At 65.9% G+C, this 57,428-nt stretch carries 49 protein-coding genes and 1 other RNA gene (1 of these 50 running past the window's edge); 32 read left to right on the top strand and 18 right to left on the bottom strand.

The window, feature by feature from the left end; genetic code table 11:
- An RNA gene (gene rnpB, locus HL671_RS04770) (RNase P RNA component class A) lies at window positions 1-428 on the bottom strand.
- A gap of 136 nt (window positions 429-564) precedes the next feature.
- Between rnpB and HL671_RS04765 the strand changes: the two genes are divergently transcribed.
- The gene (locus tag HL671_RS04765) at window positions 565-918 is read left to right on the top strand and encodes a YciI family protein (RefSeq protein WP_172235750.1); all 354 of its coding nucleotides are present in this window, start codon (window positions 565-567) and stop codon (window positions 916-918) included.
- A 31-nt stretch (window positions 919-949) separates the two neighbouring features.
- Complete coding sequence (locus HL671_RS04760) at window positions 950-2,197, top strand: RNA polymerase sigma factor (protein WP_172235749.1); 1,248 nt, start codon at window positions 950-952, stop codon at window positions 2,195-2,197.
- A 4-nt stretch (window positions 2,198-2,201) separates the two neighbouring features.
- Here HL671_RS04760 and HL671_RS04755 read toward each other — a convergent pair whose 3' ends face one another.
- Window positions 2,202-3,053: a peptidoglycan recognition protein family protein gene (locus tag HL671_RS04755; RefSeq protein ID WP_012046056.1), complete on the bottom strand. Its 852-nt coding sequence runs from the start codon at window positions 3,051-3,053 to the stop codon at window positions 2,202-2,204.
- 523 nt (window positions 3,054-3,576) lie between these two features.
- Here HL671_RS04755 and rsmH point away from each other — a divergent pair.
- From rsmH to HL671_RS04705, 10 genes are all read left to right on the top strand, one after another.
- A complete protein-coding gene (gene rsmH / locus HL671_RS04750; RefSeq protein ID WP_172235748.1) occupies window positions 3,577-4,572 on the top strand; it encodes a 16S rRNA (cytosine(1402)-N(4))-methyltransferase RsmH in 996 nt (331 codons plus the stop codon).
- 3 nt (window positions 4,573-4,575) lie between these two features.
- On the top strand, window positions 4,576-4,968 hold the full coding sequence (gene ftsL, locus HL671_RS04745; RefSeq protein WP_012046054.1) for a cell division protein FtsL: 393 nt from the start codon (window positions 4,576-4,578) through the stop codon (window positions 4,966-4,968).
- Window positions 4,965-6,713 carry a peptidoglycan D,D-transpeptidase FtsI family protein gene (locus tag HL671_RS04740; protein WP_012046053.1) on the top strand — a complete coding sequence of 583 codons (1,749 nt, stop codon included), beginning with the start codon at window positions 4,965-4,967 and terminating at the stop codon, window positions 6,711-6,713. The genes ftsL and HL671_RS04740 overlap by 4 nt, the downstream gene beginning before the upstream one ends.
- Before the next feature lie 70 nt (window positions 6,714-6,783).
- A complete protein-coding gene (locus HL671_RS04735; protein ID WP_172235747.1) occupies window positions 6,784-8,244 on the top strand; it encodes a UDP-N-acetylmuramoyl-L-alanyl-D-glutamate--2,6-diaminopimelate ligase in 1,461 nt (486 codons plus the stop codon).
- Window positions 8,241-9,617 carry a UDP-N-acetylmuramoyl-tripeptide--D-alanyl-D-alanine ligase gene (locus HL671_RS04730; RefSeq protein ID WP_172235746.1) on the top strand — a complete coding sequence of 459 codons (1,377 nt, stop codon included), beginning with the start codon at window positions 8,241-8,243 and terminating at the stop codon, window positions 9,615-9,617. Before HL671_RS04735 ends, HL671_RS04730 begins: the two co-directional genes overlap by 4 nt.
- Window positions 9,618-9,816: 199 nt before the next feature.
- Window positions 9,817-10,923, top strand: coding sequence for a phospho-N-acetylmuramoyl-pentapeptide-transferase (gene mraY / locus HL671_RS04725; RefSeq protein WP_012046050.1), 1,107 nt, complete (start codon window positions 9,817-9,819; stop codon window positions 10,921-10,923).
- A 1-nt stretch (window position 10,924) separates the two neighbouring features.
- Window positions 10,925-12,325: a UDP-N-acetylmuramoyl-L-alanine--D-glutamate ligase gene (gene murD, locus HL671_RS04720; RefSeq protein ID WP_172235745.1), complete on the top strand. Its 1,401-nt coding sequence runs from the start codon at window positions 10,925-10,927 to the stop codon at window positions 12,323-12,325.
- 182 nt (window positions 12,326-12,507) lie between these two features.
- Window positions 12,508-13,659, top strand: a complete 1,152-nt coding sequence (gene ftsW / locus HL671_RS04715) for a putative lipid II flippase FtsW (protein ID WP_012046048.1) — start codon at window positions 12,508-12,510, stop codon at window positions 13,657-13,659.
- A 46-nt stretch (window positions 13,660-13,705) separates the two neighbouring features.
- Complete coding sequence (gene murG, locus HL671_RS04710) at window positions 13,706-14,809, top strand: undecaprenyldiphospho-muramoylpentapeptide beta-N-acetylglucosaminyltransferase (RefSeq protein ID WP_012046047.1); 1,104 nt, start codon at window positions 13,706-13,708, stop codon at window positions 14,807-14,809.
- 23 nt (window positions 14,810-14,832) lie between these two features.
- Window positions 14,833-15,693 carry a helix-turn-helix domain-containing protein gene (locus HL671_RS04705; RefSeq protein ID WP_246579715.1) on the top strand — a complete coding sequence of 287 codons (861 nt, stop codon included), beginning with the start codon at window positions 14,833-14,835 and terminating at the stop codon, window positions 15,691-15,693.
- A 4-nt stretch (window positions 15,694-15,697) separates the two neighbouring features.
- Here the strand turns inward: HL671_RS04705 and HL671_RS04700 are convergent, their stop codons facing one another.
- Complete coding sequence (locus HL671_RS04700; RefSeq protein ID WP_012046045.1) at window positions 15,698-16,438, bottom strand: carbonic anhydrase; 741 nt, start codon at window positions 16,436-16,438, stop codon at window positions 15,698-15,700.
- Window positions 16,439-16,783: 345 nt separating this feature from the next.
- Here HL671_RS04700 and murC point away from each other — a divergent pair, with 345 nt between their 5' ends.
- The 10 genes from murC (at window position 16,784) to ligA (ending at window position 31,483) form a co-directional block, all read left to right on the top strand.
- Entirely contained in the window at window positions 16,784-18,187 is a 1,404-nt protein-coding gene (gene murC, locus HL671_RS04695) for a UDP-N-acetylmuramate--L-alanine ligase (protein ID WP_172235744.1), read from the top strand.
- A gap of 5 nt (window positions 18,188-18,192) precedes the next feature.
- Complete coding sequence (gene murB / locus HL671_RS04690) at window positions 18,193-19,116, top strand: UDP-N-acetylmuramate dehydrogenase (RefSeq protein WP_172235743.1); 924 nt, start codon at window positions 18,193-18,195, stop codon at window positions 19,114-19,116.
- A 71-nt stretch (window positions 19,117-19,187) separates the two neighbouring features.
- Entirely contained in the window at window positions 19,188-20,177 is a 990-nt protein-coding gene (locus HL671_RS04685) for a D-alanine--D-alanine ligase family protein (RefSeq protein WP_172235742.1), read from the top strand.
- A gap of 312 nt (window positions 20,178-20,489) precedes the next feature.
- Window positions 20,490-21,539 carry a cell division protein FtsQ/DivIB gene (locus tag HL671_RS04680; protein ID WP_172235741.1) on the top strand — a complete coding sequence of 350 codons (1,050 nt, stop codon included), beginning with the start codon at window positions 20,490-20,492 and terminating at the stop codon, window positions 21,537-21,539.
- Entirely contained in the window at window positions 21,536-22,855 is a 1,320-nt protein-coding gene (gene ftsA, locus HL671_RS04675; protein ID WP_012046040.1) for a cell division protein FtsA, read from the top strand. The genes HL671_RS04680 and ftsA overlap by 4 nt, the downstream gene beginning before the upstream one ends.
- Before the next feature lie 90 nt (window positions 22,856-22,945).
- A complete protein-coding gene (ftsZ, locus tag HL671_RS04670; RefSeq protein WP_172235740.1) occupies window positions 22,946-24,778 on the top strand; it encodes a cell division protein FtsZ in 1,833 nt (610 codons plus the stop codon).
- Between the two features lie 345 nt (window positions 24,779-25,123).
- Window positions 25,124-26,083 carry a UDP-3-O-acyl-N-acetylglucosamine deacetylase gene (gene lpxC, locus HL671_RS04665; protein WP_012046038.1) on the top strand — a complete coding sequence of 320 codons (960 nt, stop codon included), beginning with the start codon at window positions 25,124-25,126 and terminating at the stop codon, window positions 26,081-26,083.
- Window positions 26,084-26,456: 373 nt separating this feature from the next.
- The gene (locus tag HL671_RS04660; RefSeq protein ID WP_012046037.1) at window positions 26,457-27,350 is read left to right on the top strand and encodes an outer membrane protein assembly factor BamD; all 894 of its coding nucleotides are present in this window, start codon (window positions 26,457-26,459) and stop codon (window positions 27,348-27,350) included.
- Window positions 27,351-27,475: 125 nt separating this feature from the next.
- Window positions 27,476-29,149, top strand: a complete 1,674-nt coding sequence (recN, locus tag HL671_RS04655) for a DNA repair protein RecN (RefSeq protein ID WP_172235739.1) — start codon at window positions 27,476-27,478, stop codon at window positions 29,147-29,149.
- 183 nt (window positions 29,150-29,332) lie between these two features.
- Entirely contained in the window at window positions 29,333-31,483 is a 2,151-nt protein-coding gene (gene ligA, locus HL671_RS04650; protein WP_172235738.1) for an NAD-dependent DNA ligase LigA, read from the top strand.
- Window positions 31,484-31,671: 188 nt separating this feature from the next.
- Here ligA and HL671_RS04645 read toward each other — a convergent pair whose 3' ends face one another.
- The 3 genes from HL671_RS04645 to HL671_RS04635 all read right to left on the bottom strand — a co-directional run bounded on the left by HL671_RS04645 (window position 31,672) and on the right by HL671_RS04635 (window position 36,421).
- The gene (locus HL671_RS04645; protein WP_172235737.1) at window positions 31,672-32,949 is read right to left on the bottom strand and encodes a multidrug effflux MFS transporter; all 1,278 of its coding nucleotides are present in this window, start codon (window positions 32,947-32,949) and stop codon (window positions 31,672-31,674) included.
- 214 nt (window positions 32,950-33,163) lie between these two features.
- A complete protein-coding gene (locus tag HL671_RS04640; protein WP_172235736.1) occupies window positions 33,164-34,987 on the bottom strand; it encodes an aminopeptidase P family protein in 1,824 nt (607 codons plus the stop codon).
- A 537-nt stretch (window positions 34,988-35,524) separates the two neighbouring features.
- On the bottom strand, window positions 35,525-36,421 hold the full coding sequence (locus tag HL671_RS04635) for a 50S ribosomal protein L11 methyltransferase (protein WP_172235735.1): 897 nt from the start codon (window positions 36,419-36,421) through the stop codon (window positions 35,525-35,527).
- 264 nt (window positions 36,422-36,685) lie between these two features.
- On the opposite strand from HL671_RS04635, the gene HL671_RS04630 reads away from it, so the two are divergent.
- Entirely contained in the window at window positions 36,686-36,850 is a 165-nt protein-coding gene (locus HL671_RS04630; RefSeq protein WP_041750952.1) for a Flp family type IVb pilin, read from the top strand.
- Here HL671_RS04630 and HL671_RS04625 read toward each other — a convergent pair.
- Both HL671_RS04625 and HL671_RS04620 read right to left on the bottom strand, forming a co-directional pair.
- Window positions 36,831-37,004, bottom strand: coding sequence for a hypothetical protein (locus HL671_RS04625; RefSeq protein WP_172235734.1), 174 nt, complete (start codon window positions 37,002-37,004; stop codon window positions 36,831-36,833). The two genes, HL671_RS04630 and HL671_RS04625, sit on opposite strands and share 20 nt — an antisense overlap.
- A gap of 56 nt (window positions 37,005-37,060) precedes the next feature.
- Complete coding sequence (locus HL671_RS04620; protein WP_012046031.1) at window positions 37,061-38,662, bottom strand: phytoene desaturase family protein; 1,602 nt, start codon at window positions 38,660-38,662, stop codon at window positions 37,061-37,063.
- Between the two features lie 205 nt (window positions 38,663-38,867).
- Between HL671_RS04620 and HL671_RS04615 the strand changes: the two genes are divergently transcribed.
- From HL671_RS04615 to HL671_RS04600, 4 genes are all read left to right on the top strand, one after another.
- A complete protein-coding gene (locus HL671_RS04615; RefSeq protein WP_172235733.1) occupies window positions 38,868-41,147 on the top strand; it encodes a spermidine synthase in 2,280 nt (759 codons plus the stop codon).
- 500 nt (window positions 41,148-41,647) lie between these two features.
- On the top strand, window positions 41,648-42,601 hold the full coding sequence (locus HL671_RS04610) for a sugar-binding protein (protein WP_012046029.1): 954 nt from the start codon (window positions 41,648-41,650) through the stop codon (window positions 42,599-42,601).
- Window positions 42,602-42,614: 13 nt separating this feature from the next.
- Window positions 42,615-44,117 carry a sugar ABC transporter ATP-binding protein gene (locus tag HL671_RS04605; RefSeq protein WP_172235732.1) on the top strand — a complete coding sequence of 501 codons (1,503 nt, stop codon included), beginning with the start codon at window positions 42,615-42,617 and terminating at the stop codon, window positions 44,115-44,117.
- Window positions 44,118-44,128: 11 nt separating this feature from the next.
- Window positions 44,129-45,154, top strand: coding sequence for an ABC transporter permease (locus tag HL671_RS04600; protein ID WP_012046027.1), 1,026 nt, complete (start codon window positions 44,129-44,131; stop codon window positions 45,152-45,154).
- Window positions 45,155-45,216: 62 nt separating this feature from the next.
- Here the strand turns inward: HL671_RS04600 and HL671_RS04595 are convergent, their stop codons facing one another.
- Window positions 45,217-46,011, bottom strand: a complete 795-nt coding sequence (locus HL671_RS04595) for a L,D-transpeptidase (protein WP_172235731.1) — start codon at window positions 46,009-46,011, stop codon at window positions 45,217-45,219.
- A gap of 283 nt (window positions 46,012-46,294) precedes the next feature.
- Here HL671_RS04595 and HL671_RS04590 point away from each other — a divergent pair, with 283 nt between their 5' ends.
- A complete protein-coding gene (locus HL671_RS04590) occupies window positions 46,295-46,645 on the top strand; it encodes a hypothetical protein (RefSeq protein ID WP_012046025.1) in 351 nt (116 codons plus the stop codon).
- A gap of 42 nt (window positions 46,646-46,687) precedes the next feature.
- Here the strand turns inward: HL671_RS04590 and HL671_RS04585 are convergent, their stop codons facing one another.
- Both HL671_RS04585 and HL671_RS04580 read right to left on the bottom strand, forming a co-directional pair.
- On the bottom strand, window positions 46,688-47,449 hold the full coding sequence (locus HL671_RS04585; RefSeq protein WP_012046024.1) for an ABC transporter permease: 762 nt from the start codon (window positions 47,447-47,449) through the stop codon (window positions 46,688-46,690).
- Window positions 47,446-48,366, bottom strand: a complete 921-nt coding sequence (locus HL671_RS04580) for an ABC transporter ATP-binding protein (protein WP_172235730.1) — start codon at window positions 48,364-48,366, stop codon at window positions 47,446-47,448. The genes HL671_RS04585 and HL671_RS04580 overlap by 4 nt, the downstream gene beginning before the upstream one ends.
- Window positions 48,367-48,640: 274 nt before the next feature.
- On the opposite strand from HL671_RS04580, the gene HL671_RS04575 reads away from it, so the two are divergent.
- Window positions 48,641-49,387, top strand: coding sequence for a hypothetical protein (locus tag HL671_RS04575; RefSeq protein ID WP_012046022.1), 747 nt, complete (start codon window positions 48,641-48,643; stop codon window positions 49,385-49,387).
- A gap of 116 nt (window positions 49,388-49,503) precedes the next feature.
- Window positions 49,504-50,538 carry a LysM peptidoglycan-binding domain-containing protein gene (locus HL671_RS04570; RefSeq protein ID WP_172235729.1) on the top strand — a complete coding sequence of 345 codons (1,035 nt, stop codon included), beginning with the start codon at window positions 49,504-49,506 and terminating at the stop codon, window positions 50,536-50,538.
- Window positions 50,539-50,569: 31 nt separating this feature from the next.
- Here the strand turns inward: HL671_RS04570 and HL671_RS04565 are convergent, their stop codons facing one another.
- The 3 genes from HL671_RS04565 to HL671_RS04555 are packed head-to-tail and all read right to left on the bottom strand — an operon-like array spanning window position 50,570 to window position 52,811.
- A complete protein-coding gene (locus HL671_RS04565) occupies window positions 50,570-51,193 on the bottom strand; it encodes a methyltransferase family protein (RefSeq protein ID WP_012046020.1) in 624 nt (207 codons plus the stop codon).
- 41 nt (window positions 51,194-51,234) lie between these two features.
- Window positions 51,235-52,260 (bottom strand): NAD-dependent epimerase/dehydratase family protein, encoded by a 1,026-nt coding sequence (locus tag HL671_RS04560; protein WP_172235728.1) that lies wholly within the window; start codon window positions 52,258-52,260, stop codon window positions 51,235-51,237.
- Window positions 52,260-52,811: an Mpo1 family 2-hydroxy fatty acid dioxygenase gene (locus HL671_RS04555; protein ID WP_012046018.1), complete on the bottom strand. Its 552-nt coding sequence runs from the start codon at window positions 52,809-52,811 to the stop codon at window positions 52,260-52,262. Before HL671_RS04555 ends, HL671_RS04560 begins: the two co-directional genes overlap by 1 nt.
- Here HL671_RS04555 and HL671_RS04550 point away from each other — a divergent pair.
- Window positions 52,801-52,953 (top strand): hypothetical protein, encoded by a 153-nt coding sequence (locus HL671_RS04550; protein ID WP_168167923.1) that lies wholly within the window; start codon window positions 52,801-52,803, stop codon window positions 52,951-52,953. The two genes, HL671_RS04555 and HL671_RS04550, sit on opposite strands and share 11 nt — an antisense overlap.
- Window positions 52,954-53,063: 110 nt before the next feature.
- Here HL671_RS04550 and HL671_RS04545 read toward each other — a convergent pair whose 3' ends face one another.
- The 3 genes from HL671_RS04545 to HL671_RS04535 form a co-directional block, all read right to left on the bottom strand.
- Entirely contained in the window at window positions 53,064-53,732 is a 669-nt protein-coding gene (locus tag HL671_RS04545; RefSeq protein ID WP_172235727.1) for an OmpA family protein, read from the bottom strand.
- A complete protein-coding gene (locus HL671_RS04540; protein ID WP_172235726.1) occupies window positions 53,732-54,148 on the bottom strand; it encodes a hypothetical protein in 417 nt (138 codons plus the stop codon). The genes HL671_RS04545 and HL671_RS04540 overlap by 1 nt, the downstream gene beginning before the upstream one ends.
- A gap of 118 nt (window positions 54,149-54,266) precedes the next feature.
- A complete protein-coding gene (locus HL671_RS04535; protein ID WP_172235725.1) occupies window positions 54,267-56,834 on the bottom strand; it encodes an ATP-dependent helicase in 2,568 nt (855 codons plus the stop codon).
- A 272-nt stretch (window positions 56,835-57,106) separates the two neighbouring features.
- Between HL671_RS04535 and HL671_RS04530 the strand changes: the two genes are divergently transcribed.
- On the top strand, window positions 57,107-57,280 hold the full coding sequence (locus tag HL671_RS04530) for a DUF1328 domain-containing protein (RefSeq protein ID WP_008964634.1): 174 nt from the start codon (window positions 57,107-57,109) through the stop codon (window positions 57,278-57,280).
- An 83-nt stretch (window positions 57,281-57,363) separates the two neighbouring features.
- On the opposite strand, the gene HL671_RS04525 is transcribed toward HL671_RS04530, so the two are convergent.
- Window positions 57,364-57,428: the 3' portion of a hypothetical protein gene (locus tag HL671_RS04525; protein WP_012046014.1), read on the bottom strand. 580 nt of this gene lie beyond the right edge of the window; the window shows 65 of its 645 coding nt (coding positions 581-645); its start codon lies beyond the right edge, outside the window — the gene reads right to left on this strand; the stop codon is at window positions 57,364-57,366.

The raw sequence follows: 57,428 nt of genomic DNA, 5'->3' as shown, positions 1-57,428 counted from the left end.
CATATCAGCCGGCCTGTAAGCCGGGTTCTGTAGGGCACCGTGATGCTTGCGCATGACGATACGTGACGGCCATTCCTCTGGGATCGCGCTTGCGCGAGACCTCGGGCAACCTACCCGGACGGCGAGCCTGACATCGCTCCCGCGGACGTCATCGCCAAAAGCGATTGTCTCCGCGTGGCCGTCCCTATTCGGTTTTGCTCCCGGTGGGGTTTACCATGCCGGTTCCGTTGCCGGCCCCGCGGTGCGCTCTTACCGCACCTTTTCACCCTTACTCGCCTCCCTTTCGGGAGGAAGCGGTTCGTTCTCTGTGGCACTGTCCCTGGGGTCGCCCCCGCCGGACGTTATCCGGCACCGCATGTCGATGGAGCCCGGACTTTCCTCCCCGGCGGCCTTTCGGCACCTGCCGGAGCGGCCGTCCGGCCGACTGACGCGGCCTGAATGGAGCTTCCCGGCCAGTACGTCAAGCCATCGCCGCGCAGGAAAAATATTATCCTCGGGGTGTCGTTCCGTGTCCGAGCCGTTCGACTGGATGTCGGCAGTCCAGCCGAACAAGGGAGCAAGTCGATGCAATATCTGCTGATGATCTATTTGAACGAGGTCGAATACGCGAAGATGGAGAAGGAGGCCGAGGGCAAGATGCTGGCGGAATATCAGACCTTCACGCAGTCGATCATCGCGAGCGGCAACTACAAGGGCGGCGACCGGCTGCAGCCGACGACGACATCGACGACGGTGCGGGTGCGCGACGGCAAGATCCTGACGACGGATGGGCCGTTCGCCGAGACCCGCGAGCAGCTCGGCGGTTACTACATGATCGAAGCCAATAATCTGGACGAGGCGATCGGGATCGCGGCCCGCATTCCGGGTGCCAGGCTGGGGTCGATCGAGGTCCGGCCGGTCTGGCAGTACGATCATTGATGCCAGCGTGCGGCCGGCGCGAGTGTCAGCGATGACGCCTGAGGCGATCGACAAGGTGTTCCGCGACGAGGCCGGCCGCGCGCTCGCGACCTTGATCAGGCTGGTCGGTGACTTCGAACTGGCCGAGGACGCGTTGCAGGATGCGTTCGCGGCGGCGCTGCTCAATTGGCGAGGGGCAGGGGCCCCTGCCAATCCGCGCGCGTGGCTGGTCAATGTGGCGCGCAACAAGGCGATCGATCGGATCCGGCGCCAGCGCAACTTTCGCGCCAAGGAAGCCGAGATCGTCCATGCAATCGAGCGCGACGCCGTCAGCGACGAGGCGGCCGCCACGCCAAACGATCTCGACGACGACATGCTGCGGCTGATCTTCACCTGTTGCCATCCGTCCTTCGCGCCGGAGGTGCAGGTGGCGCTCACGTTGCGCACGGTCTGCGGACTGACCACGGCCGAGGTCGCACGTGCCTTCCTCGCCAGCGAGGAAGCGATGGCGCAGCGCCTGCTGCGTGCCAAACAGAAGATCCGCCTCGCCGGCATTCCCTACGAGGTGCCCGGACGCCATGCCCTGGAAGAGCGTCTGCGCGGCGTGCTGACCGTGATCTATCTGGTGTTCACGGAAGGCTACCTGGCGACCTCCGGACCGGAACTGATCCGCCACGATCTTGCGCGCGAGGCGATCCGGCTTGGCCGGCTCGTTCTCGGCCTGATGCCGGAGGCGCCCGACATCAAAGGCCTGCTGGCCTTGATGCTGCTCCACGATGCGCGCCGTGCCGGACGGACCGATGCGTCCGGAGACATCGTCCTCCTAGAGGAGCAGGATCGGTCGCTGTGGAACAGCGAGCAGATCGCCGAAGGTCTTGACCTTGTCGAACAGGCGCTTGGTGTCAGGGGACGGCCGCAGCCTTATACGGTCCAGGCCGCGATCGCCGCGCTCCACGCCCAGGCGCAGAGCTATCACGACACGGATTGGCGCCAGATCGTCGGCCTCTATGAGGTCCTGCTGCGGATTGCGCCGTCGCCGGTGATCGAACTCAATCACGCGGCCGCAGTCTCGATGGTCGACGGCCCCGCGCGGGCACTCGCGCTGGTCGAGTCGCTCGCCGCTCGGGGCGGCTTGCGGCAGTACGACCTGTTGCCGGCGGTGCGCGCGGACCTGTTGCGGCGACTCGATCGGCGCGAGGAGGCCCGTTCAGCCTACCGCGCGGCGCGGGATTCGACGCAGCTGGAGCCGCTCAAGCGGCTTTATGCCCGCCGCCTTGTCGAACTGGATGCGGGCGCCTGATCACTCAGACGCGCGTTGCCGGTTCCTCTGCCGGCAAGCTCGTCAGCAGCGCATGCAGGGTCCACAGAGTCGAGCGGTCGGCGATGCCGTCGATCCGCTCGGGGCGGAAATGACGCTGGAACGCGGTGACGACGTCCATGGTGATGCCGTCAAACTTGCCGGTGATCGGCACGCCATAGCCATATTTGGCGAGCGCCTTCTGCAGGCCCCTGACGTCATCGCCGATGCTGCCGAGCTTCAGCGTCTCGCCCTTGGTGATCGCCGCCGGCTGCACCCAATGGCCGACCCCCGAATTGGCCAGCGAGTGCCAAGGGAATTTCTCGCCCGGATCCTTCTTGCGCGACGGCGCGACGTCGGAATGACCGAGAATGCGGTGCGCTGGGACGTTGCGGCGGAGCATGATGCCCCGGCACAGCGCAATCACCGCCGCGATCTGCCGCGGCGGAAAGTCCGGGTAGCCCCAATCATGGCCGCGATTGACAATCTCGACGCCGATCGAGCAGGAGTTGATGTCCTCGTCTCCGCCCCAGGACGAGAGACCGGCATGCCAGGCGCGCATCGCCTCCGGCACGCACTGCACGATTCGCCCGTCTTCCAGCACGATGTAATGCGCGGAGACCTCGCTGCCGGCGGTGCACAGCTTGGTGATCGCGCCCTCCACGTCCGGCATCCCGGTATAATGGAGGATGACCATGTCCGGCTGTCGGCCACCTTTGCGCTCACCGAAATTTGCGGAGGGGATGACGTCGGATGCAATCGACGAGTCCGGGGTGAAGAGCGGCAGCTCAGCACAGCCCTTGGGGATCGGCAGCGCGCGTGGACGATTCGATTCGGGCTTGTCGGTTGAATTCGGCATGACGCACTCGAAGCGGCTGGCGACGGCAAATGGCTCAAATCGAATATGGGCACGCACTACTCTTTTGCATCTCCCAACCGCAATCGAAATCGCATCTACCCGATTGCTGCGAGCAACCTCATGCATTGCCGGAGGTCGCCCATGAGCTGGTCGCGTCCGAGGAGAAGTGCCTAATATCCGCCACAGACCATCAACGGTTTGTTAACGCTGAACGCCGTTACTGAGCGGTGAAGAGCCAAGCCGGCTTTCGGGACGGCCAGCCGCCACGATGCAAGGTCCTGCACGGCAGATCACGATGGAAAGCGGTTCCTGGCCCAGCCAGCGCCGCGTGATCGCCGCCGGGCCGAGGCCCCGGTCCCCGGCACAGCTGCGTTGTGTCGGCGATACCGAGCCGTCGCGGTGGATGGCTGACCAACCCGAGAGATGGCTTGGCGAGTTGAAGGGGCGCGAGGATCGAAGGCGCGATGGGCTCGCAGCCGACCAAAGCCAATCTGACCCAGCGGCATCCTCGCGGAGCGTCCGCGTGAGCACGGCTGACCCGCGACACGTCCCGGTGCTTGGTCCGGAGGCGGTGGCCATGCTCGCTCCGCGCGAGGGCGGAACCTATATCGATGCGACCTTCGGCGCGGGCGGATACACCCGGTTGATTCTGCAGTCCCCGGGAACGCGGGTGATCGGGATTGACCGCGACAGCACGGCGATCGCCGGCGGCGCCGCGCTCGTCGCGGAGGCCGGCGCTCGCCTCACGCTGGTCGAGAACCGCTTCTCGGCGATCGCCCACATCTGTGCATCGCTCGGGTTGTCCCAAGTTGACGGCATTGTGATGGATGTCGGCGTCTCGTCGATGCAGCTCGATTCCGCCGCGCGGGGCTTCTCCTTCCGCTTCGATGGCCCGCTCGACATGCGGATGGGGGAGACCGGACCGACCGCTGCTGACGTCGTGGCGCAGGCCGCCGAACGCGATCTGGCGGACATCATCTATATCTTCGGCGAAGAGCGCCACTCGCGTGCTGTGGCTCGCGCCATCGTCGCTGCGCGCAAGGAGCAGCCGATCACGACCACGCGGCAACTGGCCGACATCGTCGCGCGCGTGGTGAGATCGAAGCCGGGCGATATTCATCCGGCGACACGGACGTTCCAGGGCCTGCGCATTCTCGTCAATGAAGAGCTCGACGAACTGGAGCAGGCCTTGTCGGCGGCCGAGCAGGTGTTGGCTCCGGGCGGCCGGCTGGCTGTCGTCTCGTTCCATTCGCTCGAAGATCGGATCGTCAAGACCTTCCTGGCTGAACGGAGCAGGACCGGTGGCGGCTCGCGCCATCTGCCCGAGATCGCCCAGGAGACGCCGACCTTTCAACTGCTCAACCGCAAGCCGGTCGTGGCCGATCAGAGCGAAATCGAGGCCAATCCGCGTGCACGCTCGGCCAAGCTGCGCGGCGCCGAGCGCACCGCAGCGCCGGCCCGCCTCCCGCCTGCTTCGTCATCTTGGCCGCGCTTGGCCGACGTCCTGCGAGGAGGGTAACGCATGCGCCTCCTCCATCTGGTCGTGATCTGCTCGCTGATCTTCGCCGCCGCCTATGTCTATCGCATCAAGATGGAATCGACTGCGCGTGTCGAGCGCGTGCTGCAGCTGCGGGCCGAGATCCGCGAGCAGCGCGAGGCCATCGCGATCCTGCGTTCGGAATGGGCCAAGCTCGACGCTCCCCTGCGGCTGCAAGGATTGGTCGAGCGCCACCTGCCGTTGAAGCCGCTCAACGCCACGCAATATGACAGCCTCAAGAACCTGCCGGAGCGGCCGCCCCGGTTCGCCCGTTCCGACAATCCCGATCCGATCGGATCAATGATCGATACGATCGACGCGATCAACGATGAGCCCCCTGTGACCGGGTCGGTGCGTCCTCCGGAGGATCAGCAATGACCGATCAGCTTCGGCCTCATGTCAAGCCGCAGGAGCCCTGGCGGCAGCGATTGATCCGCACGCTGCTGTATGGGCGCGATGTCGATCGCACCGCCAAGGCGCGTGCGCGAATTGGTCTCGCGATCATCGCCTTTGCCGCCGTCTATGCGATCATCGGCGGGCGGCTGGTGATGTTCGCGGTTGGTGCCGATGGTCCGACCGCGCGGCGGGCCGCGCAGCAGGACGCCATCGCCACCGCACGGCCCGATATCGTCGATCGCAACGGCGCCGTGCTCGCCACCGACGTGAAGACGCCGAGCCTGTTCGCCGAGCCGCGCCGCCTCATCGACAAGGACGAGGCGATCGAGCTTCTGACCGCGACGTTGCCGGACCTCGATACAAGCGAGGTGCGCGAGCGCTTGATGTCACGCAAGGGCTTCGTCTGGCTGAAGCGCGAGATGTCGCCGAAGCAGCAGCAGGACATTCACCGCCTTGGCCTGCCGGGCGTCGGTTTCCTGCGCGAGAACAAGCGCGTTTATCCAACCGGCAACGAGGTTGCGCATCTGATCGGCCTGGTGAACATCGACAACCAGGGCATCGCCGGTATGGAGAAGTGGCTCGACAATCAGGGCCTCGCCGACCTGCACCGCGCTGGCTTTGCTACCGATCGGCTGCAACGCCCGATCGAGCTGTCGGTCGATCTGCGCGTCGAGCATGCGCTGCGCGACGAACTGCTCAAAGCCAAGGAGAAGTTCAAGACCAAGGCGGCTTCCGGCCTCGTCGTCAATGTCAGGACCGGCGAGATCGTTGCCATGGTGTCGCTGCCGGATTTTGATCCGAACAGCCCGAAGGAAGCGCATGATCCAGATCGGATCAACCGCCTGACAACTGGCGTGTATGAGATGGGATCGACCTTCAAGGCCTTCACTCTGGCGATGGCGCTCGACACCGGCAAATATGATCTCAACTCGCTCTGGGATGCACGCGGGCCGCTGCATTACGGCAAGTTCGCGATCCATGACGATGAGCCCAAGGGCCGCTTTCTCAGCATGAAGGAAGTGTTCTACTTCTCCTCCAATGTCGGCGCTGCCAGGATCGCGTTGACGCAGGGCGTGGAGGCGCACAAGGCGTTCCTGCGCAAGATGGGTCAGTTCGACCGGCTGCGCACCGAACTGCCGGAGAGCGCCTCGCCGATCCTGCCGAAGCGCTGGGCTGAGTTGAACACGGTCACGATCGCGTTCGGTCACGGCATGGCGGTGGCGCCGTTGCAGGGCGTGATGGGCGTCAGCGCGCTGGTCAATGGTGGCCTCTTGATCCCGCCGACCTTCATGAAGCGCACGGAAGAGGAGGCGATGGCGCTGGCCAAGCGCGTCATCAAGCCGGAAACCTCCGAGAAGATGCGCTATCTGATGCGCCTCAATGCCGAGGTCGGCACCGCGCGAAAGGCCGACGTCAAGGGCTATTATATCGGCGGCAAGACCGGCACGGCCGAGAAGGTGATCAATGGTCGCTACGCCAAAAAGAAGGTGCTGACCCTGTTCACCGCGGTGATCCCGGCGGACAAGCCGCGGTACCAGCTTCTGATCATGCTGGACGAGCCCCAGCCGCTGAAGGAAACCTACGGCTTCATCACCTCCGGCTGGAACGCGGTGCCGACCGCCGGCAACGTGATCGCCCGGATCGGGCCGCTGCTCGGTATCGAGCCCCGCTTCGACCTGCCGCCGTCCGACCGCCAAATTCTTGCGGCATCGCGCCTGACACAGTAAGCCGTCGTCGAATTGCTGGCTTTGACGCCGCCGCCCGCAGGGGGCGGGGCGGAACTGGTGCGGGACCAGGATGAAACTCCACGATCTTCTCGGCGATGCGGCTGGGCGCGACCCGGAGATCGCCGCCGTCGACGTCTCCGGCTTGGCCGTTGACAGCCGCGCGGTCCGGCCCGGCGATCTGTTCTTCGCGCTGTCCGGAGCGAAGACCGATGGCGCCCGCTTCATCGCTGCGGCCATTGCGGCCGGCGCGATCGCCGTGGCCGGCGGGTCTCCGCCTGGCACGGCGCTGTCCGTACCTTATGTTGAGCTGCCTAACCCGCGGCTGGCGCTGGCGATGGCCGCAGCGCGGTTCTATCCGCGCCAGCCGGCGACGATCGCCGCCGTGACTGGGACCAGCGGCAAGACCTCGGTCGCGGCCTTCACGCGGCAGATCTGGCAGAAGCTCGGTCACAGCTCGGCCAGCATCGGTACGGTCGGCCTGGTGTCGGACAAGCGCACGGTCTACGGCTCGCTGACCACGCCCGATCCGATCGCGCTGCACCGGCAGATCGATGAGATCACGCAGGACGGCGTCACCCATCTGGCCTTCGAGGCGTCGTCGCACGGGCTCGACCAATATCGCCTCGACGGTGTTCGGGTCTCGGCCGGCGGGTTCACCAATCTCTCGCGCGATCACATGGATTATCACCCCGACCTCGCGCATTATCTCAACGCCAAGCTGAGGCTGTTTCGCGATCTCGTGCCCCCCGGCGGTGCTGCGGTGATCTCGGCCGATCATGAATGCTCGGCGGATGTCATGGCCGCGGCACAAGCGCGCGATCTTCGCCTGATGACCGTTGGCACGCATGGCGATGGCGCGGGGGCGGGCATCCGGCTCGTCGCCGCAGCCATCGATGGCTTCGCCCAGCAGCTCCAGCTCCAGCATTGCGGTCGCATGTACACGATCCGCCTGCCGCTGGTCGGCGCGTTCCAGGTCGAAAATGCGCTGGTCGCGGCGGGACTCGCGATCGGCACCGGCAGCGATCCGCAGGCCGTGTTCGAGGCGCTGGAGACGCTTGAAGGCGCCAAGGGCCGGCTCGAACTGGTCGGCGAGCACAATGGCGCGCCCATCTTCATCGACTACGCGCACAAGCCGGATGCGCTGGCCAAGGCTTTGCAGGCGCTGCGGCCCTATGCCGCGCGAAAGCTCGTTGTCGTGTTTGGCGCCGGCGGCGACCGTGATACCGGCAAGCGGCCTTTGATGGGCGCTATCGCTGCCGCCGAGGCCGATCGCGTGATCGTCACCGACGACAATCCGCGCAGCGAGGATCCGGCCGCGATCCGGGCCGCGATCTTGGCTGCCGCGCCCGGTGCGCGCGAGATCGGCGACCGCGCCGAGGCGATCAAGGTCGCGATCGGCGAATTGCAGCCTGGCGACGCCCTCGTAATTGCCGGCAAGGGGCATGAGGTCGGGCAGATCATCGGCGGCACCACCCTGCATTTCAGCGATCATGAAGCGGTCGCGGACGCATTGGCAGCGAGGGCATCATGACGAAGGCGCTGTGGACGGTGGCTGAGGTTGCGCGCGCGCTCGGCCTTGCCGGCGATTATCCGGAGACGCCAATCGATCTCGTGACGCAAGACAGCCGCGCGGTGAAGCCCGGCAGCCTGTTCGTTGCGCTGAGCGGCACGCCGAGCGGGGGGTTCGTCTCGAGCTTCGCCTCCAGCCGCGACGGCTGGGAATTCGCGGCCAATGCCGAGCAGGCCGGTGCGGTCGCGATGATCGTTCCGCACCGAGTCGACGGCATCAGCGTTCCGCAATTGGTGGTGCCGGACACGTTGATCGACGGGTTATGGGCGCTCGCCCGCGCGGCGCGGGCCCGCTTCCACGGCCCGGTCATCGGTCTCACTGGCAGCGCCGGCAAGACCTCGACCAAGGAGTTCATCGCCACCTATCCCGGAGCGTCCGCGAGCCCGTCGAGTTTCAACAATTTCTGGGGGGTGCCGCTGACGCTGTGCAACGCCGATCCGAGCGCCTCGGTGTGGGTGGTCGAGATGGGCATGAACCAGCAAGGGGAAATTGCGCGGTTGACCGAGCTGTCGCAGCCGACGGTGGCGCTGGTCGTCAATGTGCAGCCGGTGCACCTTGAGAAGCTTGGCAGCCTTGAGGCGATCCGCAAGGAGAAGGTCTCGATCGCGCGTGGGTTGCCGTCGGACGGCATCCTGGTGCTGCCGGTTGATCTTGCCGCGCCCGAATGGCCCGGCAGGGTGCTGCGATTCGGCGCTGGCGCCGACGTTCATGCCATGTCGAAGGTTCCTGCCGGCGAGAGCTGGGACGTCACGGCTGACATTGCCGGCCGTCATCTGGCGTTCTCGCTGACCCCGGGGGCACCGCATCGCCTGCATAACGCCTTGGCGGCACTCGCCTCCGTCGCCGCGGCCGGGCTTGATCCGGTGCTGCTGGCGCGCGAACTGGGCGAGGTCGGCATCATGACCGGGCGGGGCGTCGAGCAGCGCATTGGCGAGATCGTTCTGATCGATGACAGCTTCAACGGCAATCCCGCGAGCATGGCGGCGGCGCTCGACAGTCTGCAGGCGCGGCCGGTGCGCGGGCGGCGGATCGCGGTGATCGGCGACATGCTGGAGCTGGGGGACGAGGCGCCGGCCTATCATGCCGACATGGTCGGGCATGTCACAGGGATCGACGGGGTGTACTGCGTCGGTCCGCTGATGCGTCATCTGTTCGAGAAGCTGCCGCCGGAGAAGCGACTCGGCTGGCACGAGGACCCGGCGACACTGGACGCCAGCCAGGTGGCCGCGCTGCTTGCACCGGACGACGTCGTCGTCATCAAGGGCAGCAAGAAGATCTTCTGGGTGAACAAGTTCGTGCAGAAGCTCGCCGCTGCGCTGCAGGCCTCGAATTGAAATCGGGCGATATCGCGGCGCGGTGGAACAAAATCTGGCTATCGGCAGCGGGGCAGCCATGCCGGAGGGATCATGCCCTCGCAGGCAACGATTCGCACCCGGCTCCGATCGTGGTTAAAAGAGGCTGGATCGGATTCGCGCCCGCGAATCCATTGAGATCACGTGGCTCGGTCTCGGCGAAGCGGCATAGGCGGGTTGGATGTTTTACTGGTTGATCGAGCTGACGAATACGTTTCCGAGCCTGGCGATGTTTCGCGGCCTGCTCAACGTGTTCCGCTACATCACGTTCCGCACCGGCGGCGCCGTGGTGACCGGCGCATTGTTCGTATTCCTGTTCGGTCCCTGGATCATCGATCATCTGCGCCTGCGCCAGGGCAAGGGACAGCCGATCCGCGCCGACGGCCCGCAATCGCATATCATCAGCAAGAAGGGCACGCCGACGATGGGCGGCCTGATGATCCTGTCGGGCCTCGTCGTCTCGACCGTGCTGTGGGCCAATCCGCTCAATCCTTACGTCTGGATCGTGCTGGCGGTGACGCTCGGCTTCGGCTTCGTCGGCTTCTATGACGATTACCTGAAGGTCACCAAGCAGTCGCATTCGGGCTTTGCCGGGCGTGCGCGGATCCTGATCGAGGCCGGCATCGCACTGGTCGCCTGCTATGCGCTGGTCCGGCTCGGACGCGACCCGTCCTCGACCGGCCTTGCGATTCCCTTCTTCAAGGATCTCGTGATCAAGTTCGGTTGGATGTACGTCATCTTCGGCGCCTTCGTCATCGTCGGCGCCGGAAACGCGGTGAATCTCACCGATGGTCTCGACGGCCTCGCGATCGTTCCGGTGATGATCGCCTCGGCGAGCTTCGGCCTGATCGCCTACCTCGCCGGCAACGCCGTGTTCTCGGATTATCTCCAGATCCACTATGTGGCGGGCACCGGCGAGCTCGCCGTGCTGTGCGGCGCGGTGCTCGGGGCCGGGCTCGGCTTTCTCTGGTTCAACGCCCCGCCGGCCTCGATCTTCATGGGCGACACCGGCTCGCTGGCGCTCGGCGGCATGCTCGGCTCGATCGCCGTGGCGGTGAAGCACGAGATCGTGCTGGCGGTGATCGGCGGCCTGTTCGTGCTCGAAGCCGTGTCTGTGATCGTGCAGGTGGCCTCGTTCAAGCTGACCGGCAAGCGCATCTTCAAGATGGCGCCGATCCATCACCATTTCGAACAACTCGGCTGGACCGAGCCGCAGATCGTGATCCGCTTCTGGATCATCTCCGTGATGCTGGCGCTGGTCGGCCTGTCGACCCTGAAGCTGCGCTGACATGATCCCCGTTACCTCATTCGCCGGAAAGACCGTCGCCGTGTTCGGCCTTGGCGGGTCCGGGCTCGCCAGTTGCCACGCCCTTCGCGCGGGCGGTGCGGACGTCGTGGCCGGCGACGATGGCGCCGAGCGGCTGGCCGAGGCTGCCAAAGCCGGCTTCGTCACCGCGGATCTGCGCACCGTGTCGTGGTCGGATTTCGCGGCGCTGGTGCTGGCGCCCGGCGTGCCGCTGACCCATCCGGTGCCGCATTGGAGCGTGCTCAAGGCGCGCGAGGCCGGCATCGAGGTGATCGGCGACATCGAGCTGTTCTGCCGCGAGCGCAGGCGGCACGCACCGGATGCGCCGTTCGTCGCCATCACCGGCACCAACGGAAAATCGACGACGACGGCGCTGATCGCGCATCTGATGCAGACCGCCGGCTACGACACCCAGCTGGGCGGCAATATCGGCACCGCGATCCTGTCGCTGGAGCCGCCGCGGATGGGCCGGGTTCACGTCATCGAGATGTCGTCCTATCAGATCGACCTGACGCCGTCGCTCGATCCGACCGTGGGCATCCTGCTCAATGTCAGCGAGGATCACATCGACCGCCACGGCACGATCGAAAACTACGCCGCGGTCAAGGAGCGCCTGGTTGCCGGCGTCAAGCCGGAGGGGACCGCGATCATCGGCGTGGACGATGGCTTTTCGCGCGCGATCGCCGATCGGCTCGACCAGGCCGGCAAGCGCGTGGTGCGCGTTTCGGTGAAGAACCCGCTGGCTGACGGTCTCTATGTCGAGCACGAGACCATCCTGCGCAGCGCAAGTGGCGCGCGCAGCGAGGTCGCGCGGCTCGGCGGCATCGGCTCGCTGCGCGGCCAGCACAATGCGCAGAACGCCGCCTGCGCCGCCGCCGCTACCCTCGCGATCGGCGTGAAGCAGGATGTGCTGCAGCAGGGGCTGCGCAGCTTCCCGGGGCTGGCGCATCGCATGGAGCAGGTCGGCCGCCGCGGCCATGTCCTGTTTGTCAACGACTCCAAGGGCACCAACGCGGATGCGACGGCGCATGCGCTGTCGTCTTTCGCCGACATCTTCTGGATCGCCGGCGGCAAACCCAAGGCCGGTGGCATCACCAGCCTCGAAGGTTTCTTTCCGCGCATCCGCAAGGCCTATCTGATCGGCGAGGCCGCGGCGGAGTTCGCCGGAACGCTCGGCAACAAGGTTCCGCACGCGATGTCCGGCACGCTCGAGGTCGCGGTGGCGCAGGCCGCTGCCGATGCCGAAGCTTCCGGGCTGACGGACGCCGTGGTCCTGCTGTCGCCGGCCTGCGCCTCGTTCGACCAATTCCGCAATTTCGAGATCCGCGGCGCCCGCTTCCGCGATCTGGTGCAGGCGCTGCCGGGTGTGGAGCGGGTGGTTTAGCTCACCATCGTCGACCACACGCTTGTTTCACCCGCGAAGGCGGGTGGCCAAGGATGCCGAGGTCCACGTCGTTCATCGTGACGCGACGGCACACAGCGCTGTCGCAGCGGACAGGTCTTAAGCCTTCGATAACCATCCTGGGCGCCAATGGGCTGCTTCCCTAAGGCTCAGGTGAACGTCCGATGCTCTCCCGTGAAGAACGCAATCCGCTGTCCGATTGGTGGTGGACGGTCGACAAGCCGCTGCTCGGCGCGATCCTGGCGCTGATGCTTTGCGGGGTGATCCTGTCGCTGGCGGCGAGCCCGCCGGTCGCGACGCGCATCGGGCTCGACGCGTTCCACTTCTTCAACCGCCACGTCCTGTTCCTGCTGCCGTCCTTCATCGTGCTGATCGGCGTGTCCTTCCTGTCGCCGCGGCAGATCCGGCGCAGCGCGCTGGTGGTGTTCGCGATCGCCATCGTGCTGATCGTGCTGACGCTCGCCGTCGGCCCGGAGGTGAAGGGCTCGCGGCGCTGGATCACGCTGGTCGGCGTCAACATCCAGGCCTCGGAAGCGGCCAAGCCGGCCTTCGTCGTCGTCGCCGCCTGGCTGTTCTCGGAATCTGCGCGGCGGCCGGACATGCCGGCGACCACGATGGCGCTTGTGCTGCTGTTGATGCTGGTGTCGCTCCTGGTGATGGAGCCGGATTTCGGTCAGACCATGCTGATCCTGATGGTCTGGGGCTCGCTGTTCTTCATCGCCGGCATGCGCATGATCTGGGTCGCCGGCCTCGCCGGGGCCGCGGCCGCCGGTCTGTTCGGCGCCTATCTGCTGGTCCCGCACGTCGCCGGCCGCATCAAGCGCTTCATGAACCCGGCGTCCGGTGACACCTTCCAGGTCGACACGGCCATGGAGGCGTTCTCCAATGGCGGCTGGTTCGGCCTCGGGCCGGGCGAGGGCATCGCCAAGCGCAGCCTGCCGGACAGCCACACCGATTTCGTGTTCGCGGTCGCGGCCGAGGAGTTCGGCATCATCCTGTGCCTGGCGCTGGTTGCATTGTTCGGCTTCATCGTGATCCGCACCTTGTCGCGCGCCTATGCCAGCGAGGACGGCTTCTCGCGCTTTGCGGCGTCGGGCCTCGCGATCCTGTTCGGCATCCAGGCGGCGATCAACATCTCGGTCAACCTGCAGCTGATCCCGGCCAAGGGCATGACCTTGCCCTTCATCTCCTATGGCGGCTCCTCGATCGTGTCGCTCGCCTATGGTGTCGGCATGATGCTGGCGTTGACGCGGCAGCGGCCACGGATCGAAGCCGAGGCCACCGACGCTGCGGGGACGCTGCGCAATTATGCGTAAGCCGCCTCGCTCGCAATGACGACATATTGGCTGTAAACAAGCGCGCATGACCTCTTCTGCGCCCCTCATTCTGCTGGCCGCCGGCGGCACCGGCGGTCATCTGTTTCCGGCCGAAGCGCTCGGTGTCGAGCTGATCAAGCGCGGCTACCGGGTCCGTCTCGTCACCGATGCGCGCGCGCTGCGCTACAGCGGCCTGTTCACCAAGGACATGATCGATGTGGTGCCGAGCGAGACGGTACGCAGCCGTTCGCCGGTGGCGCTCGCCCGCACGGCGCTGCTGCTCGGCACCGGCACGCTGGCCGCCTTCAACCTGATGCGGCGGCTCAAGCCGGCCGCCGTGATCGGCTTTGGCGGCTATCCGACGGTGCCACCGCTGCTGGCGGCGCGGCTCGCCGGCGTGCCCAGCCTGATCCACGATGCCAATGCCGTGCTCGGCCGTGCCAACCGTTTCCTGTCGGCCCATGTGAAGGCGATCGCCACCTCGTTGCCGGGCGTGCTCGACCGCGATCCGGCGCTCTCTGGAAAGACTACCACCGTCGGCACGCCGATGCGTCCCGCCATTCTCGAAGCGGCCGCGGTGCCCTATGCCGCGCCTGAGACCGCAGGCCCGCTGCGGCTGCTGGTGGTCGGCGGCAGCCAGGGCGCCCGCGTCATGAGCGACGTCGTGCCCGGCGCGATCGAGCGGCTCGAGCCCGCTCTATGGAGCCGGCTGGTGCTGACCCAGCAGGTCCGCCAGGAGGACATGGCGCGGGTCCGCGCCGTGTATGACCGGCTCAAGATTAATGCCGAGCTGCAGCCGTTCTTCACCGATTTGCCGGCCCGTCTCGCCGCCAACCATCTCGTGATCTCGCGCTCGGGCGCGGGCACTGTCGCGGAGCTCGCCGCGATCGGCCGGCCCTCGATCCTGGTGCCGCTGCCGGGGGCCATCGATCAGGATCAGTACGCCAATGCCGGCGTGCTGTCGGACGCGAATGCCGCGATCCGGATCGTGCAGAGCGACTTCACGTCCGATCGGCTGGCTTCGGAGATCTCGGCGCTCGCCGCCGAGCCGGTGCGCCTGGCGGCCATGGCACAGGCCGCCCGCGCCGCCGGCCGGCTTGATGCCGCGGAGCGTCTGGCCGATCTCGTGATCAAGACCGCAGGGCTCTGATTGGTCGGGCGCGCGGTGATCCGATGACGAACCGGAGCGCTGACGCGCGCGCCATCGCGGGGGACGATCATCCGATGCGTTTGCGCGACCATCCATCCTTCGCGCCCGTGTTCGTTGGATTCTGCGACCAGCTGATTGCGCCGCTGCGTGGCCAGCGCCTGATGATCAAGCTGTTCGGTCAGCGCGCCCCGACGGAAATCGTGGCGCACATCGTGATGATGCATATGTCAGCGCGCCAGCCGGTCGAGCGCCCGACCCTGACCCGTCTGCAGATGCGGCTGCCGGGGCCGCGGCAGACCGCGGCCTTTGTCGCGGTGCTGCGGGGTCTGTCGCTGGTCACCATCGAGCGCGATCCCGGGGACGGCCGGATCCGTTATCTCGTGCCAGGATCCGTCATCCTCGAAGGTCTGCGAGGTTGGCTTGCCCTGCATCTGGATTGTCATGCGCGACTGACTGAGGCCGGCGGATTGAGCGTTCGACTGCGGGACGACCAGAGCTTCTACGCGGAGACGATCCGGCAATGCGCGACCTGGCTCTGCCGCGACAGCCGGCCCCTGACCGGATTTCCGGATCTGGCCTGGACCGACGAGCACGATAGCGGCATCCACCTGGCGCTCACGCTCGTCGCGCGGTCCGCCGCTGGGCGCCACGTCGTCGACGTGTCCACGGCGGAGCTTGCAACGATGCTGGGCGTCTCGCGCTCCCATATCCGCAATCTGCTGGCGGCGATGGAAGAGCGCCGGCTGCTGCGTTTCGACGACGGACGCCGGCGCCTGACGCTGATGCCGGGTTTCGTGGCGTCCGTGGAGGCCTGGTTCTGTCACCAGGTGACCTGGCTCGCGGCCGCAGCCGCGCGTGCCGATCGCGCGCTGCAGCCGGCGTGACGCGTCAGATCATCGTGACCCGGCCGGAGCCGATGTCATAGATGCCGCCGACGATCTTCACCTTGCCCTCGGCGACCATGCGGCCGACGATCGGCTTGGCGGTCGACAGGCGCCGGACATTGCTGCGCACGTTCTCCGCCGTGGCCTCGGCCAGCAGGTCCTGCGGCTTCTTCGCGATCGCAGCCTCCACGCCGGGCTTCAGCGCATCGATCAGGGTCGGAAGGTGGCCCGGCAGCCTGGTGCCGTCCTTGAGGACCTTGATGGTGGCATCGATGGCGCCGCAGCCGCTGTGGCCGAGCACCAGCACGAGCGGCGTACCCAGGAACTTGACGCCATATTCCAGGCTGGCGAGACCGTCGTCATTGACGAAATTGCCGGCGACCCGGACCACGAACAGCTCGCCCGGCGCCTGGTCGAACACCAGCTCCGGCGCCACCCGGGCATCGGCGCAGCTCACGATCGCCGCGATCGGATACTGGGCCGCGGCGCGCGCCGCACGGCCGGCCGAGAAATCCTTGTTGTCGAGATTGCCGGCGACGTAGCGGGCGTTGCCGTCGACGATGCGCTTCATCGCGTCGTCCGGAGAGATCGCATTCGGAGGGGGCACGACGCTGTTGCTTGCTCCCTTGGCGTCCTTCGCAAAGGCCGGCAGCGCGCCGACCGCCGCCGCGGCCAGGACGGCGCCGCCGCCGAGCAGTCGCCGGCGGGATAGGGCGGGAGATCGGGGTTCACACAGCGAGCACATCGGCAGGATTCTCCATTGAATATTGACGGTGCGCCCGGACCGCCCGTGCGCAGCACCAGCCATGCCACGCGCATTGCTGCGGAGGACGCGCAAAAATTGCAGGTATCCGGCTCGGGGCGGCTCGTCTGCGATCGCGCTTAACGAATCCTGAAAGCTGCCGGGCGGCCCAAATCGCTGCCGTCGGGCGGCTCAACACCGGCCAAAATCGGGCGAACGGCTTGCGAAATCGCAATATTGAGGGCCCGAGCGGACTTGTCCCGGTCGGTCATGTCTTGCAAGAAGGGCTGATGATTCGCGGCTGCGCCCTTCCCGAGGTGTGCCCGGAACCCTTGAGACGAGACGCCCATGAGACTGCCGCGCGAGATCGGACCCATCCACTTCGTCGGGATCGGCGGTATCGGCATGAGTGGCATCGCCGAGGTGCTGTGCAATCTCGGCTACACGGTGCAGGGCTCCGACGCTTCCGACAACGCCAACGTCGCGCGCCTGCGCGAGAAGGGCATCACGGTCAGCGTCGGGCACAAGGCCGAGAACGTCGCGGGCGCCGATGTCGTCGTCGTGTCGACCGCGATCAAGCGTGACAATCCGGAGCTGATGGCGGCGCGCGCGCAGCGCATTCCCGTCGTCCGGCGGGCCGAGATGCTGGCCGAGCTGATGCGGCTGAAGAGCTGCGTCGCGATCGCCGGCACCCACGGCAAGACCACGACAACGTCGATGGTGGCGGCGCTGCTCGATGCCGGCGGAATCGATCCGACCGTGATCAATGGCGGCATCATCAATGCCTATGGCACCAATGCGCGGCTCGGCGCCGGCGACTGGATGGTCGTCGAGGCCGATGAGAGCGACGGCACCTTCCTGAAGCTGCCGGCGGATGTCGCCATCGTCACCAATGTCGATCCCGAGCATCTCGATCATTTCAAGACCTTCGACGCCGTGCAGGATGCGTTCCGCGCCTTCGTCGAGAACGTACCGTTCTACGGCTTTGCCGTGATGTGCATCGATCATCCGGTGGTGCAGGCGCTGGTCGGCAAGATCGAGGACCGTCGCATCATCACCTACGGTGTGAACCCGCAGGCCGACGTGCGGCTGGTCGATCTCTCGCCCGCCAATGGCGGCTCGCGCTTCAAGGTCGTGTTCCGCGATCGCAAGAGCGGCGCGACGCACGAGATCTCGGACATCACGCTGCCGATGCCGGGCCGGCACAATGCCTCGAACGCAACCGCGGCGATCGCGGTCGCGCATGAGCTCGGCATTTCGGACGAGGCGATCCGCAAGGCGATCGCCGGCTTCGGCGGCGTCAAGCGCCGCTTCACCCGCACCGGCGAGTGGAACGGCGTCACCATCATCGACGATTATGGTCATCACCCGGTGGAGATCGCGGCCGTGCTGAAAGCGGCGCGTGAATCCACCAGCGGCAAGGTCATCGCCGTGGTGCAGCCGCATCGCTACACCCGCCTGCAGTCGCTGTTCGAGGAGTTCTGCACCTGCTTCAACGATGCGGACGCCGTCATCGTCGCCGACGTCTACCCGGCCGGCGAGGCGCCGATCGAAGGCATCGACCGTGATCATTTCGTGCTCGGCCTGCGCGCCCATGGTCATCGCGACGTGCTGCCGCTGCCGCAGGCCGCCGATCTCGCGGGCATCGTCAAGCGCCTCGCCAAATCCGGCGACCTCGTCGTCTGCCTCGGCGCCGGCAACATCACCCAATGGGCCTATGCCTTGCCCGACGAGCTCAAGGCGCTGGGGTAGGGGTGGTGAGCTTCGCCGACATCACGCCCGACCTCAAAGCTGCGATGCCCGAATTGCGCGGGCGGCTGCTGGCCAATGAAGGTCTGGCGCCGCTCACCTGGTTTCGCGTCGGCGGACCGGCGCAGGTGCTGTTCACGCCGGCGGATGCTGACGACCTCGCTTACTTTCTGAAGCATCTTCCGGCCGAACTGCCGGTCTATGTGATCGGGGTCGGCTCCAATTTGATCGTGCGCGACGGCGGGGTGCCGGGCGTCGTGATCCGGCTGGCGCCGCGGGCGTTCGGCGAGGTCAAGGCCGACGGCGACATCGTGACGGCCGGCACCGCGGCGCTGGACAAGCGGGTGGCCGAGGTCGCGGCATCAGCCAATCTCGCCGGTCTCGAATTCCTGTTCGGCATTCCCGGCACCATCGGCGGCGCGCTGCGCATGAATGCGGGCGCCAATGGCGGCGAGACCAAGGACATCCTGGTCGAGGCGACCGCGATCGACCGCCAGGGCGTGACGCACCACTTCACCAATGCCGACATGAACTTCACCTATCGCGCGAGCGGCGCCGATCCGTCGCTGATCTTCACGGCGGCGCGCTTCCGCGGCAAGCCTTCGGATCCCGAAGCGATCCGGGGGCGCATGGCCGAGGTGCAGGCGCATCGCGAGACGGCGCAGCCGATCCGCGAGAAGACCGGTGGCTCCACCTTCAAGAACCCGCCGGGACATTCCGCCTGGAGGCTCGTCGATGCCGCGGGCTGCCGCGGGCTCAAGGTCGGCGGCGCGCAGGTTTCCGAGATGCATTGCAACTTCCTGATCAACACCGGCAACGCCACCGCCGATGACATCGAGACGCTCGGCGAGACCGTGCGTGAACGGGTCGAAGCGACATCGGGCATCGCGCTGCAGTGGGAGATCAAGCGGATCGGACTCAAGGCGAGGTAGGTTCGCCCGCCTCCTCAAACCCTTCCAGCGCAACTGCCGGCGCAGTTGCAGACCAGCCCGAGAAGACATTGATGCGCACTACGATTTTGTTCGGCGGCTCCAACAAGGAACGGCTTGTCTCGGTCGCCAGTGCGCAGGCTTTGCATGCGACGCTGCCCGATTCCGACCTCTGGTTCTGGGAGGCCGACGACACGGTGCATCGGGTGAGCGGCAAGGCGCTGGTCGCGCATGCCAGGCCGTTCGAGGAGCCGTTCACGGCCGACGGCCCGCGGATCGGGACTCTCGCTGATGCGCTCGACCGTGCCAAGGCGGAGGATCGCGTGCTTGTGCTCGCTTTGCATGGCGGCCGGGCGGAGAATGGCGAGCTTCAAGTGATGTGTGAGATGCGCGGCGTGCCGTTTACGGGCTCGAGCTCGGCTGCCTCGCATCTCGCCTTCGACAAGGTCGCCGCCAAGCGCTTTGCCGTGCTCGGCGGCGTCACGGTGGCAGAAGGCGTCTCGCTCGCCGATGCCGAGGCCGCACTGGCGCAGCATGGCCGGTTGATCGCCAAACCCGTCAAGGACGGCTCCAGCTTCGGCCTGATCTTTGTCAACGCGAAGCAGGATCTCGTCGCGGTCCGGGCTGCCGCAGCGACGGAGGAGTATCTGATCGAGCCTTTCGTCACCGGCACGGAGGCGACCTGCGGCGTGCTCGAGCAGCCGGATGGATCGTTGATCGCATTGCCGCCGATCGAGATCCTGCCGGCCGATGGCGCCTTCAACTATTTCGCCAAATATCTCGCGACCGCCACCAAGGAAATCTGCCCCGGCCGCTTCACGTCGGAGATCACGGCCGCGCTGCAGACCGAAGCCATCAAGGCACATCGCGCGCTGTCATGCGGCGGCTATTCGCGCAGCGATTTCATCGTCTCGGCCAATGGCCCGGTCTATCTGGAGACCAATACGCTGCCGGGGCTGACCGCGGCCTCGCTGTACCCGAAGGCGCTGGCCGCGCAGAACATCTCGTTCCGCGACTTCCTGCAGCAGCAGATCGACCTGGCGAAGCGCCGTGCGGCCCGGTAGCGCGTCCCCGGCAGGACCCCCGAAGGAACCCGGCTTGGCCGCCCTGCAGCGGTTCCTGTAGCCGGTAAAATGCTTAAGAATTCGAGACAAGGTCCTCAAAGATCGAAGAAAAAAATCGCCTGACCGGACCGATTTTACTTTTTGTTTACCAGGACGTCCGAAGGTTAACGCTGGCGCCTCAGTGGTGCTCGGCTGCCTTGAGCTGTCGTGACGAAACGCATCGCCGTGGTCACCAGCGTCCGGGCGGGTCGAGGTCGAGCGGCGCGGGTCCGCGACGTATTTGCGGACGCAACAGTTTGATGAGCTCGTGCAATGGATGGTGCAGGACGCCTCGCTCGATCGCAGAGGCCTCAAGCGAACCTGAAAGCCGCTGCCCTTGGCGCGGCGATCCTGCTGCGCGAGTATATCTCTGCCCGCCTTCCGCGCTTCCGCTTCCCCCGAGTCGGCAAACATGGCCGGGCATCTGGGGAGGGCGGCGCCAAGACGGCGCCGGCCGCGCTCGTGCCGGTGATTGATCGCGAGGCGCCGCCGCGCATCGTCGAACTGGTCGAACGTTATCTGCCGCATCGTCTCGGCACCGTGGCGACGGTCGGGCTGTTGTTCGGCAGCGTCTGGCTCGGCATCGTCAAGGGCGGCCACGCCCAGGACGTCAGCGCGGCCCTGTCCGATACCCGCAATGCGCTGGCCAACGCCGCGGGCTTCCGCATCACCGCGGTCGCGATCAATGGGCGCAAGCAGCTGACGCAGGACGAGGTGCTCGCCATCGGCGGGGTCACCGGCCGCTCCTCGCTGCTGTTCCTCGACGCCGCCGCAGTTCGCGACAAGCTCAAGGCCAATCCGTGGATCGCCGACGCGACGGTGCAGAAGTTCTTCCCCAACCAGCTGCAGATCGACATCGTCGAGCGCAAGGCGTTCGCGCTGTGGCAGCAGGACGGTCGGCTCTCGGTGATCGCCGATGACGGCGCCGTACTCGAACCCTATGTGTCGCGCCGTTTCCTGACCCTCCCGCTCGTCGTCGGCAAGGGCGCCGAAAGCCGCGCGCGCGATTTCCTGGCGCTGCTCGCCCGCTACCCGCAGGTGCGCGCCGTCACCAAGGCGGCGATTTTCGTCGGCGAGCGGCGCTGGAACCTGCGCACCAAGGACGGGCTCGACATCCGCCTGCCCGAGAACGACGTGGGCAACGCCCTGGCGTCGCTGAGCCGGCTCGATCAGGAGGACAAGCTGTTCTCGCGCGACATCGTCGCGATCGACATGCGCCTGCCGGATCGTCTGACCGTGCAATTGTCCGACGACGCCGCCAAAGCGCGCGAGGATCTGTTCAAGGACAAAGCCAAGTCCAAGAAGAAAGCCGGTGACGCATGACCGGCTTTGATCGTCAGACGCCGAAAACGCGCCCCATGGCGCAGAAGCGCACCGCGCTGGTCGCCTCGCTCGACGTCGGCACCAGCAAGATCGCCTGCATGATCGCGCGTCTCAGGCCGGCGCCGCCCAGCGACGCGTTGCGCGGCCGCACCCATGCGGTCGAGCTGATCGGCTACAGCCAGATCCAGTCACGCGGCGTCAAGGCCGGGGCCGTGGTCGATCCGGTCGCCTGCGAGCAGGCGGTGCGACAGGCCGTCGCGCTGGCCGAGCGGATGGCCAAGGTGCGGGTCGAGTCCGTGCTGCTGCCGGTCGCCGGCGGCCGCGTCATGGGGCATCTGATCGAGGCGACGTCGGACATTCGCGGCGGCGCCGTCACCCAGGCCGATGTCAGCCGGGTGACCTCCACCGGCATGCACCACGCCACCGGCGAGGGACGGGCGGTGCTGCATGCGCTTCCCGTCGGCTACACGCTCGACGGAGTGAAAGGCATTCGCGATCCTCGCGGCATGCTGGCGCGGCAGTTCGGCGTCGACATGAACGTCGTCACCGCCGATGCGACCGTGGCCAAGAATCTGATGCTCGTGGTCGAGCGCTGCCATCTCAATGTCGAGGCCATGGCGGCGAGCCCGTATGTTGCCGGGCTCTCGGTCCTCACCGACGACGAAGCCGATCTCGGCGCGGCGGTGGTGGAGATGGGGGCGGGCACCACGACGATCGCGACCTATTCGGGCGGGCGGTTCGTGCATGCGTCCGGATTTGCGCTCGGCGGGCATCACGTGACCATGGATCTTGCGCGAGGCCTGTCAGCGTGCATTGCAGATGCCGAGCGAATCAAGACGTTATATGGCACGGTGCTGACCGGCGGGTCCGACGCGCGTGAGTTGATGTCTGTTCCGACGGCCGGGGACAATGAGCGGGATGTTCCGCAAATCGTGTCCCGCGCCACCATCGCGAACATTGTCAGGCACCGCGCCGAGGAGATTTTTGAAATGGTCCGCGACCGGCTGAAGGATTCGCCCTTTGCGGCAGAACCCAAAGCGCGCGTCGTCCTCAGCGGAGGCGCCTCCCAGCTGACGGGTCTGGTCGAACTTGCGACCCGGATCCTCGACCGCCCGGTGCGGGTCGGCCGTCCGCTCGGCTTCGGCCGCCTTCCCAACGAAGCCAAGAACGCCGCCTTCGCGGTGCCCACCGGGCTGCTCGTCTATCCGCAATACGCGCATCTCGAACATGTCGAACCGCGGCATACGCGGCAGGTCGGGACAGGAACCGACGGCTACTTCGGAAAGGTCGGACGATGGCTACGCGAGGGCTTCTGATGACCATTTTCAGCTCCATGCGATTTTCACCAACACCACCCGCGGCCGGCGGCCGGGGCGAACCCACGCGCGCGTGATCGAGAGGCAACCATGGCACTCACTATTACCCCTCCTGATATCCACGAGCTGAAGCCCCGGATCACCGTGTTCGGCGTTGGTGGCGCGGGCGGCAATGCCGTGAACAACATGATCACGGCCGGGTTGCAGGGCGTGGACTTCGTCGTCGCCAATACCGACGCGCAGGCGCTGACGATGTCGAAGGCGCAACGCATCATCCAGATGGGCACGCAGGTGACCCAGGGGCTCGGTGCCGGTTCGCAGCCGGATGTCGGCGCCGCCGCCGCGCAGGAGGTGATCGACGAGATCCGCGATCATCTTTCGGGGGCGAACATGGTGTTCGTGACCGCCGGCATGGGCGGCGGCACCGGCACGGGTGCGGCCCCCGTCATCGCCAAGACCGCGCGCGAGATGAATATCCTCACGGTGGGCGTCGTCACCAAGCCGTTCCATTTCGAGGGCCAGCGCCGTATGCGCACGGCCGAGTCCGGCATCGCCGAGCTGCACAAGGTCGTCGACACGCTGCTGATCATTCCGAACCAGAACCTGTTCCGGGTGGCCAACGAGAAAACCACCTTCGCCGACGCCTTTGCGATGGCCGACCAGGTGCTCTATTCGGGCGTGGCCTGCATCACCGACCTGATGGTCAAGGAAGGCCTGATCAACCTGGACTTCGCCGACGTCCGCGCCGTCATGCGCGAGATGGGCAAGGCCATGATGGGCACCGGCGAGGCGTCGGGCGAGAAGCGCGCGCTGACCGCCGCGGAAGCCGCGATCGCCAACCCGCTGATCGACGATTCCTCGATGAAGGGCGCTCGTGGCCTGCTGATCTCGATCACCGGCGGCAAGGACCTGACGCTGTTCGAGGTCGACGAAGCCGCCACCCGCATCCGCGAGGAGGTCGACCAGGACGCCAACATCATCGTCGGCGCCACTTTCGACGAATCGCTCGACGGCCTGATCCGCGTCTCCGTGGTTGCCACCGGCATCGAGCAGGCGCAGTTCAACCGGAACGTCACGACTGCACAGCCGGCGGCGGCTGTCGCTCCGATTGCCGCCGCCCCGACCGCTCATGCGGGTCTTCCGGAAAGCCGTCTTGCCGACCTGACCGCGCGCCTGCGTGCCGACAATCAGCGTCTCGCCGAGCGCGCCGCCAAGCTGGAACAGCAGGCCTCGCAGGCCCCGGCCGTCGCGGGGCCCGCGCCGGTCGCTCCGGCGCCGCGTCCGGTGCCGAATGTCGAACGCGATACGCTGGCGGCGGTTGCCGCTGCCATGGCCAGCGAGCCTGCGCCCGCTGCTGCTCCGGTGCAGCCTGCATCCTATGGCGACGTGACGGTGCGGCCGATCGCCCAGAAGCCGTCCTTGTTCCCGGAACCGGAGACGCAGCGTGCCGCTCCGGTCGAACCCGCTGCCCCGCCGGAGACCTTCATCCCGCAGGCCGCTGAGCGCGTCCCGACCCGCGCGCCCCGGATGCCGAAGTTCGAGGATCTGCCAATGCCGGCCCAGGCCGAGATTCGGCAGGCCAGGGGCGACGAGGGGGAGGAGCATCCGCAGAAGACCCGGATGTCGCTGCTGCAGCGTCTCGCCAATGTCGGCCTCGGTCGTCGTGACGAGGAGAACGAGCCGCCGATCGCGTCCCGCACCGCGGGTCCGGCGATGCCGCAGATGCCACCGCTGCCGGAACGAAAGCCGCAGCGGAACGTTGCCCAACAGATCGCGAGTCACGAATCGCCGGTCTCGGAATATGCGCGCCGTCCCGCTCCGCAGGGATTGGACCCCCATGGCCGTCCTGCGCCTGTGGCGCCGGCGCCACAGGGCGACGATCATTTGGACATCCCGGCCTTCCTGCGCCGGCAGGCGACGTGAGAATTGTTACAGCACCGACGGTGCCAAACAGGCCCGGCTCGTGAGAGCCGGGCTTTTTGCTGCGCTCTCGGATGTCATTTGCAGCTGTTCAACTAACTGATTTTAAATGATTAATTATCTTTTGGGTGTTTGGATGGGGGACCGGAGGGTTAAGGCGGCGTTCCAGTTTGGTTAAGGCTTGGCGCGAATACGGCAGAGATGGGGTAACAATCCGTAAAGAAGCGTGAGTTGGCGCTCTTTGGGGCCCTCGATAAGGTCTGCCGTGACTTGGGGATACCTGAAAGTGAGTCGGTTTCGCGAGGGGCGGCCGGCGGGACATTCAGGTGGGGTCTTGGGCGATAGTCGATGAAATTCAGCCGGCAAACCACGCTTCGTTCGCAAGCCACCGTCACTGGTATCGGCGTACATTCCGGCACTCCCGTCAGCCTGACCCTCGGCCCCGCGCCGATCGACACCGGGATCGTGTTCGTCCGCACCGGCCTCGACGGATGCGACCGCGAGGTCAAGGCCGCCTTCAATTCCGTCACCGCCACCGAGCTTGCCACCGTTCTCGGTGACCGCAACGGTCCGCTCGTCTCGACCGCCGAGCATGTTCTGGCCGCACTGTGCGGCATGGGCATCGACAACGCCCTGATCGAGATCGACGGCCCCGAAGTTCCGATCATGGACGGCAGCGCAGCGCCGTTCGTGGCGGCGATCGACCAGGCCGGCATCCTCACCCAATCGGCTGCGCGCCGCTACATCCAGGTGCTCAAGCCGGTTCAGGTCGCAATCGGCCGCTCGGTCGGCGAGTTGCGTCCGAACAGCAGCGGTTTCCAGGTCGAGGTCGAGGTTGACTTCGCCAACGCCGTGATCGGCCGGCAAGCCTATCATTTCGAGCTCAGCCCGGAGCGCTTCCGTCGCGAGATCGCGCGGGCCCGGACGTTCGGCTTCATGAGCGACGTTGCCCGGCTCTGGAGCGCTGGTTACGCCCTCGGTTCCTCGTTCGAGAATTCGCTGGTGTTCGACGAAGAGCGCCTGCTCAATCCGGAAGGCCTCCGCTACGCCGACGAATGCGTCCGTCACAAGGTGCTCGACGCGATCGGCGATCTGGCGCTGGCCGGTCTGCCGATGCTCGGAACCTATCGCTCGGTTCGCGGCGGGCATAAGCTCAACCACGCGGTTCTGACCGCGCTGATGGCCGATCGCACCGCGTGGCGGGTGGTCGAAGGCGAGACGGTGCGTCGTCCGCGCGTTGCCGCAGAAGCGGTCGGCGGCATGGTTGGCGGCATGATCGCCCCCGCCTTCGGTCCGGATGTGTCCTGAGGTCTGACCGCACGTTCTCGACGACGGGATTCGGTGCAGCGAAGCTGCTGCGCCCACCCGCAGATCGCGTCACTCCAACTATTTTGTGACCGGCTGTGTCCGGGATGCGTCGGCACGTCGCATTCGGTTCGTCATCCGACTGTTTTCCAAAGGCTTTTTCCGCGCTAACCATGTTCGAATGCCGCCGTCCAGGTGTCGCCTTAATCCGGGCGAATTGCCTGCCTATGCGGTTGGTTGACGAAGGTTTTTCGATTAGAGAGGCCGGGGCGGCGTGATGCGCCCCAGGCAGGGATCATCCTTCCTTCGCGGTCATGAGACGGTGTTCATGGTACGCGGCGTAGATCAGATCACAGGCATCAGGTTCCAAAGAAGCATGTCGATACAGCGTCTCACGCGCGAAGTCCGTCATCCCGCAATGTCCGCCGGCCACAGCCTGCGTCTGGCGGCCTCGCTGGTCCTGCTCGCGCTGCCGCTGGCCGGTTGCGGCACCGGCGGGCTGTGGGACAAGTTCCTGGCCAAGGACGATACGTTCGTCGATGAGCCCGCGGACAAGCTCTACAATGAGGGCTTGTACCTCATGAACGAGAAGAAGGACGTCAAAGGCGCGACCAAGAAGTTCGAAGAGGTCGACCGACAACATCCTTATTCCGACTGGGCGCGTAAATCGCTGCTGATGTCCGCCTATGCGTCCTATCAGGCAGGCGACTATGACGGCTGTATCGGCGCGGCCACCCGTTATGTCACGCTGCATCCGGGCAGCCCGGACGCCGCCTATGCGCAATACCTGATCGCCGCGTCGCATTACGACCAGATCCCGGATATTAGCCGCGACCAGGGCCGGACCGAGAAGGCGATCGCCGCACTCGAAGAGGTGGTGCGCAAATATCCGAACTCCGAATACGCCACCAACGCCAAGGCGAAGATGGAGGGCGCCCGCGACCAGCTCGCCGGCAAGGAGATGGACGTCGGCCGCTACTACATGCAGAAGCGCGACTATACGGCGGCCATCAACCGCTTCAAGGCCGTCGTGACGCAGTATCAGACGACCCGCCACGTCGAAGAGGCGCTGTACCGGCTGACCGAGGCCTACATGACCATCGGGATCGTCGGCGAGGCCCAGACCGCCGCAGCCGTGCTTGGCCACAACTTCCCTGACAGTAAGTGGTACAAGGACGCCTATAACCTCGTGAAGTCCGGCGGCGTGGAACCCGAGGAGAACAAGGGCTCCTACATCTCCCGGGCCTTCAAGAAACTGGGTCTCGGCTGAGACGGTCCGGACCGCGAGTCGCGGTCCTGGTTTGTTCTATTTTCTTGTTTTGTTCTCGTTTTGCTGCTAGCGTCGAGTCGTTCGCTCAGGGGCTTCCCGCCCCGTTACGAAGGACTTGAGCCTCCATGCTGGCGCGACTGTCGATCCGTGACATCGTCCTGATCGAACGACTCGATCTCGAGTTTTCCAATGGGCTTGCGGTGCTGACCGGCGAGACCGGCGCCGGCAAGTCGATCCTGCTTGATGCTTTTGCGTTGGCCCTTGGCGGTCGCGGCGATGCCAGTCTGGTTCGCCACGGCGCCGAGCAGGGCCAAGTGACGGCCGTGTTCGAGATCGGCAAGGAGCATCCGGCCGCAAGGATCCTCGCCGCCAACGGCCTGGATGCCAATGGTGAGATGATCCTGCGCCGCGTCCAATATGGCGACGGCCGCACCCGTGCCTTCATCAACGATCAGTCGGTGAGCGTGCAGACGCTCAAGGCGATCGGCGCCACGCTGGTCGAGATCCACGGCCAGCATGATGAGCGTGCGCTGGTCGATGCCGCCACCCACCGCCGGCTCTTGGATGCCTTTGCGGGTCTGGAGAAGGACGTCGCCGCGGTCGAGGCGCTGTGGGCCGCGCGCCGGACCGCCGTCACGGCACTGGACCAGCATCGCGCGGGCATGGAACGGGCGGCCCGTGAGGCCGACTATCTGCGGCATGCCGCCGACGAGCTGAAGAAGCTGGCGCCGAAGGAGGGGGAGGAGACGCAGCTCGCCGCCCGCCGCACCGCGATGATGCAGGGCGAAAAGATCGCGGGCGATCTGCGTGATGCGCAGGATGCCGTGAGCGGTAACCAGTCGCCGATTGCAGCGCTCGCCGCCGCCGTGCGGCGGCTGGAACGGCGCGCGGTCAGTTCGCCGGCGCTGGTCGACCCGGCGGTGAAGGCGATGGATGCCGCGATCAACGCGCTGGAGGAAGCCGACCAGCATCTGACCGCCGCGCTCGCGGCGACCGATTTCGATCCGCTGGAGCTCGAGCGCATCGAGGAGCGCCTGTTTGCGCTGCGGGCGGCCGCGCGCAAATATTCGACGCCGGTCGACGGGCTGGCGGCGCTGGCGGCCAAATATGCCGCCGATGTCGTCCTGATCGATGCCGGCGCCGAGCAGCTGAAGAAGCTGGAAGCCGCGGCCGCCGCGGCGGATGGGCGTTATGCCGCGGCGGCAGCCAAGCTGTCGGCGGCCCGCAGCAAGGCGGCGGAGAAGCTGAACCGCGCCGTCCATGCCGAGCTCGCGCCGCTCAAGCTGGAGCGGGCCAAGTTCATGACTCAGGTCGACAGCGACGCCGACGCGCCGGGGCCGGAGGGCATCGACCGGGTCGAGTTCTGGGTGCAGACCAACCCCGGCACGCGGCCGGGCCCGATGATGAAGGTCGCCTCCGGTGGTGAGTTGTCGCGGTTCCTGCTGGCGCTCAAGGTGGTGCTGTCGGACCGCGGCTCGGCCCCGACGCTGGTGTTCGACGAGATCGATACCGGCGTGGGCGGCGCGGTGGCGGATGCCATCGGCGCCCGGCTGGCGCGGCTTGCCCATGGGGTCCAGGTCATGGCCGTCACCCATGCCCCGCAGGTGGCCGCGCGGGCCGATCAGCATCTCCTGATCTCCAAGGATGCGCTGGATCGCGGCAAGCGCGTCGTCACCCGCGTCAACACGCTCGCCACCCTGCACCGCCGCGAGGAGATCGCCCGCATGCTGGCGGGCGCTGAGGTCACCGCGGAGGCCCGCGCCGCCGCGGACCGGCTGCTGGAGGCGGCGGCGGCCTAGGTTGGAACGTCCCGAGACGGGGCGTCCTTTGATTGGGGCGTCCTGAGACTGGAGCGTCCTGGGCTGGAGCAGCCGGGCCGAACGGCTTTGGCACCACAGCGCGCATTGTGTACACCGTCATGCCCGGGCGCGCCTCACGGCCAGGCTTGGCCCCGCCCGCAATGACCCAGCATAGTGCGCAGCATGCCGAAGACAGCAAAACCGAAGAAGCCCGTGGACGTTGCGGAACTCACCAAGGCGCAGGCCAAGGTGGAATGGAAACGGCTCGCCTTGGAGCTCGAGGTCCATGATCGGCTCTACTACCAGGACGACGCGCCCAAGATCTCGGACGCCGAATATGACGAGCTGCGCCGTCGCTTCAACGCCATCGAGACACGCTTCCCGGAGCTCGTGAGCAGCGAATCTCCGTCGCAGAAGGTTGGCGCCACGCCCTCGGGCCGCTTCAAGAAGGTCCGGCATGCGGTGCCGATGCTGTCGCTCGACAACGCCTTCGCCGAGGAGGATGTGCGCGACTTCGTCGGCCGGATCGCGCGGTTCCTGAAGCTTGCCGATGATCGCATCGATTTCTCGGCCGAGCCGAAGATCGACGGCCTGTCGATGTCGCTGCGCTATGAGGGCGGTGAACTCGTCACCGCGGCGACTCGTGGCGATGGCGCGGAGGGGGAGGACGTCACCGCCAACATCCGTACGCTGAAGGACGTTCCGCAGAAACTGCATGGCGGCAATTGGCCTGATGTCTGCGAGGTCCGCGGCGAGGTCTATATGACCAAGCAGGCCTTCCTCGCGCTCAATGAGCGCCAGAAGGAGGCCGGCGACACCATCTTCGCCAATCCGCGCAACTCCGCCGCCGGCTCGCTGCGCCAGAAGGACCCGGCCATCACGGCCTCGCGGCCGCTCGGCTTCTTCGCCTATGCCTGGGGCGAGATCAGCGGCACACCGCCGGCGGAGACGCAGACCGGCATGATCAAATGGTTCGAGCAGTGCGGCTTCACCACCAATCCGCTCACCAAGCTGTGCCACTCGGTCGAGGAACTGATCGCGTTTCACCGCTCGATCGAGGAGCAGCGCGCCGAGCTCGACTACGACATCGACGGCGTCGTCTACAAGGTCGACCGTATCGACTGGCAGGAGCGGCTCGGATTCGTGTCGCGCACGCCGCGCTGGGCCATCGCGCATAAATTTCCCGCCGAGCGCGCCATGACGGTGCTCAAGGACATCGAGATCCAGGTCGGCCGCACCGGCTCGCTGACGCCGGTCGGCAAGCTGGAGCCGGTGGGGGTCGGCGGCGTCATCGTGCAGAACGTCACCTTGCACAACGAGGACTACATCAAAGGCATCGGCAACAAGGGTGAGGTGCTGCGCGAGGGACGCGACATCCGGATTGGCGACACCGTCGTGATCCAGCGCGCCGGCGACGTCATCCCGCAGGTGGTGGACGTCGTCATCGACAAGCGTCCCGCCCAGGCCAGGCCATTTCACCTCCCCAAGACGTGCCCTTGTCCCCTGCACACCGACGTCGTCCGCGAGGAGACGGCCACCGGTGAGGAGGGCTCGCGTGCACGCTGCACCGGCGAGTTCGCCTGTCCGTACCAGAAGATCGAGCACCTGAAGCTGTTCGCCTCGCGCCGCGCCTTCGACATCGATGGCCTCGGCGAGAAGCAGATCGCGTTCTTCTTCGAGCAGGGCTGGGTCAAGGAGCCCGCCGACATCTTCACCCTGCAGAAGCGCAACGCCAGACTGAAGCTGGAGGAGATCGAGGGTTATGGCGAGACCTCGGTGCGCAACCTCTTCAACGCCATTGACGCACGGCGCGAGATCGCGCTGGAGCGGTTCATCTATGCGCTCGGCATGCGCCATGTTGGCGAGACCACGGCGCTGGCGCTGGCGCGCGGCTATGGTTCATGGGATGCCTTTCACGAGGCCTGCCTGAAGGTGGCCGCGGGCGATGAGGAGGCGATCGCCGAGATGGACGCGCTCGATCAGATCGGCGACACCGTGATCAAGAGCGTCGCGGCTTACTTCGCCGAGGATCATAATCGCGGCATCGTCGAGCGGCTGACGCAGGAGGTGAAGATCCTCGATGCGGAGAAGCCGAAGCGCCATTCGCCGATCGCGACCAAGACGGTGGTGTTCACGGGCACGCTGGAAAAGATGACGCGCGACGAGGCCAAGGCCACCGCCGAGCGACTCGGCGCCAAAGTGTCGGGCTCGGTCTCGAAGAAGACCGACTACGTCGTCGCCGGTCCCGGCGCTGGCTCCAAGCTGAAGGACGCCCAGAAGCACGGCGTCCAGGTGCTCACCGAGGACGAGTGGCTGCAGCTGATCGCGGAGTAGCAACGCCGCGATGCGGTGCTGCAGACACCGGTTGCCACACCCGCCATTGTCATCATCGGCGACAGCGGATGATCCAGTATTCCAGAGGCAGTCCTCATCGAGACGACAGGCCTCGGCGTCCTGGATACCCGCCTTCGCGGGTATGATACCGAGCGTGACGCCCGGTTGTGCAGTCCCGCACATCGGGGTCACATCACCCCGGTTTCATCCTCCTCCGCCGCCTCGATCAGTTCCTTGGTGACCGTGACCGCCGTGCGCGGCACCAGGAAGATCATGCTGCAGGCGCAGGCCAGGGAGAGCGCCAGGATCGCCGATGTCAGCGGCAGCGTGGTCGCGTAATGACCGCCGAGATAGGCGCCGAGCTGCGACGTCAGCGCGCCCACGCCCATCTGCAGGAAGCCCATCGCGCCCGAGGCGGTGCCGGCGGCGCCAGGGCGCACGCTGATGGCGCCGGCGGCCGAGTTCGCCATGACCGCGGCATTGGCGAACATCAGCAGCATCTGCGTCCCGAACAGCACCGACGGCACCTGATTGAATCCGAACAGGCTCCACGTGAAGTTCAGCGCGGCGCCGGTGAGCTGCAGCCCCAGTCCGAACCAGATCAGCCGGTCGAGCGAATGGCGCGGCGCGTAGCGCACGCAGAACAGGTTGCCGACGAAATACGCAAAGCCCGTGGTCGCAAACCACGCGCCATATTCCGCCGAGGAGCGGCCCATCTGCACCTCGACGATATAGGGACCGCCGCCGGCGAAGGCGAAGATGATCTGCGACGCCAGCACCTGGCACAGCATGTAGCCGAGGAAGGCGCGGCTCTTGACGAGGGCCGTGACATCGCGCCGGAAGCTCGCCCCTTCGACGCGGGTCGGACGTGTTTCCGGCAGTGCCATCGTCACGGCGATGGCGACGGCAACCGAGACGGCGGCGACGACGTAGAAGATCGCATGCCAGCCGAACGCGATCTCGATCAGGCCGCCGGTGAGCGGCGATAGCATCTGCGCGATCATCATGACCGCAACGACGAGGCTGATCATCGCCCCGATCCGCTCACGCGGATAGAGATCGCGGATGATGGCGCGGCTGATCACCATGCCGCTGGCGCCGCCGAGCGCCTGGAAAAAGCGGGCCGCGATCAGTTGGGGCAGGGTGGCAGCGAAGATGCAGCCGAAGCTCGCAACGATCGACAATGCCAGCCCCGCCAGCATCACCGGCCGCCGGCCGAACCGGTCCGACAGCGGACCGAGCAGCAATTGCGAGATCGCGATGCCGATCATGTAGAACGACACCGTCATCTGGACCACGGAGGCATCGCGCCCGAACGTGGTGGCCAGCAGCGGCAGTGCCGGGACCAGCAGATAAAGCGAGATCGGCGCCAGCCCAGTCATCACGACCAGCAGGATCAGCACCGTGCGCGAGGGAGCCGCCTGGATGGTCGCGGTCCGGGGCGGTCTGCTGATCATTCCATGCATCGAACGCGTCGCTCAGGTCATGTCGAACGCGTCCGAATGTAGCGAGCTTCCGTGCCGCGGAAATGCCTGTTTCCGCATGCGGCCATGTCCGCAGCGGCGGCCGTTCCGCAGCGCCGCCGCCCGATGGGGCAGGCGCTGCCCCGGGCGACGGCACGCCGTCTGCCGGATGTGCAGCGTCCTGCTGCGCCGTCCTGGCATGATCCGTAAACGCCTCTTAGAGTGGGGCGGTCGCTTGATCGAGCCAGTGCTGGTCGGCTTCGTCGAGCGCCGGACGGACGGTCTCCCTGACCCTTGCATGATAGGCATCGAGCCATGCGCGCTCCTCGGCGCTCAGCATGGCCACGTCGATCAGGCGGCGGTCGATCGGCGCCAGCGTGAGCGCCTCGAAGCCGTTCATCGTCTTCTCCGCGCCTGCGATCTCCTTTTCCACCACGAGCTCGAGATTCTCGATGCGGATGCCGAACGCGTCGGTCTTGTAGTAGCCGGGTTCGTTCGACAGGATCATGCCACGCTTCAGCGGCGTGGTGCCGAGCTTGGAGATCCGCGCCGGCCCCTCATGCACCGAGAGATAGCTGCCGACGCCGTGGCCGGTGCCGTGCTCGAAATCGATGCCGGCCTGCCACAGGAACTGCCGCGCCAGCGTGTCGAGCTGGGCGCCTGTGGTGCCGTCGGGAAAGATCGCGCGCGCGATGGCGAGATGCCCGCGCAGCACGCGGGTGAAGCGGTCGCGCATCTCCCCGGTCGGCGTGCCCACGGCGATCGTCCGCGTGACATCGGTGGTGCCGTCTTGATATTGCGCGCCGGAATCGATCAGCAGCAGATCGCCCGGCACAATGCGCCGGTTGCTCTTCCGGGTCACACGGTAATGGACGATCGCACCATTGGGGCCGGTGCCCGAAATGGTCGGGAACGACACGTCCTTGAGCGCAGCGGTGTCGCGGCGGAAGCTCTCCAGGGCCTCCACCGCATCGATCTCGGTCAGCGTGCCCTTCGGGGCTTCGCGGTCGATGAAGGCGAGGAAGCGCGCCAAGGCGACCGCGTCGCGTCGATGGGCGCGGCGTGTGCCTTCGATCTCGACTTGGTTCTTGGCCGCCTTGAGCAGGCTGACGGGATCGGCGCCGCGCACCGGCTTGCCGCCGGCGTCCAGGATCAAGCGTGTCAGGGCGTCGGCCGCCGTGGCGCTATCGAGTGCGATGGCCGCGCCCGACTGGGCCAAGCGGCCCAGGCTGGCCGTCAGCGCATCCGGCTCGGCCACGTCGGCGTTCCGCTCGAGGTGATCGCGCGTGACATTCGAGAGCTTGCGGTGATCGATGAAGATGGTCGGCCGCCCGCTCTTCGGCACCACCGCATAGGACAGCGGCAATGGCGTGTGCGAGACGTCGCTGCCGCGAATGTTGAAGGTCCAGGCGACGTTGTGGGAGTCGGACAGGACCAGCGCCTCGACGCCGAGACGGCCGATCTCCTCGCGGATCCGGCCAAGCTTGTCCGCCTCGCTTTCGCCCGCTAATTCCGCGCCGTGGATGGACACGGGACCGAGCGGCGGCAGCGGGCGCTCGGTCCAGATGCTGTCGATCGGATTGCCTTCGACGGCGACCAGCTCGGCCCCGACCTTGGCGCAGGCCGCGGCGAAGCGCTCGGCCGCCGCGGTCGTATGCAGCCAGGGATCGAAGCCCACGCGGTCACCGCTCTGCAGATGACGGGTCAGCCAGCTCTCCGGCGGCGGCTCGATGAGTGATTCCACCGTCCAGGCCTTGCCGTCGACCTGCTTGCCGGCCTGCAGCGTGTAGCGGCCATCGACGAACAAGCCGGCCGCCTGCGGCAGCACGATTGCGAGGCCCGCCGAGCCGGTGAAGCCGGTGAGCCAAGCCAGCCGCTCCTCGGAGGGCGGCACATATTCGTTCTGCTGCTGGTCGGCGCGCGGCACGATGAAGCCGGTGAGCTTGCGCCGGGCAAGTTCCTCGCGCAGCGCCGCGAGGCGGGCCGTCAAGGCGACGCCGGCTTCGGGATCTTCGAATGTCTGGAAGTGAGCTTCGAACATCGTTCTCATACTTTAGGAGAGGGTCTTGTCAGCCGCAGACTATCCTCCGCGCAACAGTGCAGTGCACGAAGAATCTCCTTGCATTCGCCTGTGCAAAAAGATTTGCTGTCGCATGTCGGTCATCCGAAAGAGATGCGACGAGGAAACGTTTGGATGGCGGCCACGATCGTCAAGATCACCCACGGTCGCACAATCCGGGGAGTGCCTCAACTCAACGACGAGGGGACGCACAATGCCTGCATTTACCTTCGAAAAACTGTCAGCTCCGGCCTCGCATGGTCCGGCGCCTGCGGTCGCCGAGAAACCGCGCAGCAGACTTGCTGGCTTGGTCAATCGTCTTGTCGAACCCCGTATCCGCCGTCCATCGGGCGGCCAGCCCGAAGCCAGCGATTCACGCGCGAAGCCGCAGAAATGACGCCGGGGCTGATCCGTTGATGGACCTCACCGATCCCTAGGCATCGGTCAGTCTGGCCCGGTTCAGTCTGACCCCGTTCAATCTGAGTTCGTTCAGTCGGACTTCGCTCAGTCTGACCTAGATCAGTCCGACTTGCGCAACAGCAGGCTGCTCCAGCCCTCGATGCGCAGATGCCGGACCGGAACCAAGCCGCGGGCGCGATAGGCTGCGATGACGCTGCGGGCCTGGGTGGTCAGCAATCCAGACAGAATCACATCGGCCGAACGCGCCAAATGGCGTTGCATCGGACTTGCCAGCTGCCGCAGCGGATTGGCCAGGATATTGGCCAGCACGAGGTCGAAGGGGCCGGCCTTGGCGAAGTCTTCCGCGGCAAAGCCGGTCGCCCTGATCACGCGAACCAGCGGCCCGACGCCGTTGAGCCGGGCATTCTCCCGCGCCACCGCCACCGAAGGCGGATCGATGTCGCTGGCGAGAACGGAGCGATGTTGGGCCTTGGCGGCGGCAATCGCCAGCACGCCGGTTCCCGTGCCCAGATCGAGCACCCGCCGCGGCACGCGGGATTTCAAGATATGGTCCAGCAGCAGCAGGCAGCCACGCGTGGTGCCGTGATGACCGGTGCCGAACGCGAGCGCCGCCTCGATCTCGATCCCCAATTTGTTGTCCGGGACGCGGCTCCGGTCGTGGCTGCCGTGGACCACGAAGCGTCCAGCGGGCACGGGCACGAGGTCGTCCAGGCTCGCTTTGACCCAGTCCTTGGCCTCGACGACAGCGAAATTGAGGGTCTGGACCACCTGGGGACCGGCGGCCCCGCCGATCAGTTCACGGATCAGGTCCTGATCAGGCGGATCGGCAAAATGAACGGTCACATCCCATAGCAGGTCGGGCCGCTCGAAAGCAGCAACCGCCGCATCGCCCTCGAAGAACACTTCCGTCAGGACATCCACAGCCTGGCGGGCGGTGGCTTCGTCTGCAACGGTGAAACTGGCCTTATGGGTTGCCGGCGTGGCTGTCGAGGTCATCACGGATCCTGGGAACATTCGACGGCGTGGTTAAGCGATTTCCCTGTCAACGCAAGCGAGACGATCCAACGGAGGCCAAAAATCCTGCAACTGTCGATTGCGCGCGGGTGCTGAAGCGCTTCCCATAAAAGTCTCGCAGCAATTGCTTCAAAACCGCCCGGAACTTGAACCAGGCGTGTTAGACCAGCCTTAGCTTCTGCACCGTAATGTTCCCGTCATGGGAACCACGCGATCCTCGGTTCCCGGGCTGGAAACGAGGTACAGATGACAAATTTCCTTTTGAAGTTCCTGCGCGACGAATCCGGTGCCACGGCCATCGAGTATGGTTTGATTGCAGCCGGCATTTCCCTGGCGATCATTGCGGCCGTGAACGGCCTGGGCACGTCGCTGAGCAGCAAGTTCGAGTCGATCAACAGCTCTCTGAAGTGATCTGCTCTGCGGTGATCTGCTCCTTGACGGCGTTCTCGAGAACCGGGCCCTGGGCCCGGTTTTTCATTTGGTGGAAGCGATTTCCACCATTGATCCACGGGGTGTGGACCGGGTTGTTCACCGGCTTGCCCAGCGCTTGTGCCGGCACCGTCAACAGCTCGGTCCACCGTTGACCCACAGACCTTTCCACTCCTGTTACACGACTTGTCCTCAGCCGAACAGCGCCCGATGGTCGGCCAGAATTGCCTGCGCCGCATTGCGGCCAGGGGCGCCGGTGACGCCGCCGCCAGGATGGCTGCCGGCCCCGCAATGATAGAGACCCTTGAGCGGTGAGCGGTAGTCGGCGTGACCCAGCATCGGCCGGGCCGAGAACAACTGGTTGAGGGTCAGCGCGCCATGGAAGATGTCGCCGCCCAGCAGCCCGAACTGTCGTTCGAGGTCGAGCGGGGACAGCACCTGGCGTCCGATTACACTGGCGGCGAAACCGGGGGCGTAGCGGTCGACGGTCGCGATCATGAGATCGGCCACCTCGTCGCGGTGGTCGTCCCAGGAGCGGCCATCCGGCAGCTCCGGCGCGACATGCTGGCAGAACAGGCTGGCGACGTGCTGACCGGGCGGGGCAAGCGTCGCATCGAGCGTCGACGGGATCAGCAACTCGACGACCGGATCGCGGCTCCAGCCGGCCATTTTCGCATCGAGATAGGCCTGCTCCATATAGCCCAGGCTCGGCGCCAGGATGATGCCGGCCGACAGATGGTCACCTTCGCCAGGCAGCGCGCTGAAAGAGGGCAGGCGGCTGAGCGCCACATTCATGCGGAACGTCCCGGAGCCGTTGCGCCAGTTCCGGATCCGGCCCAGGAACGGCTCAGGCAGGGCGTCCGCCGGGACCAGCCGGGTGTAGAGCAGCTTCGGATTGACGTTGGCGGCGACATAGCGGGCGCGGATCGTGCGGCCATCCTCCAGCGTGACGCCGCTGGCCCGGCCCCGCTCGACGATCACCTCGCGCACGGGCGCGTTGACCTCGATCAGCGTACCCAGCTCCTTCAGGGCACGGGACATGGCCTGCGTGATCGCGCCCATGCCGCCGATGGCGTGACCCCACACGCCCTTCTTGCCGTTCACCTCGCCGAACGCGTGATGCAGCATCACATAGGCTGAACCGGCCGCGTAGGGGCTGGCATAATTGCCAACGATGGCGTCGAAGCCGAACAAGGCCTTCACCAGATCTGTCTCGAAAATGTCGTCGAGCATCTCGCCGGCGGAGCGCGTGAACAGATCGAGCAGGTCGCGCTGCTGCTCGAGCGACAGCGCGCGCAACGTGTTGGCCGTGCCGAGGGCGTTGACGGCCTCGCGGATGGCGGCGAGCCCGAACTGCGGCACGAGATTCGGCGGCGCCCGCAGCACCAGGCTGCGCAGGACGTCGGCGATCGCTTCCAGCCGCGCCGAGAATGGACCGATCGCGTCGGCGTCGCGCCGGCTGAGCCGCGCGACGGACGCCTGGGTGCGGCCTTCTCCGGTCAGCAGGAAGCGTCCATCGGGCGCAGGCAGGAAGTTCTGCGCGCGACGCTCGACGATCTGCAACCCGTGCTCGTGCAGTCTGAGTTCGGAGATCACGCGCGGATTGAGCAGGCTCACGGTGTAGGAGGCGACGGAGTTGCGGAAGCCGGGATGAAACTCCTCCGTCACCGCCGCGCCGCCGACCACCTTGCGGCGTTCGACCACATGCACGCGCAAGCCCGCCATTGCGAGATAGGCGGCACAGGTCAGGCCGTTATGGCCGGCGCCGATGATGATCACGTCGGTTTCGTTCATGTTCGCTTCAAAAAGCCCTGATTAATGACCAACACGGATCGGCTGCGGGGAACTCTTCCTCCGGATCGTGCTGTCGCCCCGGATCGGCGCGCCGTCAAGGGAAAGTGCCGCTCCTCGCCATACCGCCCTGCGATCCGCTATGTGTCGTCTGCACGTGGCGGTGCATCCCCCATCCAAGGCCGGCCGAGCCGCTGCTGGAGTTGCCATGACCTCAATCGCTTCGCCCGCCGTCGCCGAACCGTCTGCTGCGCGCAACCGGCTGGTTCTCGTCATCTATACCGCCGCGATCTTCGTCAGCGCGCTGCTGTTGTTCTCGGTGCAGCCGTTGTTCACCAAGATGGTGCTGCCGCGGCTCGGTGGCTCGCCGGCGGTGTGGTCGGTGGCGATGGTGTTCTTCCAGGCCCTGCTGTTGGCCGGCTACGCCTACGCGCATTTTCTCACGCAGCTGCGCAGCCGGGTGCTGCCGATCGCCCTTCATCTGCTGCTGCTCGGCTTTGCGCTGCTGACCCTGCCGCTGTCGATCTCCAGCCATTGGGGCGATCCGCCAACCTCCGGCTATGCGCTCTGGCTGCTCGGATTGTTCACGGTGTCGATCGGCCTGCCGTTCTTCGCGCTCGCCGCCAACAATCCCCTGCTGCAGGCCTGGTTCGTGCGGACCGGACACCCCGCGGGTCCCGATCCCTATTTTCTCTATGCGTCGTCGAATATCGGCAGCTTCCTGGCGTTATTGTCCTATCCGTTGCTGATCGAGCCGATCTTCAGCCTGCGCATGCAGAACATGATCTGGACCGGCGGCTATGCCGTGCTGATCGCGCTGATCGCCGGCTGCGGCGTGTTGCTGCTGCGCGCGCCGGTCGCGGTGATGGCCCTGCTGCCACGTGTGGACGGCGACGCGCCCGCGCCGAACTGGCTGTTGCGCGCGCGCTGGATCTTCCTGGCCGCGGTGCCCTCGGGCCTGCTGATCGCGGTCACCGCGCATATCTCGACGGATGTGGCCGCCGCGCCATTGCTCTGGGTGCTGCCGCTCTCGCTCTATCTGCTCACCTGGGTGCTGGTGTTCCAATCGCGGCCGCTGTTGCCGCACAAATGGATGCTGGCGCTGCAGCCGCTCGCGATCGCCGGCGTCGTCATGCTGCTTGCCTTCGGCGGCGAGCAGAACCTGGCGCTCACGCTCGGTGGGCATCAGCTGTGCTTCTTCGTGATCGCGATGGCCTGCCATGGCGAACTGGCCCGCACGCGTCCGGCCGCGAAATACCTCACCGGCTTCTATGTCGCGCTGTCGTTCGGCGGCATGGTCGGCGGCCTTTTCGCCGGATTGATCGCGCCCTACAGTTTCTCCTGGGTCGCCGAATATCCGATCCTGTTGGCGCTCGCCGCGCTGTGCCGGCCCGGTGAGAAAGCCGAACGGCTGCCGCGGATCACGCGCTGGTACTGGATCGCGCTGGCGATCATCGCCGTCGCGCTGCTGGTGCCGGCGGGGCTGACCGGCAAGGTCACGACCTATCTCGCAGATCACCGCGTCTATGTCGCGGGTGCGGTGGGGGCGCTCGCAGCGCTGATCGCGCTGCTGCTCGATGCCGGCCGCTGGAAGGTGTTCGCGACGGCTGCGCTCGCGCTGGTCCTGATCCGCGCCTATCCGGCCGATGACGGCCGCGTCGAAACCGTGCGCAGCTTCTTCGGCGTGCACAAGATCGTGGTGACCTCGGACGGGCATTATCACGTGCTGATGCACGGCACGACCATCCACGGCGCGCAGAAATATCTCAACGCCGACGGCTCCAAGGTGACCGGTCGCCCCGAGCCGATCACCTATTATCACAAGGATGGCGGCATCGGCCGCGCCATCACCGCGATCCGCGAGCGCAAGGGCGCGCCGCTCAAGGTGGCCGTGATCGGCGTCGGCAGCGGCACGCTGACCTGCGCCGCCGAGCCCGGCGAGAACTGGAAGTACTTCGAGATCGACCAGACCATGGTCGATACCGCCAGCGATCCGAAATATTTCAGCTACATCAAGAGCTGCGCGCCCGACTTCAAGCCCGTTATCGGCGATGCGAGGCTCACCTTCGCCAAGGAGCCGGATGGCGTCTACGACCTCATCATCGTCGATGCCTATTCGTCGGACGCGATCCCGATCCACCTTGCCACAGAAGAGGCGATGGCCATCTACAAGGCCAAGCTGGCGCCGCAGGGGGCCGTGGTGATGCACGTCTCCAACCGCCATCTGGAGCTCGAGAGTGTCGTGGTCGGCATCGCCGACGCCAACGACATGAAAAGCTGGGTCTACAACGAGGACTCCGGCCGCGACGACGAGTACATCTTCTCGACGGACGTCGTGGTCAGCGCGCGCGAGGAGGCCGATGTCGGCAAGCTCGCCTCATCTGACAAATGGACCGAAACCGAGCCGACCGATGGTGAGCGCGTCTGGACCGACGACTATTCGAACATTCTCGGCGCGGTGTATCGACGATTGCGCGACGGCGAATAGCGGCGCGAGGAATCCCGGTCGCTTCGCATGGGCCGGCGCCGCGGCGCATGCGCCTGAGTCCGGCCTTGCCGTAAAATCAGAGGTGCGTGCCTCGCCGTGACCGCCTGCTCGGTCGCAGCGCCGTGAGCGGCGGGTGCATGGCTGCGCCGGCTGAGGCGTGCCGCACCGCAAAATGCAGGTTAGATGTTTCGTCACGGCGATTAGTTGCGAGCCCGCGAAGACCATGCTACCTTGAGGTGCGTGCCTCAATCGGATCCCGTGTTTGAGGTCTTCTGTCGGGCGCCAGCGCGGCACGCGGGCATTGAAGCTCGGTTGATATCTCCATGACGACGGCCGGCCTGACGACGCTTTGCAGAGCGGACCGATGACGCGCCTTGTTCAGATCGGATCGACCGGGACGTGCCGTGAGTCCAGGCGGAGCCTCCGCCCGGACGGAGGACGTCGTGAGTGCAAAAATGCCGGCCGCATCAAGCAGGCCGGCTTCACATGGGAGGGGTTCGATGAAGCGTCTTTGGATGGCCGGCGCGTCTGCGGTGTTGGCGATGGTGCTCGGCGTGGGCTCGGCAGGAGCCGCCGACAAGAAGGTGCTGGCCTTCGTCGTCAACGGCGCGTCCGATTTCTGGAAGATTGCCGAGGCCGGCGTGAAGAAGGCGCAAGGCGAGCTGCCCGATTACAGCTTGCAGCTCAAATATCCGGAGCAGGCGGCCGCCGCCGTGCAACAGCGGATGCTGGATGACCTCGTCGCGGCCGGCGCGGCCGGCATCATGGTGAGCGCCGTCGATCCGAAGAACCAGACCGAGCATCTCAACAAGGTTGCCGCACAGACGGTGCTGTTCACCACCGACAGTGATGCTCCGCAATCGAAGCGCATCGCCTATATCGGCTCCTCCAACACCGAGCTCGGCAAGGATGCCGGCAAGCTGATGCTCAAGGCGCTGCCGAACGGCGGCAAATGCGTCGGCTTCGTCGGCCTGCTCGGCGCCGACAACGCCCGCGAGCGCATCGAGGGCGTCAAGGAGACCATCAAGGGCTCGAAGGTGGAGCTGGTCGACGTGCGTGGCGACGAGATCGATCAGACCCGCGCCAAGCGTAACGTCGAGGACATTCTCGCAGCCATGCCCGACGTCAGCTGCCTGGTCGGCTTCTATTCCTACAACACGCCGCGCATCTATGAGGTGCTGAAGGAGGCGGGCAAGCTCGGCAAGATCAAGATCATTGGCTTCGACGAGGATCCGATCACGCTCGGCGGCGTGAAGGACGGCGCGATCGAGGGCACGGTCGTGCAGCAGCCGTTCGAGTGGGGCTATCAGGGCATGAAGCTGATGGCGAAGGTCGTTCAAGGGGACAAATCAGGCGTTCCCGCCAACGGCATCATCATCGTTCCCGGCAAGGTCATCGAGAAGTCCAACGTCGACGACTTCATGGCGCAGATGAAGCAGATGTTGAAAAAGTAGTGCGACGGCCGGCGTGGGCGAGCCCTTCCTCGAGCTGATCGACATCGGCAAGACCTATCCTGGCGTGGTCGCGCTCGACCACGTCAGCCTGTCGGTCGCGCCCGGCGAGGTGGTCGCGCTGCTCGGCGAGAACGGCGCCGGCAAGTCGACGCTGATGCGTGTGCTCGGCGGTGTTGTCGCGCCGAGCAGTGGGACGATCCGGATCGATGGCGTCGCACGTACGAGCTACAGCGTGGCGGATGCGATCGCGGCCGGCATCGCGTTCGTTCATCAGGAGCTGAACCTGTTCGACAATCTCGACGTCGCCGGCAACGTCTTCATCGGTCGCGAACCGGTCCATGGCGGATTGCTGAAGCTGATCGATCGCAAGACCCTGCGTGCCAAAGTGCGTCCGCTGATCGATCGCCTCGGTGCGGATTTCGCGCCTGACACGCCGCTCGCCGAATTGTCTCTGGCGCAGCGCCAACTGGTGGAGATCATCAAGGCGCTGTCGCTCGACGCGCGCTGCGTCATCATGGACGAGCCGACCTCGAGCCTCACTCTGTCGGAGACGGAGCGGCTGATGCAGGTCATCGCCGGCCTGAAGGCCGACGGCGTCAGCGTCATCTTCATCACCCATCGTTTGAACGAGGTGATGCAATGTGCTGACCATGCGATCGTGCTGCGGGATGGCCGCATGGTCGGCGCGCTCACGCGTGAGGAGCTCAATCCAGCGGCCATGATCCGGTTGATGATCGGCCGGGACCTGAGATCTCTCTACGTGCCGCCGGCGGCGCCGCCGGGTGAGACCATCCTCGACGTTGCCGATGCCGTCACCTCGACCTATCCCCACCAGGCCGTCAGCCTGCAACTCCGCCGCGGCGAGATATTGGGGCTCGCCGGGCTCGTCGGCGCGGGACGCACCGAGCTTGCGCGCGCCATTTTCGGCGTCGATCCCTTGCTGGCGGGGGGTATCAGCGTCGACGGTGAGCCGATCCGCATCGCGTCGCCGCGCGCGGCGATCGATCGCGGTATCTACCTCATTCCAGAAGACCGCAAGGCTTGCGGCCTGCTGCTCGAATTGTCGATGGCGCAGAACGTCTCGCTGCCGGATCTCGCATCCTATTCGAGCTTCGGTCTGGTCGACACGGTTCGCGAGACCGCCAATGCCGACCATCAGCGCGAGCGCCTCAAGATCCGCGCGGCCGATGTCAAAGCGCCGGTTGGCACATTGTCCGGCGGCAACCAGCAGAAGGTCGTGCTCGCCAAATGGCTGTCGATGCGGCCGAAGGTCCTGATCTTCGACGAGCCGACGCGCGGCATCGACGTCGGCGCCAAGCAGGAGATCTACGACATGCTGCGGCGGCTCTCCGATGCGGGAGTGGCGATCCTGATGATTTCCAGCGACATGGAAGAGGTGATCGGGGTCAGCGACCGGATCGCCGTGATGCATGAAGGCCGCATCTCCGGCTTCCTGGCGCGCAGCGAGTTCAGCGAGCACAATGTGCTGCAGCTCGCCGTCGGCCATACCGTCTGAACGAGGCGCCCGTGCACAAGAAAGATCTCAGCCTGCTCATCCTGATCCTGGTGGTCGGCACGGTCGTGGCGGTCATCAATCCGCGCTTTCTCCTGGTCGGCAACCTTTCCAACACCGCCAACCAGGTCGGGATGTTCGGCATCTTCTCGATCGCGGAGGCTTTCGTGATCATCGTCGGCGGCATCGAGCTGGCCGTGGGGTCGGTGATCGCGCTGCTCGGCGTGCTGTTCATCGACCTGATCGTGAACCGCGATGTGAACTGGATGGTGGCCTTCGCCCTGATCATCGCGGGCGGCATCGCGATCGGGATCATGCACGGCACCCTCACCACCAAGATGCGCATTCAGCCCTTCGTGGTGACGCTGTGCGGGCTGCTGATCTATCGCGGCGCCGCGCGCTATTACACCGAGGATTCGACCGCCGGCTTCGGCTATGGTGCAAGCTTCCCGACATTGGAATGGCTCACCGCCGGACGGACCAATGTGCTCGGCTTTCCGTTGCCGCACAGCGTCGTCGCGCTGGCGATCGTGGCCGGCATCGCCTGGCTGGTGCTGCACCGCTCGGTCTATGGCCGCTATTTCTACGCGGTCGGCAAGAACGAGGAGGCCGCGCGCTATTCCGGCATCCGGTCCGACCGGGTCGTGATCTCGGCCTATGTGATCTGCGGCGGTCTGACCGCGCTGGCCGCCGTCCTGATCGCAATGTACACCCGCTCGATCTCGCCGGCCGTGCACGGCTCGTTCTACGAGCTCTACGCCATCGCGGCCGCCGTGCTCGGTGGCTGCTCGCTGCGCGGCGGCGAGGGCTCGATCATCGGCGTGGTGCTCGGGACGATCCTGCTGCAGGTGCTGCAGAACCTGGTCAACCTTCTGGGGATTCCGAGCTCGCTGAACTTCGCCGTGATGGGGACGGTGATCCTGATCGGCGTGCTGGCCGACCAGTATTTCGTTCAGCGCCGGCAACGCAGCGCGACGGCCCGGGGGCAGGTCGGCGCCAAGCGGAGCCCGGCGCCGCTGGAGCGCGTTGGCGCGGAATGAAGGACGGTCAATCGCATGTTCCGGCGAGCTCAGCTGCGCCGGACAATGCGGATCATCAGGCGTCAGTCCTGATAGGTGTAGTAGCTGCGCGGCTGATAATAGGATCGCGGCTGGTAATAGCGCGGCTGCGCGTAGCTCGGATTGCTGTTGTCGTAATAATACGACGGGTCCTGCTGCGACGGATATGCCTGCGCGTCGTAGACGCGACGGCTGGTGCCGCGCGGGGCCGGATAGCGAACGCCATTGTCGCTGCCGTCGGCCGGATAGATGTAGCCGTCGTCCGGGCGCTGCTGTGGAGCGATCGGCCGTCCCGGCAGCAGTTGCGGCTGCGGCGTCAGCACCACGGGCTCGCCATTGTCGTCATATTGCTGCGGCGCCTCGCGGCGGGCCACGGCGGTGCCGCGACGCGGATTGCGCGCCAGCGCCACCTCGGCCGATCCGGTCAGCGTCACCGTGGTGTTGAGCACGCCGTCCTTCTGCACGAGATCATACAGCGTGGTGGCGTTCGCCTTGGACAGGCGCACACAGCCATGGGACGCGGGCGTGCCGAGCCGACCTTCGGAATCGGTGCCGTGAACGGCATGACCGACCTTCGTGAAGAAAATCGAATGCGGCATCGGCGCGTCGTCGAACTCCTTGGAAAAATGGTCCGCTTCCATGCGGAAGGCCCGGAATGTGCCGTTCGGCGTCTCGCGCGAGGGAATGCCGGTCGAGACCGGCCAGCGATAGCGCTCCACGCCGTCAACCGCGACCGTCATGATCTGGTTGTTCTTGTCGACGGTAATATCGATCTTGGCCAGTGCCGGCGTGGCCGACAGAAAAGCGAAGCCGGCAATCGCAAAAAGAGTGGTACGCATCGAACCTCTGGCCTCCAGGCCGTAGACTGTCATTCGCGCCGCAGCTCCCCAGCCGGCAGCCTGCACTATGTCGCAAGACACGCATTTGTTCCAGCCGGTGCCCGGTTCAACCTTAATTGCGGAGGCCGCGCAGGCAAGTCGACCGGCCGGGCGCGATGGTGACAATTGCGCGATTGTGTCGTTGTTTAGGAAAGCTCTAAATCGGCCGAATTCGTGCGGGCGCCGCAACCTTTTGGCCGCATCTGCGTTCCACATATCCCTGATGCAGATACCGGGACTGAAAATGCTCACGATGAAGGCCAGGACCGCGGTCCTCGACGACCGCGCGCCGCAGCGGCTGACTTATCTGCTGGCCGCGCTCGCCTTGATCGTGCTGGCGCTGGCTTGGTTCGCGCTGCCACAATCTGCCCATGCCCAGGGCATCGTCCGCGGCGCCCGGGAGGGCGCCCATGAGGGCAATCGGATCGGCGGCCCGGTTGGCGGGGTCGTGGGCGGCGCAGTCGGCGCCGGTGTCGGCGGGGCGGTCGGCGCCGTCGAGGGCGCGCTGGGCATCCCGCATCGCTCCTATTACCACCGGCATTACCATTGCCGCGGCTATCGCGACGGCTACGGCCGCTTCCACTGCTATCGCTGACCTGATCTGCCGCTGAGCTGATCTGCCGAGAGCGGCTCCGGCTCAATGCTTGAGCCGGTAACCGGTCTTGAAGATCCACCAGATGATCGACATGCAGATCACGAGGAAGCCCAGCGTCATGGCGACGCTGATTTCCACCCTGACATCGGCAATCTCGTAGAAGCTCCAGCGAAAACCGGAGATCAGGTAGACCACCGGATTGAGCAGCGCGATCGTGTGCCAGGTCGGCGGCAGCATGTTGACCGAATAGAAGCTGCCGCCCAGGAAGGTCAGCGGCGTCACCACCAGCATCGGGATCATCTGCAGCTTCTCGAAGCCATCGGCCCAGATGCCGATGATGAAGCCGAACAGGCTGAAGGTGATGGCGGTCAGCACCAGGAAGGTCAGCATCCAGACCGGATGCTGGATGTGCAGCGGCACGAACAACCCGGCCGTGGCGAGGATGATCAGCCCGAGAACGATCGATTTGGTGGCGGCTGCGCCGACATAGCCGAGCACGATCTCGAAATGCGAGATCGGCGCCGACAGGATTTCGTAGATCGTGCCGATGAATTTCGGGAAGTAGATCCCGAACGAGGCGTTGGCGATGCTCTGGGTCAGCACCGACAGCATCACCAGGCCCGGAACGATGAAGGTGCCGTAGCTGACGCCCTGGACCTCGCTGATCCGCGAGCCGATCGCGGCGCCGAACACCACGAAATACAGCGAGGTGGATACGACCGGCGACACGATGCTCTGCAGGATCGTGCGCCAGGTGCGCGCCATCTCGAATTTGTAGATTGCGCCGACTGCCCGCAGGTTCATTGCCGCACCAGGCTCACGAAGATGTCCTCCAGGGACGATTGCTTGGTTTCGAGGTCGACGAAGCGGATGCCGGCGGCCCTGAGATCGCCGAGCAGGCTGGTGATGCCGGTGCGGTCGCCCTTGGTGTCGTAGTCATAAGCGAGCCGCCAGCCGTCCTCCGACAGGGTCAGACGATAGGGCGCGAGCGCCTCCGGAATGGCATCGATGCGCTGCTGCAGATGCAGGCTCAGCCGCTTGCGGCCGAGCTTCTGCATCAGCTTGGCCTTGTCCTCGACCAGCACGATCTCGCCCTTGTTGATGACGCCGACCCGGTCGGCCATCTCCTCGGCTTCCTCGATGTAATGCGTGGTCAGGATGATCGTGACGCCGGCGGCCTTCAGCTCACGCACGACGTCCCACATGCCTTTGCGCAGCTCGACGTCGACGCCTGCGGTCGGCTCGTCCAGGAACAGCACCTGCGGCTCGTGCGACAGCGCCTTCGCGATCATCACGCGCCGCTTCATCCCGCCGGACAGCGTGATGATCTTGGCATCCTTCTTGTCCCACAGCGAAAGATCCTTGAGAATCTTCTCGATCAAGGCCGGGTTCTTCGGCTTGCCGAACAGGCCGCGGCTGAAGCTCACCGTCGCCCAGACGCTTTCGAACGAATCGGTGTGCAGCTCCTGCGGCACCAGCCCGATCAAGGCCCGCGCGGCGCGATAGTCGGCGTTGATGTCGTGACCGCCGACGGCGACCTGGCCGGACGACGCATTGACGATGCCGCAGATGATGCTGATCAGGGTGGTCTTGCCGGCGCCATTCGGGCCGAGCAGCGCGAAGATCTCGCCGCGCGCGATCTCAAGATGGATATTGTTCAGCGAGGTGAAGCCCGACGCATAGGTCTTCGACAGGCCGGAAACGGATATGACGGGAGCCATTCGACGGATTTCGATGTGATTCGGAAATTGCGCGGTCGGGTATCCGCGACGGCGGGCGAAGCGTTCAGATAGGAACGGCGACGTGGTCGCGCAATCGCGGCCGTCGTCGCGATCGTGTCGCTTGCGGGGCTTTTCTGTGACCGTGAAAGGCAAGTGTTGCCGTGCGGCCACGTCGGGGCGACGAACGCCGGCGGCGATGTGGGACGATGTTGCGTCTGCGAGCGTGTCGGGTACGGTCGCGCCGTCTCGATGTTTCCGCCTTGGAGAAGGACCGATGACGCCACGTTCCAGCACCATTCGATCGACCTCGCCGCGCAGCATCCCGTCGCGCAGCCTCCCAGGGCGCTGGTTCGGCATGGTCGCATTGGCGGTCGCGTTGGCGCTGCCGCTCGGCGCCGGTTCCGTGCATGCGGCCCCGAGCCCGGTCGCCGCGCCGGCCGCGAGCACGACGCATGTCTATCTGCTGCGCGGCGTGCTGAACATCTTCTCGCTCGGTCTCGACGATATCGCAGCCAAGCTTGACGCGCAGGGCATTCCGAACACGGTCGCCAATTTCGTGTCGTGGTCCTCGCTGGCCGATGAGGCGGCGGCGGCCTATCGGGCCGGCCGCATCAAGACCATCATCCTGGTCGGCCATTCCTCCGGCGCGACGGCGCTGCCGGACATGATCAACAAGCTCGGCCAGCTCGGCGTGCCTGTGAAGCTCGCGATCGGCCTGGACTCGGTGTTCAAGACCAAGCTCGTTGGCGGCAATGCCGAGCGCTACATCAATTTCTACATTGCGAGCGGTGCCGGCGAGCCGGTCCGCCGCGACGACGGTTTCCACGGCAAGCTCGAGAATGTGGACGTGCAGTCGGTTCCCGGCGTCGGTCACATCACGATCGAGAAGAACCGGATCATGCAGCAGAAGGTGCTGGGCGCGATCGATTCCGTGGTGTTCGGCGGCAAGGGCCGTCCGGCCCCGCCGCCGAATCGGATGGCTGGCCCGCAGCGCGCCGCCAGCGCCAACGGCTACCGTTGATCCTCGGCGGGGCGCCGTCATGCGCCCCAAAATGCTCCCATTCGGCGACGACAAGCGGTATGGCAGGGGGGCATGACCCTGCTTGATCTCAGCTTTGAGCTTTCCCGGGAGCGCGAATGACCGGCGTGGCGCGAATCACGAGGGGCTGGCTCGACGCCGCCGAAACTGCAGCCGGGCGATGTTGGCCCGCGCTGCTGGTCCTGTTTTTCGCGGTTGCCGCGATGCCGCAGGCCGCGATCGCCGGTGCCGCTTCGGCCACCGCGCCCAGCAAAACCGCCAAGGCGACGACGTCGCCGACCCAAGCCGCCATCCGCCCCGGGGCTGAGCTGCCGCCCCAGCCGGTCCAGCAGCTGCCGCCGCCGCGGGTCTACCTGTTCCGCGGCGCGCTCGGCCCGCTGTTCTCGACCGGCATGGACCGCCTCGCCGAAAAGATCGAGAAGGCCGGATTCTGGGCCAGCGTCTACGAGTTCACCTTGTGCGACCTGATCGCGCTGCAGGTGGCGAAGAATTACCGTGAGGATCAGGCGCCGATCGTCCTGATCGGCCATTCGATGGGCGGGCTGTGCAGCGTCCGCATCGCGATCACGCTGCAGGAGCAGAACATCCCGGTCAGCCTGGTCGTCACCGTCGATCCGGCGCATGCCACCAAGAGCGTGCCGCTCAACGTGCAGCGCTTCATCAACCTGTTCCTGTCGGACAACATCCTGGGCGGCGGCGACGTCAAGCCGGAGCCCGGCTTCCGCGGCCATTACGCCAGCTTCGACATGAAGGACCATGACGAGGTCACGCATATCAACATCGACAAGATGGAGGATGTGCATGCCCAACTGGTCACGATGATCAGCCAGCTGTCGCAGACCTCGGCGACCGCCGACTCCGATCCGGTGCCGCTGCGCTATTTGGTGCCGCCGAAGACATCGGTGGAATTGTGGGACAGTGGCGTCGCGCTGCCGATCCGTCCGGGCGAGACCGTCGATCAGATCGCCGCCAATTACCGGGTTCCGTTATGGGCGCTGCAGCAGTCTAATCGCGGGATCGCCACCACGCCTCTGATCCCCGGCCAGCGCATCATCCTGCCAAGGCACCTGCTCCCGCAAGCGGCGAACCAGCCGGCGGCGGCAGTATCCCCGGAAGCGCCAGTCCGGCGCTGAGCCGCGAGAAGTCCGGCGTTGGGCCGCCAGATCAACCCGGCGGCAAGAAGGGGATGATCATCGGCACGCGCTGGCGGTAGGCGACGTAATCCGGTCCGAGCTCCTGGGCGAGGAAGACCTCTTCCATCTTGGCCTTCCAGGCCATGCCGAGCGAGATCAGGATGGCGCCGAGCACCGCGCTGACAGTGCCCACGGCGATGCCGGTCGCGATCATCCCGAGGATCAGGCCCGTATAGATCGGGTGGCGGACCAGGCCATAGGGGCCGGTGTCGATCACCTTGTGACCTTCCTTGTGGGTGATCGCGTTCGACCAGAACCGGCCGAGATGGATGCGGGCCCACCAGGTGAAGGCGATGCCGGCGAGCGTCACCACGGTCAGCACATAGACCCCGGTCTCGCCGGGGTTCCAGAACGGCGTCTCGCCGAGGATCCGTGACGTCCAGGGCGTGAACAGGATGCCGCCGAGCACGATCAGCGCATGATAGCGGCTGGTCTTGATCACCGTGACATGTTTGCGGGTCTGCCCGGACCAGAACGAGGCGCCGACCCAGCTGGCGAGCCAGATCAGCCAGATGATGGCCAGAAGCGAGGTGGGCCAGGTGGTGGTCCAGCCGCTGAAGGCAAACGACGAAATGGGGCTGGCATCGCCGGGCATGTTTGGAAACCGCTATGTGACGTGGGACCGGCCGCTCTTAGCTATTCGGCCGCCGTGCGAAAAGGGTGTTGTTTCTCGTCGAGCCGCTTGCCCGGCTCGGAATCGAGCAAAAAGGCGATCGTCTCGCGCAAAGTGGGCTCGATCGGGCGGGGCGCGTAGCCGAGCTCGCGCTTGGCCCGGTCGATCGACAGGTCGGAGGCCGACCGCGCGATCCGCACGCCTTCGGCGGTGCCGGAGGGAGTCTGCTTGGTGAGGTGATCGGAGACGAATTCGAGCAGGCCGGCGGACAGCTCGGCCAGCCGGCCCGGGACCGAGATGGCGACGTGCTTGCGGCCGCTGATCGCAGCCATCAGTTCGAGAATCCGGCTGAGCCGCAGGCTCTCGCCACCGAACACATAGCGGCCGCCAACCTTGCCGCGCTCCATGGCGAGGATCAGGCCAGCGGCAACGTCCCGCACATCGACCAGGTTGACGATGAAATCGAGGTAGAGCTGAACCCGGCTGTCTAGGAAATGGCGCAGCATCGCCGAGGGGGGCGTCAGGTTGCTGTCGTGCGGTCCGATCGGCATCGTCGGCGTGCCCACCACCACCGGGAAGCCCTCGGCGGCGGCGGCCATGGCCCGCGCCTCGGCAAGCGCCTTGGAGCGGGTATAGGCCCCTGGCATGGCCTCGGCCGGCGGTGCCGTCTCAGCCGCCGCAGCCCCCATCGAACCCGGATAGTCGAAAAGAATCGATTCGGTCGAGCAGTGCAGGAACCGGCGGATACGGCTGGCGCGCGCTGCTGCCAGAACGTTTTCTGTGCCGACGCAGTTGACGCGGTAGAAATCCTCGCGGTCCGGCATCCACATGCCCGGCAGCCCGGCCAGATGGTAGACTTGGTCGACGCCGGCGACGGCGTTGCGCACCAGGCCGGCATCGAGCACCGAGCCCTCAATATACTCCACCTCGTCGATCATGTGGGTCGGGCAGCGGATGTCGAGCACACGGACCTTGGTGCCCCGCGCTGCCAGCGCAGAGACAAGGTGGTGTCCGATAAAACCGCTGCCGCCGGTGACGAGGACTTTCATTACGGACGCGAGTGCTGATCGCCTTGAAGAGGGTCCGAGCCGAGCCGATCCGACGACCAGCTGGGCGCGACGAGGTCGGCCACCGAAGGCCGGAATCCCAGCGCCATGTACAGTTTCGCCATCACGAACATCGGTCCGAGAAAGAGATGCGCCGGGTGATCCAGCAACGATGGATTGTTGCGCTCGAACAGCCGGTGGCCCACGGCTTGCGACACGAGGCCAAGGATCACCAGCGCGGCAAACAGGGCCCACAGGGCCGGTCCATGGACGTGATCGGCAATCATCATGGCCACAGAAAGGAACAAGACGGCAAAAGCGAGAATGCCGGCGCCGAGTGCGGCATCGAGAAGCAGCCAATACAGCAGAACGGGCAGGGCCAGCACCGCTCCCAGGCTGATGCGGATTCCGAACGCGTCGAAATGCCACAAGCTCAGGGGCAGCACCGCGCCCAGGAACAGCAGGACAATCCCCAAGACATGCATCAACCCGTTACGCGGATCGCGATGGTATTCGACATAGTCGACCATCTGACGTCGGAACATGGCGTTCATGGCTCACTCGCTCGTCAATGAGACCGACCACCGCTCAATCGACGGCCGCAAAGACCGGGCTATACCATCAAGCGGCACCATCGACAAACCGGCAATCAACATCCTGGCGCACCCGCGCCGCGGCTCGAACGCAGGCATCTGAGAACGGGTTCCATTCGCGCCCGGGACGCGGATGATTTGACGCGGTACCCTGAGAGGAAGTCGTGGCAGGAGCGCGCGGGGTTCATCGTCGCCGCGCAGGTCTCGGCTGCATCAATTGCGATGCTTGCGCGGCGCCTGCTTGCTGGATGCGGCCGGGGCCGCGGCTGGAGACGGAGCGGCCGCCTCTTCGGCGACCTTGGCCACCGTGATGATCTGGATCTGCTGGTTGACCGAGGCCGTTGGCTTGGACGGATCGAGCAGTTGCTCCTCGCCGAGCCCGATCGATTGCAGCCGCTTGACGGAGATCTTGAACGTATTCGCCAGGATGTCGCGGATCGCATCGGCGCGGCGCTGGCTCAGGATGACATTGGCCTCACGCCTGCCATTGGCCTCGACATGGCCGATGATCAGGAAGGTGTAGGGCAGCAGCTCGGAATGCACCATCGCGTCGGCGATTCGTCCGACGGTCTGATAGGAGTCCGGGCGCACGATCGGCGTGTCCTGGTCGAACTGGATGTCGACATTGAGGGCCGGCAGGTTCATCAGCTCGGGCGCGATCGGCGGGCGCTTCTGCGGCGGCGGCTCGTTGCGGCCGCGCAGCTTGGATCGTTCCTGGGTCTGCTGCTTGAGCGCGGGCAGATCGAGCGTGGGCGCCGCCTCGAAGCGGGCGAGCTGGCGCACGATGTCGTCGCGCGTCACCTCCTGCGACCGCGCCGGTGCCATCGCCGTGATCACGACGACGGCCAGCAACCCGCCGATCAACGATCTCGCTCCGCGCATCAGCGATACCCCGCGTCGCTGATCGCCTGCTGACAGCGCGCACTGACGCCGCTGGCGGTGATCAGGCAGGGGATCGACTTGCTGGTCTCCTTGGTGGAGCCGCTGCACAGCTTGACGATCTCGCGCTGACAAGCATTGGCCACGGTGACCCGCGCGGCAATGCGCTTCTGGATCGCCTCGAACGCCTTGAAATAGGTGGCCTTGCATTGCGCTGACACCACGTCCTGGTTGCGCGACAGGCACTCCTTGAGCCGGTTTGAATCGAGATTGACGCCGCGGCAATTCGCGGTGATGTCGGCGCCGCAGCTCGATGCGATCAGGCCGGCCGACTCGCCAAAGCTGACCGTCTGCGCCGTCGCAAATGACGGCGAGCCCAACACAACCGCAATGATGAACAGGACGTATCCCCGGACCATGGCTGCATCTCATACGACGCGCGCTGCCATGGTCAAGGCCTAACCAAGGCGAAGTGTGAGGTTCGGTTGCTGTTGTCCGATGCTGCGGACCGATGCCCGGTCGACCGTGGCGATCGGGTCACGCCCGCTCGACGAAGCTGTCGACGACCTTCTTCTCGCCGGCCTTGTCGAAGGCGATGGTCAGCTTGTTGCCATCGATCCTGACCACTTTGCCATAGCCGAACTTCTGGTGAAACACGCGGTCGCCGAGCGCGAATTCGGAGGTCGTTCCGGTGGACTTCGCGACCAGCTCGCCCTCGATCGTCAGGGGCCCGCGCTTGTTGCGGCCGAATGGACCGCCGAAGCTGCCGCCGAACGGATCGCGCCCCGCGAACGGCGATGGCTCCTCCTGGAAGCCGCCCTCCGAAGCGCCTCGTGACGCGGGGCGCCGCGCCTGCGCGCGCTGCCAGCCCGGCGTGGAATAGCTCGACCCGAACGATTCGACATTGTCGAACCGCGACGGACCGTAGCCGCCGGCGCCGCCCCAGCCGGAACCGCCCTTGGATTCCGTGATCTCGACGCTGTCGGCCGGCAGTTCATCCAGGAAGCGCGACGGGATGGTCGTGGTCCAGGTGCCGTGAATGCGGCGGTTGGTGGCGAAATAGATCTTGGCGCGTCGCCGCGCGCGCGTCAGGCCGACATGGGCGAGGCGACGCTCCTCTTCGAGCCCGGCGCGGCCCTGTTCGTCGAGCGTGCGTTGGCTCGGGAAGAGGCCTTCCTCCCAGCCCGGCAGGAACACGTTGTCGAACTCCAATCCCTTGGCCGAGTGCAAGGTCATCAACGAGACCGCGTCCTCGTCGGCCGCGCCCTCGCGGTCCATCACCAGCGAGATGTGCTCGAGGAAGCCATGCAGGTTCTCGAACTCCTCCATCGAACGGATGAGCTCTTTCAAATTGTCGAGCCGCCCAGCGGCGTCGGCCGAGCGGTCCTTCTGCCACATCTCGGTATAGCCGCTCTCGTCGAGCACGATCTCGGCGAGCTCGGTGTGCGGCGTCACCTCGCGCTGGGTGCGCCAGCGCTCGAACTGCAGGATCAGCCCGCGCAGCGACCCGCGCGCCTTCGGCTTCAGCTCGTCGGTCTCGACCACCGCGCGCGCCGCTTCGAACAGCGGGATGCGGCGCTTGCGGGCGTGGTCGTGCAGCATCTGCACGGTGGCATCGCCGAGCCCGCGCTTCGGCACGTTGATGATGCGCTCGAAGGCGAGATCGTCGGCCGGCGAATTGATGACGCGCAGATAGGCCAACGCGTCGCGGATCTCGGCGCGCTCATAGAAGCGCGGGCCGCCGATGACGCGATAGGGCAGGCCGAGCGTGACGAAGCGGTCCTCGAACTCGCGCATCTGATACGAGGCGCGCACCAGGATCGCGATGTCGTTGAGCGGTTCGCCCTTGCGCTGCAGCTCCTCGATCTCCTCGCCGATGCCGCGCGCTTCTTCCTCCGAATCCCAGGCGCCGGTGACCGTGACCTTCTCGCCCTCGACATCCTCGGTGCGCAGGGTCTTGCCGAGGCGTCCTTCATTGTGCGTGATCAGATGCGAGGCCGCGGCGAGAATATGCGCCGTCGAGCGATAATTGCGCTCCAGCCGGATCACCTTGGCGCCGGGAAAGTCGTGCTCGAAGCGCAGGATGTTGTCGACCTCGGCGCCGCGCCAGCCATAGATCGACTGGTCGTCGTCGCCGACGCAGCAGATGTTCTTGGGGGCGGGGCCAGCGACCGCAACGCTCTTGTCGTCATCGCCGGGCCGACGCGCAGCGTCGAGAGCCGGTGATCCATCCTCTGAAGAAGCAATGGATGGTCGGGGCGAGCCCGGCAATGACGAACCGGAGGACGGCGCCTGCGACAGGAGCCGCAGCCAGAGGTACTGCGCAACATTGGTGTCCTGATACTCATCGACCAGGATGAACTTGAAGCGGCTCTGATACTGCCTGAGCACATCGGGGTGCTCGCGGAACAGCCGGATGTTTTCGAGCAGCAGGTCGCCGAAATCGGCGGCGTTGAGGATCTTCAGCCGCTCCTGATAGCTCGCATAGAGCTTGCCGCCTTTGCCGTTGCCGAACACGGCGGCTTCGCCGGGCGGCACCTGCGACGGCATCAGGCCGCGGTTTTTCCAGCCATCGATCAGGCCGGCCAGCATGCGCGCCGGCCACCTTTTGTCGTCGATATTTTCGGCCTGCAGCAGCTGCTTGAGGAGGCGGATCTGGTCATCGACGTCGAGCACGGTGAAGTTGGATTTCAGCTGCACCAGCTCGGCATGGCTGCGCAGGATGCGCCCGGCGATCGAGTGGAAGGTGCCGAGCCAAGGCATGCCTTCGACCGCCTGTCCGAGCATCTCGGCGAGACGTGTCTTCATCTCACGCGCCGCCTTGTTGGTGAAGGTCACCGACAGGATCTCGCCGGGGCGCGCCCGGCCCTGGCTCAGAATATGCGCGATGCGGGTGGTGAGCACGCGGGTCTTGCCGGTGCCTGCCCCGGCCAGCACCAGGACAGGGCCATCCAGCGTCTCGACCGCGTCGCGCTGCTCCGTATTGAGGCCCGCGAGATAGCGTGCGCCCCCCGACGCGGCGGCACGCGCACGCGCGGCGATACCGCCGGCGACGGGCTGGTGGTCAGGCGCAGGAAAGGGGCTCACGCGGTTGGGCTCGGTCATCGGCGAATCAGTCTCATCCCGTTGCCGGCATCATACGACGGCATCAACGGGTCTGCAGGAGGAGCCCTCATAGCAGGGATTGACGGCTATATGGGGCCGATCGCCGCGTTTTACAGCCCTAATTCGGGGCAGCGGGAGGGCCGATTGTTCCGCCGATTCGCGAATTTTTAGCCGTGCAGCGCCCTGGAACCAATGTTCCCGGTCTCGATTGTCCCGGCAACGGCGCAGGCTCGCGTCGCTTTGAACCGCAATCGAGAGACAGAGGTCGTGTCATGTTAGGCTGGGTCGTTACCTTCCTGGTTATCGCATTGATCGCCGGCATCCTCGGCTTCGGCGGCGTCGCCGGTGCCTCCATCGAGATCGCCAAGATCATCTTCTTCATCGCTATCGTGCTGTTTCTGGTGTCGGCCGTCGTGGGCCTCGCCCGCGGCCGCACCCGCGTGTAGTCGGCCTCATCCCTGACAATGAGGTCGGCGAAGGGCGTAGCGCCTCGCAAGAGGTGCTGCGCCCTTTGCGCTTTGCTGCTCCGTCACGCCGGCGCAGTGAGCGCGACCTGGACCTTGGCGAGAGCCGGATCGAGCGCCACGGAGGCGA

The sequence above is a fragment of the Bradyrhizobium denitrificans genome, from assembly GCF_013179005.1.
Lineage (GTDB): Bacteria > Pseudomonadota > Alphaproteobacteria > Rhizobiales > Xanthobacteraceae > Bradyrhizobium > Bradyrhizobium denitrificans.
The sequence above is the reverse complement of the archived record's forward strand: the minus strand, read 5'-3'. Positions and strand labels throughout refer to the sequence as shown.

Coding starts and splice junctions, on each gene's coding strand:
- HL671_RS04680 (WP_172235741.1), top strand. CDS start 20,490: ATGGATGGTGCAGGACGCCTCGCTCGATCGCAGAGGCCTCAAGCGAAC.
- ftsL (WP_012046054.1), top strand. CDS start 4,576: ATGCGCCTCCTCCATCTGGTCGTGATCTGCTCGCTGATCTTCGCCGCC.
- HL671_RS04755 (WP_012046056.1), bottom strand. CDS start 3,053: ATGCCGAATTCAACCGACAAGCCCGAATCGAATCGTCCACGCGCGCTG.
- mraY (WP_012046050.1), top strand. CDS start 9,817: ATGTTTTACTGGTTGATCGAGCTGACGAATACGTTTCCGAGCCTGGCG.
- HL671_RS04575 (WP_012046022.1), top strand. CDS start 48,641: ATGACGCCACGTTCCAGCACCATTCGATCGACCTCGCCGCGCAGCATC.
- murC (WP_172235744.1), top strand. CDS start 16,784: ATGAGACTGCCGCGCGAGATCGGACCCATCCACTTCGTCGGGATCGGC.
- murD (WP_172235745.1), top strand. CDS start 10,925: ATGATCCCCGTTACCTCATTCGCCGGAAAGACCGTCGCCGTGTTCGGC.
- HL671_RS04585 (WP_012046024.1), bottom strand. CDS start 47,449: ATGAACCTGCGGGCAGTCGGCGCAATCTACAAATTCGAGATGGCGCGC.
- HL671_RS04660 (WP_012046037.1), top strand. CDS start 26,457: ATGTCGATACAGCGTCTCACGCGCGAAGTCCGTCATCCCGCAATGTCC.
- ligA (WP_172235738.1), top strand. CDS start 29,333: ATGCCGAAGACAGCAAAACCGAAGAAGCCCGTGGACGTTGCGGAACTC.
- HL671_RS04630 (WP_041750952.1), top strand. CDS start 36,686: ATGACAAATTTCCTTTTGAAGTTCCTGCGCGACGAATCCGGTGCCACG.
- HL671_RS04540 (WP_172235726.1), bottom strand. CDS start 54,148: ATGGTCCGGGGATACGTCCTGTTCATCATTGCGGTTGTGTTGGGCTCG.
- HL671_RS04740 (WP_012046053.1), top strand. CDS start 4,965: ATGACCGATCAGCTTCGGCCTCATGTCAAGCCGCAGGAGCCCTGGCGG.
- HL671_RS04685 (WP_172235742.1), top strand. CDS start 19,188: ATGCGCACTACGATTTTGTTCGGCGGCTCCAACAAGGAACGGCTTGTC.
- lpxC (WP_012046038.1), top strand. CDS start 25,124: ATGAAATTCAGCCGGCAAACCACGCTTCGTTCGCAAGCCACCGTCACT.
- HL671_RS04620 (WP_012046031.1), bottom strand. CDS start 38,662: ATGAACGAAACCGACGTGATCATCATCGGCGCCGGCCATAACGGCCTG.
- HL671_RS04545 (WP_172235727.1), bottom strand. CDS start 53,732: ATGCGCGGAGCGAGATCGTTGATCGGCGGGTTGCTGGCCGTCGTCGTG.
- HL671_RS04590 (WP_012046025.1), top strand. CDS start 46,295: ATGCTCACGATGAAGGCCAGGACCGCGGTCCTCGACGACCGCGCGCCG.
- HL671_RS04635 (WP_172235735.1), bottom strand. CDS start 36,421: ATGACCTCGACAGCCACGCCGGCAACCCATAAGGCCAGTTTCACCGTT.
- recN (WP_172235739.1), top strand. CDS start 27,476: ATGCTGGCGCGACTGTCGATCCGTGACATCGTCCTGATCGAACGACTC.
- HL671_RS04530 (WP_008964634.1), top strand. CDS start 57,107: ATGTTAGGCTGGGTCGTTACCTTCCTGGTTATCGCATTGATCGCCGGC.
- HL671_RS04580 (WP_172235730.1), bottom strand. CDS start 48,366: ATGGCTCCCGTCATATCCGTTTCCGGCCTGTCGAAGACCTATGCGTCG.
- HL671_RS04555 (WP_012046018.1), bottom strand. CDS start 52,811: ATGAACGCCATGTTCCGACGTCAGATGGTCGACTATGTCGAATACCAT.
- HL671_RS04760 (WP_172235749.1), top strand. CDS start 950: ATGACGCCTGAGGCGATCGACAAGGTGTTCCGCGACGAGGCCGGCCGC.
- ftsW (WP_012046048.1), top strand. CDS start 12,508: ATGCTCTCCCGTGAAGAACGCAATCCGCTGTCCGATTGGTGGTGGACG.
- murG (WP_012046047.1), top strand. CDS start 13,706: ATGACCTCTTCTGCGCCCCTCATTCTGCTGGCCGCCGGCGGCACCGGC.
- HL671_RS04645 (WP_172235737.1), bottom strand. CDS start 32,949: ATGCATGGAATGATCAGCAGACCGCCCCGGACCGCGACCATCCAGGCG.
- HL671_RS04595 (WP_172235731.1), bottom strand. CDS start 46,011: ATGCGTACCACTCTTTTTGCGATTGCCGGCTTCGCTTTTCTGTCGGCC.
- HL671_RS04560 (WP_172235728.1), bottom strand. CDS start 52,260: ATGAAAGTCCTCGTCACCGGCGGCAGCGGTTTTATCGGACACCACCTT.
- ftsZ (WP_172235740.1), top strand. CDS start 22,946: ATGGCACTCACTATTACCCCTCCTGATATCCACGAGCTGAAGCCCCGG.
- HL671_RS04705 (WP_246579715.1), top strand. CDS start 14,833: ATGACGAACCGGAGCGCTGACGCGCGCGCCATCGCGGGGGACGATCAT.
- HL671_RS04570 (WP_172235729.1), top strand. CDS start 49,504: ATGACCGGCGTGGCGCGAATCACGAGGGGCTGGCTCGACGCCGCCGAA.
- HL671_RS04640 (WP_172235736.1), bottom strand. CDS start 34,987: ATGTTCGAAGCTCACTTCCAGACATTCGAAGATCCCGAAGCCGGCGTC.
- HL671_RS04735 (WP_172235747.1), top strand. CDS start 6,784: ATGAAACTCCACGATCTTCTCGGCGATGCGGCTGGGCGCGACCCGGAG.
- HL671_RS04565 (WP_012046020.1), bottom strand. CDS start 51,193: ATGCCCGGCGATGCCAGCCCCATTTCGTCGTTTGCCTTCAGCGGCTGG.
- HL671_RS04615 (WP_172235733.1), top strand. CDS start 38,868: ATGACCTCAATCGCTTCGCCCGCCGTCGCCGAACCGTCTGCTGCGCGC.
- ftsA (WP_012046040.1), top strand. CDS start 21,536: ATGACCGGCTTTGATCGTCAGACGCCGAAAACGCGCCCCATGGCGCAG.
- HL671_RS04535 (WP_172235725.1), bottom strand. CDS start 56,834: ATGACCGAGCCCAACCGCGTGAGCCCCTTTCCTGCGCCTGACCACCAG.
- HL671_RS04550 (WP_168167923.1), top strand. CDS start 52,801: ATGGCGTTCATGGCTCACTCGCTCGTCAATGAGACCGACCACCGCTCA.
- HL671_RS04610 (WP_012046029.1), top strand. CDS start 41,648: ATGAAGCGTCTTTGGATGGCCGGCGCGTCTGCGGTGTTGGCGATGGTG.
- HL671_RS04700 (WP_012046045.1), bottom strand. CDS start 16,438: ATGTGCTCGCTGTGTGAACCCCGATCTCCCGCCCTATCCCGCCGGCGA.
- HL671_RS04730 (WP_172235746.1), top strand. CDS start 8,241: ATGACGAAGGCGCTGTGGACGGTGGCTGAGGTTGCGCGCGCGCTCGGC.
- HL671_RS04765 (WP_172235750.1), top strand. CDS start 565: ATGCAATATCTGCTGATGATCTATTTGAACGAGGTCGAATACGCGAAG.